At 46.8% G+C, this 57,671-nt stretch carries 48 protein-coding genes (2 of these 48 cut by a window edge); 27 read left to right on the forward strand and 21 right to left on the reverse strand.

What is annotated here, in order from left to right:
- Positions 1–1,052: the 3' portion of a metal-dependent hydrolase family protein gene (locus FC61_RS06230; RefSeq protein WP_042516692.1), read on the forward strand. 133 nt of this gene lie to the left of the window's left edge; only the last 1,052 of its 1,185 coding nucleotides appear in the window; its start codon lies off the left edge, out of view; it ends in the stop codon at positions 1,050–1,052.
- A 147-nt stretch (positions 1,053–1,199) separates the two neighbouring features.
- On the opposite strand, the gene FC61_RS06235 is transcribed toward FC61_RS06230, so the two are convergent.
- Positions 1,200–1,976, reverse strand: a complete 777-nt coding sequence (locus tag FC61_RS06235) for a hypothetical protein (RefSeq protein WP_021741991.1) — start codon at positions 1,974–1,976, stop codon at positions 1,200–1,202.
- A 608-nt stretch (positions 1,977–2,584) separates the two neighbouring features.
- Between FC61_RS06235 and FC61_RS06240 the strand changes: the two genes are divergently transcribed.
- Positions 2,585–4,192, forward strand: coding sequence for a peptide ABC transporter substrate-binding protein (locus FC61_RS06240; protein WP_021741992.1), 1,608 nt, complete (start codon positions 2,585–2,587; stop codon positions 4,190–4,192).
- A 30-nt stretch (positions 4,193–4,222) separates the two neighbouring features.
- The gene (locus FC61_RS06245; RefSeq protein WP_042516693.1) at positions 4,223–5,410 is read left to right on the forward strand and encodes a metal-dependent hydrolase family protein; all 1,188 of its coding nucleotides are present in this window, start codon (positions 4,223–4,225) and stop codon (positions 5,408–5,410) included.
- Positions 5,411–5,555: 145 nt separating this feature from the next.
- Here the strand turns inward: FC61_RS06245 and rpsR are convergent, their stop codons facing one another.
- The 9 genes from rpsR to dnaA all read right to left on the reverse strand — a co-directional run bounded on the left by rpsR (position 5,556) and on the right by dnaA (position 16,465).
- Complete coding sequence (gene rpsR, locus FC61_RS06250) at positions 5,556–5,792, reverse strand: 30S ribosomal protein S18 (protein ID WP_021741386.1); 237 nt, start codon at positions 5,790–5,792, stop codon at positions 5,556–5,558.
- Positions 5,793–5,820: 28 nt separating this feature from the next.
- A complete protein-coding gene (ssb, locus tag FC61_RS06255) occupies positions 5,821–6,387 on the reverse strand; it encodes a single-stranded DNA-binding protein (protein WP_011666823.1) in 567 nt (188 codons plus the stop codon).
- Positions 6,388–6,420: 33 nt separating this feature from the next.
- Positions 6,421–6,717 carry a 30S ribosomal protein S6 gene (rpsF, locus tag FC61_RS06260; RefSeq protein WP_011666822.1) on the reverse strand — a complete coding sequence of 99 codons (297 nt, stop codon included), beginning with the start codon at positions 6,715–6,717 and terminating at the stop codon, positions 6,421–6,423.
- A 676-nt stretch (positions 6,718–7,393) separates the two neighbouring features.
- On the reverse strand, positions 7,394–9,928 hold the full coding sequence (gene gyrA / locus FC61_RS06265; protein ID WP_035464343.1) for a DNA gyrase subunit A: 2,535 nt from the start codon (positions 9,926–9,928) through the stop codon (positions 7,394–7,396).
- Positions 9,929–9,949: 21 nt separating this feature from the next.
- Positions 9,950–11,893, reverse strand: coding sequence for a DNA topoisomerase (ATP-hydrolyzing) subunit B (gene gyrB / locus FC61_RS06270; RefSeq protein WP_021741384.1), 1,944 nt, complete (start codon positions 11,891–11,893; stop codon positions 9,950–9,952).
- A 3-nt stretch (positions 11,894–11,896) separates the two neighbouring features.
- Positions 11,897–13,051, reverse strand: coding sequence for a DNA replication/repair protein RecF (gene recF, locus FC61_RS06275; RefSeq protein ID WP_021741383.1), 1,155 nt, complete (start codon positions 13,049–13,051; stop codon positions 11,897–11,899).
- Positions 13,051–13,278, reverse strand: a complete 228-nt coding sequence (gene yaaA / locus FC61_RS06280) for a S4 domain-containing protein YaaA (protein ID WP_011666818.1) — start codon at positions 13,276–13,278, stop codon at positions 13,051–13,053. The genes recF and yaaA overlap by 1 nt, the downstream gene beginning before the upstream one ends.
- Positions 13,279–13,697: 419 nt before the next feature.
- Positions 13,698–14,837: a DNA polymerase III subunit beta gene (gene dnaN, locus FC61_RS06285; RefSeq protein WP_021741381.1), complete on the reverse strand. Its 1,140-nt coding sequence runs from the start codon at positions 14,835–14,837 to the stop codon at positions 13,698–13,700.
- 269 nt (positions 14,838–15,106) lie between these two features.
- Positions 15,107–16,465 (reverse strand): chromosomal replication initiator protein DnaA, encoded by a 1,359-nt coding sequence (gene dnaA, locus FC61_RS06290; RefSeq protein ID WP_035464340.1) that lies wholly within the window; start codon positions 16,463–16,465, stop codon positions 15,107–15,109.
- Positions 16,466–17,003: 538 nt separating this feature from the next.
- Between dnaA and rpmH the strand changes: the two genes are divergently transcribed.
- The 8 genes from rpmH (at position 17,004) to FC61_RS06325 (ending at position 24,074) form a co-directional block, all read left to right on the forward strand.
- The gene (gene rpmH, locus FC61_RS12310; RefSeq protein WP_011668979.1) at positions 17,004–17,138 is read left to right on the forward strand and encodes a 50S ribosomal protein L34; all 135 of its coding nucleotides are present in this window, start codon (positions 17,004–17,006) and stop codon (positions 17,136–17,138) included.
- Between the two features lie 102 nt (positions 17,139–17,240).
- Positions 17,241–17,597 (forward strand): ribonuclease P protein component, encoded by a 357-nt coding sequence (rnpA, locus tag FC61_RS06295; protein ID WP_011668978.1) that lies wholly within the window; start codon positions 17,241–17,243, stop codon positions 17,595–17,597.
- A 2-nt stretch (positions 17,598–17,599) separates the two neighbouring features.
- Positions 17,600–18,433, forward strand: coding sequence for a membrane protein insertase YidC (yidC, locus tag FC61_RS06300; RefSeq protein ID WP_011668977.1), 834 nt, complete (start codon positions 17,600–17,602; stop codon positions 18,431–18,433).
- A gap of 189 nt (positions 18,434–18,622) precedes the next feature.
- Positions 18,623–19,387 (forward strand): RNA-binding cell elongation regulator Jag/EloR, encoded by a 765-nt coding sequence (jag, locus tag FC61_RS06305; RefSeq protein WP_042516694.1) that lies wholly within the window; start codon positions 18,623–18,625, stop codon positions 19,385–19,387.
- Between the two features lie 211 nt (positions 19,388–19,598).
- Positions 19,599–20,993, forward strand: coding sequence for a tRNA uridine-5-carboxymethylaminomethyl(34) synthesis GTPase MnmE (gene mnmE / locus FC61_RS06310; RefSeq protein ID WP_021741375.1), 1,395 nt, complete (start codon positions 19,599–19,601; stop codon positions 20,991–20,993).
- A 76-nt stretch (positions 20,994–21,069) separates the two neighbouring features.
- Positions 21,070–22,980 carry a tRNA uridine-5-carboxymethylaminomethyl(34) synthesis enzyme MnmG gene (gene mnmG / locus FC61_RS06315; protein ID WP_021741374.1) on the forward strand — a complete coding sequence of 637 codons (1,911 nt, stop codon included), beginning with the start codon at positions 21,070–21,072 and terminating at the stop codon, positions 22,978–22,980.
- Between the two features lie 399 nt (positions 22,981–23,379).
- On the forward strand, positions 23,380–23,769 hold the full coding sequence (locus FC61_RS06320) for a hypothetical protein (RefSeq protein WP_021741372.1): 390 nt from the start codon (positions 23,380–23,382) through the stop codon (positions 23,767–23,769).
- A 68-nt stretch (positions 23,770–23,837) separates the two neighbouring features.
- Positions 23,838–24,074 (forward strand): type II toxin-antitoxin system Phd/YefM family antitoxin, encoded by a 237-nt coding sequence (locus FC61_RS06325; RefSeq protein ID WP_021741371.1) that lies wholly within the window; start codon positions 23,838–23,840, stop codon positions 24,072–24,074.
- Here the strand turns inward: FC61_RS06325 and FC61_RS06330 are convergent.
- The 4 genes from FC61_RS06330 to FC61_RS06345 form a co-directional block, all read right to left on the reverse strand.
- Positions 24,071–24,754, reverse strand: a complete 684-nt coding sequence (locus FC61_RS06330; protein ID WP_021741370.1) for a YjjG family noncanonical pyrimidine nucleotidase — start codon at positions 24,752–24,754, stop codon at positions 24,071–24,073. The two genes, FC61_RS06325 and FC61_RS06330, sit on opposite strands and share 4 nt — an antisense overlap.
- An 89-nt stretch (positions 24,755–24,843) precedes the next feature.
- Complete coding sequence (locus tag FC61_RS06335; RefSeq protein ID WP_021741369.1) at positions 24,844–25,107, reverse strand: hypothetical protein; 264 nt, start codon at positions 25,105–25,107, stop codon at positions 24,844–24,846.
- An 86-nt stretch (positions 25,108–25,193) separates the two neighbouring features.
- Positions 25,194–26,543, reverse strand: coding sequence for a branched-chain amino acid transport system II carrier protein (brnQ, locus tag FC61_RS06340; RefSeq protein ID WP_021741368.1), 1,350 nt, complete (start codon positions 26,541–26,543; stop codon positions 25,194–25,196).
- 82 nt (positions 26,544–26,625) lie between these two features.
- Positions 26,626–27,273: an NAD(P)-dependent oxidoreductase gene (locus FC61_RS06345; protein ID WP_035464336.1), complete on the reverse strand. Its 648-nt coding sequence runs from the start codon at positions 27,271–27,273 to the stop codon at positions 26,626–26,628.
- A 120-nt stretch (positions 27,274–27,393) separates the two neighbouring features.
- On the opposite strand from FC61_RS06345, the gene FC61_RS06350 reads away from it, so the two are divergent.
- Entirely contained in the window at positions 27,394–27,927 is a 534-nt protein-coding gene (locus tag FC61_RS06350) for a GNAT family N-acetyltransferase (protein ID WP_011668967.1), read from the forward strand.
- Between the two features lie 123 nt (positions 27,928–28,050).
- Here the strand turns inward: FC61_RS06350 and FC61_RS06355 are convergent, their stop codons facing one another.
- Positions 28,051–28,575, reverse strand: a complete 525-nt coding sequence (locus tag FC61_RS06355) for an acyl-CoA thioesterase (RefSeq protein ID WP_011668966.1) — start codon at positions 28,573–28,575, stop codon at positions 28,051–28,053.
- Positions 28,576–28,752: 177 nt separating this feature from the next.
- Here FC61_RS06355 and FC61_RS06360 point away from each other — a divergent pair, with 177 nt between their 5' ends.
- A complete protein-coding gene (locus FC61_RS06360; protein WP_024526049.1) occupies positions 28,753–29,961 on the forward strand; it encodes an NRPS condensation (elongation) domain-containing protein in 1,209 nt (402 codons plus the stop codon).
- Positions 29,962–30,041: 80 nt separating this feature from the next.
- Here FC61_RS06360 and FC61_RS06365 read toward each other — a convergent pair whose 3' ends face one another.
- The gene (locus FC61_RS06365; RefSeq protein WP_233995612.1) at positions 30,042–31,298 is read right to left on the reverse strand and encodes a multidrug effflux MFS transporter; all 1,257 of its coding nucleotides are present in this window, start codon (positions 31,296–31,298) and stop codon (positions 30,042–30,044) included.
- A 243-nt stretch (positions 31,299–31,541) separates the two neighbouring features.
- On the opposite strand from FC61_RS06365, the gene lepB reads away from it, so the two are divergent.
- From lepB to FC61_RS06385, 4 genes are all read left to right on the forward strand, one after another.
- Complete coding sequence (lepB, locus tag FC61_RS06370) at positions 31,542–32,129, forward strand: signal peptidase I (RefSeq protein ID WP_011668963.1); 588 nt, start codon at positions 31,542–31,544, stop codon at positions 32,127–32,129.
- A gap of 156 nt (positions 32,130–32,285) precedes the next feature.
- The gene (locus FC61_RS06375; RefSeq protein WP_021741362.1) at positions 32,286–32,750 is read left to right on the forward strand and encodes a MarR family winged helix-turn-helix transcriptional regulator; all 465 of its coding nucleotides are present in this window, start codon (positions 32,286–32,288) and stop codon (positions 32,748–32,750) included.
- Between the two features lie 202 nt (positions 32,751–32,952).
- Positions 32,953–34,284 carry a C1 family peptidase gene (locus FC61_RS06380; protein WP_021741361.1) on the forward strand — a complete coding sequence of 444 codons (1,332 nt, stop codon included), beginning with the start codon at positions 32,953–32,955 and terminating at the stop codon, positions 34,282–34,284.
- Positions 34,285–34,496: 212 nt separating this feature from the next.
- The gene (locus FC61_RS06385) at positions 34,497–35,141 is read left to right on the forward strand and encodes an HAD family hydrolase (RefSeq protein ID WP_021741360.1); all 645 of its coding nucleotides are present in this window, start codon (positions 34,497–34,499) and stop codon (positions 35,139–35,141) included.
- 548 nt (positions 35,142–35,689) lie between these two features.
- On the opposite strand, the gene FC61_RS06390 is transcribed toward FC61_RS06385, so the two are convergent.
- Complete coding sequence (locus tag FC61_RS06390) at positions 35,690–35,995, reverse strand: hypothetical protein (RefSeq protein ID WP_052256126.1); 306 nt, start codon at positions 35,993–35,995, stop codon at positions 35,690–35,692.
- A gap of 195 nt (positions 35,996–36,190) precedes the next feature.
- On the opposite strand from FC61_RS06390, the gene FC61_RS06395 reads away from it, so the two are divergent.
- Positions 36,191–37,375, forward strand: a complete 1,185-nt coding sequence (locus FC61_RS06395) for a MucBP domain-containing protein (RefSeq protein ID WP_035464334.1) — start codon at positions 36,191–36,193, stop codon at positions 37,373–37,375.
- Between the two features lie 235 nt (positions 37,376–37,610).
- Positions 37,611–39,608, forward strand: coding sequence for a MucBP domain-containing protein (locus FC61_RS06400; protein WP_021741355.1), 1,998 nt, complete (start codon positions 37,611–37,613; stop codon positions 39,606–39,608).
- A 1,755-nt stretch (positions 39,609–41,363) separates the two neighbouring features.
- Here FC61_RS06400 and FC61_RS06415 read toward each other — a convergent pair.
- A complete protein-coding gene (locus FC61_RS06415; RefSeq protein WP_011668956.1) occupies positions 41,364–41,903 on the reverse strand; it encodes a hypothetical protein in 540 nt (179 codons plus the stop codon).
- Between the two features lie 241 nt (positions 41,904–42,144).
- Between FC61_RS06415 and FC61_RS06420 the strand changes: the two genes are divergently transcribed.
- Positions 42,145–42,972, forward strand: a complete 828-nt coding sequence (locus FC61_RS06420; protein WP_021742958.1) for a DNA/RNA non-specific endonuclease — start codon at positions 42,145–42,147, stop codon at positions 42,970–42,972.
- Positions 42,973–43,037: 65 nt separating this feature from the next.
- Here the strand turns inward: FC61_RS06420 and FC61_RS12475 are convergent, their stop codons facing one another.
- Complete coding sequence (locus FC61_RS12475; protein WP_011668954.1) at positions 43,038–43,193, reverse strand: hypothetical protein; 156 nt, start codon at positions 43,191–43,193, stop codon at positions 43,038–43,040.
- A gap of 115 nt (positions 43,194–43,308) precedes the next feature.
- Between FC61_RS12475 and cls the strand changes: the two genes are divergently transcribed.
- From cls to FC61_RS06450, 6 genes are all read left to right on the forward strand, one after another.
- Complete coding sequence (cls, locus tag FC61_RS06425; protein WP_011668953.1) at positions 43,309–44,766, forward strand: cardiolipin synthase; 1,458 nt, start codon at positions 43,309–43,311, stop codon at positions 44,764–44,766.
- Positions 44,767–44,911: 145 nt separating this feature from the next.
- A complete protein-coding gene (locus FC61_RS06430) occupies positions 44,912–45,817 on the forward strand; it encodes an AraC family transcriptional regulator (protein ID WP_035465154.1) in 906 nt (301 codons plus the stop codon).
- 241 nt (positions 45,818–46,058) lie between these two features.
- On the forward strand, positions 46,059–47,534 hold the full coding sequence (locus tag FC61_RS06435) for an MFS transporter (RefSeq protein ID WP_021742955.1): 1,476 nt from the start codon (positions 46,059–46,061) through the stop codon (positions 47,532–47,534).
- Between the two features lie 19 nt (positions 47,535–47,553).
- A complete protein-coding gene (locus FC61_RS06440) occupies positions 47,554–49,176 on the forward strand; it encodes a glycoside hydrolase family 43 protein (RefSeq protein WP_021742954.1) in 1,623 nt (540 codons plus the stop codon).
- Between the two features lie 736 nt (positions 49,177–49,912).
- Positions 49,913–51,733: a DUF2207 domain-containing protein gene (locus tag FC61_RS06445; RefSeq protein WP_042516696.1), complete on the forward strand. Its 1,821-nt coding sequence runs from the start codon at positions 49,913–49,915 to the stop codon at positions 51,731–51,733.
- 156 nt (positions 51,734–51,889) lie between these two features.
- A complete protein-coding gene (locus FC61_RS06450; RefSeq protein WP_035464500.1) occupies positions 51,890–52,540 on the forward strand; it encodes a hypothetical protein in 651 nt (216 codons plus the stop codon).
- 644 nt (positions 52,541–53,184) lie between these two features.
- On the opposite strand, the gene FC61_RS06455 is transcribed toward FC61_RS06450, so the two are convergent.
- Positions 53,185–53,811, reverse strand: a complete 627-nt coding sequence (locus FC61_RS06455) for a hypothetical protein (RefSeq protein ID WP_021741684.1) — start codon at positions 53,809–53,811, stop codon at positions 53,185–53,187.
- A gap of 572 nt (positions 53,812–54,383) precedes the next feature.
- Complete coding sequence (locus FC61_RS06460) at positions 54,384–54,905, reverse strand: QueT transporter family protein (RefSeq protein ID WP_011668945.1); 522 nt, start codon at positions 54,903–54,905, stop codon at positions 54,384–54,386.
- 260 nt (positions 54,906–55,165) lie between these two features.
- On the opposite strand from FC61_RS06460, the gene FC61_RS06465 reads away from it, so the two are divergent.
- Positions 55,166–57,671, forward strand: the 5' portion of a protein-coding gene (locus FC61_RS06465; protein WP_021741686.1) for a YfhO family protein. It continues 611 nt past the right edge of the window; 2,506 of the gene's 3,117 nt are visible here — the first part of the coding sequence; its start codon is at positions 55,166–55,168; its stop codon lies off the right edge, out of view.

The raw sequence follows: 57,671 nt of genomic DNA on the forward strand, positions 1-57,671 counted from the left end.
CCGATACTGTCGATCTCCACGGACAATATGTCATGCCCGGATTTATTAACGTCCATACGCACATCACCAGTGATCCTGATGCCTTTAGCGGGCACTTCGGTGGCTCGGAAACGGAGTCCGCGGTCTTCGCCTACGAAAATCTCCGGACCCTTCTCAAGTCCGGGGTCACCTACATTCGTGAATGCGGAACGACTTACGATATTGATATCAAACTCAAACGCCTACAGCGTCAGGGTAAACTTCCCCAAACGCCGCACATGATGGCATCCGGCCGGGCCTTTTCGATGACGGGGGGCCACGGGGACGGCCCCCACGCTGCCTATCTGGTCGACTCGCAAGACGAGATGCGTAAGGCCGTGCGCACCGCTTTTAAAGGTGGGGCTGAATGCATCAAGGTCATGGCGACCGGTGGTGTCATGACGCCCAACGATTTCATGGAAGACCCCCAGCTCTCCACGGCTGAGATCGCCGTTGCGGTTGAAGAAGCCCACCATAAACGCCGCATCGTGGCGGCCCACGCTGAAGGTAATCCGGGCATTCAAAACGCCCTTAATGCTGGCGTTGACTCGATTGAACACGGCTTCTACGTCAACAGCGATGAGGCCCACCAGATGGTTGAACAGGGTACCTACCTCACCCCCACGCTCGTGGCCGAAGCGGCAGTCGCCAATCAGGGACAGGGCCAACTTCCTGACTGGGAAGTTAAAAAGGCGGCTGATGCCATGGCCGACACCTATCTTAACCTCAGCCAGGCCTTTAAAATTGGGGTCAAATTCACTTGTGGTACCGACGCGGGTACGCCCTTTAATGGCTTTGAGCGCACCCCCGAAGAATTTGGATTTCTTGCGAAAATTGGCTTGACCCCCGCGCAAGCCTATCAGTGTTCTAGCATTAATGCGGCTACTCTCATGGGTATCGCTGATGATTACGGCACGCTAACGGTCGGCAAATTCGCGGATTTCCAAGTGCTCCGCGCCGACCCACTAGCTGACACGGCCGCAGTAATCCAAGCGGATAAGGCCGTCTATGTCGGTGGTGTGCGCCAGTTTTAGGTGAGTCTGATCAGTATGCTAGTATGATCTAAAATGCTCCGCAATTTCGACTTAAAGAGTAGTTACTATCGCGTTAAAAATATGGACCTAAATCTCAGAACTTTAACGAGATTTGGGTCCATATCTGTATTGCCATAATTAGCGATCTTAATTTGAAGGGAGCAAAAGAATCATCGACTCTCCGTACCGTTTGTCGTGCTTAGGGAAAGCATACGCACCGATTCGATATCCCTTAAAACTCGTGAATTTTTTATGCTTTGTGACAAGTTCTTCCTTTAAGGAATTTCGCTGAAAAGACAAAAAATTCTGATTTTTCTGTATCCGTTTATCAGAAGAGAGTCTGAATACAGAAGGTTCATTTTCAGCTCCTACCAATTCTTCAATCACACTCGTATAGTCATCAGGATTAGCACCTGCATTCGCAAAAATAAAGTCAGCAGCAAGTTGTAATGGTTCATCTGGAATTGTTCCCGGAAACAAATTCAGCAACTGCTTGTTCAGATTATCATCAACATTGTACGTGCTCATCGCCGCCCCAAAAGGATCTGTCAGAGTTCCATTCGGATTGGCTGGGTTAACCCCCTTTTTCAAATATCCCGTCCATACATACCCCTTGGCTTTCCCAGTCCCATTAGTCACCTTTAAATATGTCCCACTATTTCTAACAGACTTCATCGAATACTTTGCTGTCGCATACCAAGTCGTTTTAGGATAATTTTTTAGGTTATGCAGGCGTTTTGTATGAGACTTATTCCATAAATAACCGCTCTTGGCGCTTTTAGCATAATAAGACGTTGGTTGTCTAAACCCCATTAACTTCTTCACTTGATACGTTGCTGCTTGAGCGTGTTGCGGCATTTGAACAACTGCCAGGCCACCCATAACCGCCCCTAACACTAATGATCCCGTAACCACTTTTTTCATAGTATTTCTCCTCCTGTAAAGCTTAATTCCCTACCCTGATCTGAAGTTTACCGTATATTATTCGATTGTGCAAAACTGATATCTGGGCATCACCGATTACCAGCTTATCTATCTAGTGAGTAATGGGTAATCTCTCTGATCAGCCAGTTAGCAATCTGGCGCGTTCAACTAATCTTCAATTTGCCATTGACAATTTTTCAATCGGTGATAAACTCATAATCATTAACAATTGATTAGAAAATTAAAAAGTGATGATGAAGTCCAGTAGTGACCAACCACCTCTTCAGCGACCCCGGTTTAGTGTGAGCGGGGACAGGTGCTGGTGACGAACATCCCTTCGGAGCCGTTAGCTGAATTTAAGTAAGTTTACACCGGAAGCATCCGTTATCAATGCAGTGAATCGCGGGCAGGATTGTCCTTTAGCGAGCCTAGCGCTGAATTCCGATCTCTTAGGTCGTCCGCCGTTCATAGATAAGGCTACTTTTTGAGTAGCAAAAAATAAGGTGGTACCGTGCGAACAGCACCCTTACGGAGAAGTTATTTCCGTGGGGGTGCTTTTTATTTTCCGCGTAATCCTCTAATCAATTGGCACTAGGAGGGTGTTTCACATGAAACATTTTGTTTGGACCTTACCAGTTGGCCTGCTACTACTCGCTTCATTGAGCGGTTGCGGTCATGCTGCGGGTCATACGACCAATAAGAATCGGCCTTTAAACGTCACCTTGGCCAGCGAACCAGCCACGGCTGATCCGAATAAATCTACTGATACCAATAGTGGTAGCCTGATTTTTCAAACCATGGAGGGCCTCTACACCTATAATCGCAACGGTAAAATTACCGCGGGGGTTGCCACCAAAATGGTTAAGCCGACGAATAATGGCAAAACCTATACGTTTACGCTGAAGAAGCAGGCGAAATGGGCGAATGGTCAACGGGTGACCGCCCAAGACTTCGTCACGTCGCTACAACGAATGGCGAATCCTAAGACTAAGGCCCAATATGCCAGTGTGTTATCGGCCTTTAAGAACTTTACGGCTGTTCAAACCGGTAAGGCCGCCCCGAGCAAGTTAGGCGTTAAGGCCTTGAGTTCAACGAAGCTCCAGTTTCAATTAACCAAGGCGGTACCTTACTTTAATGATCTTATCGCCAGTGAGTATTACCCGCTAAACACAGCTGCGGTGAAGAAATATGGTGCTCAATATGGCACTAGTGCCGCTAAAACTGTCAGCAACGGCGCCTATAAACTAGTTGGCTGGACCGGGAGTAATGCCAGTTGGTCTTACGTTAAAAACCGCCACTATTGGAACGCTGACAGCGTTAAGATCAACCGCGTTAAGGTAGCTGTCACTAAAGACGAAAGTACCGCCGCTAACCTCTTTAACGCCGATAAGGTCCAAGAGACCACCGTTACGGGTAATTATGTACGGGCTAACCGTAACAGCAAGAACCTCCACACCCATTTAACTGGCCGGCTCCAATACCTCTACGTCAACAGCAAAAAAACGGCGACCAACTCCACCAATTTACGTCAGGCCATTTCTGACGCCATCAACCGCTCACAGTTAACTAAATCCGTCTTACAGGATGGCTCAAAGGCTGCCCTGAGTGCGGTACCAACTGGCGATCAAAAAAATCCACAAACAGGGCAGGACATGGCGGCCCAAGTCGGTAATCTACTACCCCAAGATAAGCAACAGGCCAAAACCTACTGGCAGAAATACTTGAAAGAAACGGGCCAGACTAAGGCAACCTTGAATCTGCTGACCGATGATACCGATGACGATAAGAAAGTCGGCACATATCTCCAATCTGAATTGGAGAAAACCTTACCCGGCCTGACCATTACCACCACCGCAATCCCTCATGCCCAACACGTGGCCCGCGATTTTGCTGTTAATTTTGAATTAAATCTCACCGGTTGGTCAACCAGTTGGCTGGATGCGGCAGACTTTCTCAGCCTCGCTGCCAAGGGGAATTCGGTTAATTTCACCAATTGGTCTGATACGACCTTTAACCAGTTACTCACGAAAGCCAATAGTCAAACCGGACTGGCTCGCTATAACGGTTTAATGGCCGCCGACAAGCGACTGATGGCGGTTAAGGGATATATCCCCCTGTACCAACCGTCTGAGGCCAAGTTAATCAGTAGCCAAGTTGGTGGCTTGACCTACACCCTGCTACACGAAGCCAAGTATCAATATGCTTACTGGAAATAACTGTCACGTCTCACTTAGGAGGACTTATTTATGACCCAAACTACATTTTTTAATTTTACCTTATTCGATGGTGCCACTGACCACAACCAGCCCGCTGCTTGGTTTACCGTTGACGACAATACTGGCCGGTTAACGGCCCGGGGACACGGAACACCGGAGGCTACCGACCACCAAGTTGATTTGCACGAACACTATGTCATGCCAGGCTTCTTCAACGTTCATACCCACGTCACACTTGATCCGCAATCCTTTAGCGGCGATTCCGGACAGTCAGAAGCCGAAGCTGGCGTCTTTGCCTTTGAAAATCTCCAAACGCTACTAAAATCCGGGGTCACCTACGTTCGCGAACTCGGCACCAACTACGATGTTGATGTGAAGCTCAAGCGATTACAACAACGCGGCCTTCTCCCCCACACCCCCCATCTGTTAGCTTCAGGCCGCGCTTTTTCCATGACTGGCGGTCACGGCGATTCACCGCACGGGGGGCATGCCGTTGACTCACCCGATGAAATGCGCAAGGCGGTCAGAACGGCCTTCAAACACGGCGTTGAAACGATCAAGGTTATGGCGACTGGGGGCGTCATGACGCCCAATGATTTCATGGAAGACCCCCAACTATCCGTAGCGGAAATGCGCGTAGCCGTCGAAGAAGCCCACCATAAGCGGCGACTGGTAGCGGCTCACGCGGAAGGAAACCCGGGCATTCAAAATGCACTTGATGCCGGCGTAGATTCCATTGAACATGGCTTCTATGTAACTGAAGCCGAAGCCAAACAGATGGTGGCCCAAGGCACTTACCTCACACCCACCCTGATTGCCGAATGGACTATTCCAGAATTTGGTAAGGGACAACTGCCAGACTGGGAAGTCAAAAAAGCTGCCGATGCACTCGACGATACGTACGTTAATTTACGGCACGCCTACCAACTAGGCGTTAAATTCACCTGTGGCACCGATGCGGGTACGCCGTTCAACGGTTTTGACTTAACTCCAGCTGAGTTTGGTTTACTGACCAAGCTGGGCATGACTCCCGCACAAGCCTATCAGTGCTCTAGCTTGAATTCTGCCGCGTTGTTAGGTGTCGCTGACGACTACGGCACCCTGGAAGTGGGCAAATTCGCGGACTTTCAGGTCTTGGCCGCTGATCCACTAGCAGACACAGCCAACGTCCAACAGGCGGACAAGCACGTCTACTTAAGTGGAAAACGTGAATTCTAATTGCAACGACTAATCCCCGTACCGTCATCAACTGACGATACGGGGATTTTAATTGTTTCACGTGAAACAGTTATTACCGTTTCAATCTCAGTAAACGTGGAACATAAAAAAAACGACCAACCCAAAAGGTCAGTCGTCATTTAGACTACTCTTCGCTAACGAATGGCATTAAGCCCATGATCCGTGAACGCTTGATAGCAATAGTTAACTTACGTTGGTTCTTGGCACTCGTACCAGTTACCCGGCGATGTAAGATCTTACCTCGTTCAGAGATGAACCGACGTAATAAGTCAGTGTCTTTGTAATCAATGTATTCGATGTGGTTGGCTGCAATAAAGTCAACCTTACGACGGCGACGGCCGCCACGACGTTGTCCTGCCATGAGAAATTCCCTCCTCGTATTTTAGATATTAGAACGGTAAATCATCATCGGAAATGTCAATGGAATCGCCAGAATTGGCAAACGGATCAGCTGCATTGTTGTTCGCATTACTGTTCTGATTGTTACTTCCAGAATTCGGGGCCATACCTTGAGAAGGCGCAGCCGGAGCTGGATTCCCACTCGTGTATGGATTGGCATTTTGATTCTGATTTTGAGGAGCATTATTATTCATGGAGCCGCCATTGTAGTTTCCACCACCGTTGTTCTCGTTACGAGAACGGGGTTCCAAGAACGAAAAGTTCTCGACAACCACTTCGGTGACGTAAACCCGTTGGCCCTGTTGATTTTCGTAATTCCGGGTCTGGATGCGTCCTTCAATACCGACAAGGGAACCCTTGTGGAAGAAGTTGGCAAAGTTTTCCGCGGACTTGCGCCAAATGACGCAACTTACGAAATCAGCTTCTCGTTCACCTTGTTGGTTGGTGAACCGCCGATCAACGGCCAGCGTGAAGGTGGCTACAGCAGCACCGCCTTGGGTGTAGCGTAAGTCAACATCCCGTGTTAGTCGGCCAGTAAGTACTACTCGGTTGATCATTGCTGAATAACTCCTCTCAGTTTAAGTTTAAAATTAGTCTTCGCGCTTAACGATCATGTGACGTAAAATGCTGTCATTGATCTTAGCTAAACGGTCGAATTCGTTCAAACCTTTGTCATCAGTTGCGTTTAACGTGATAACGTGGTAGATACCTTCGTTAAAGCCACCAATTTCATAAGCGAACCGACGCTTTGACCAGTCTTTCGAGTTGATCAATTCTGCACCGTTGTCCGTCAAAATCTTGTCGAAGCGTTCAACCAAAGCGGTCTTAGCAGCATCATCAAGATCTGGACGAATGATGTAGGTGATTTCGTATTTAGTAGTTTCCATGAATGTTACACCTCCTTATGGACTTCAGGCCCCCACTGCAATGTGGGAGCAAGGAGAGACACTAGCGTAAGCCAGATACTCACAAGCTAGTAGTATAGCATAGATTTAAAAGTTAAGCAAATCGGGGCCGACCGACGGCGGGGCTGACGTTACATAGGTAGTTCCGGATTACGTCCCCCGTGAGCATTTTTGATTTAAAAAAAGTAAAAGCCGCTCACTGCTGTGCGAATTAGCCTTGTCTGGCCGCCTTCCAGACACGTGACTTCCAGGCTCATACTGATTAATGACAGTTACAACCACGGATAATTATCACCTCGGCAACAGTCAATGTGGCTTCAAACTAGCACCATTCAACGTTTCTGCAGTAATGGTCATAGTTGGACCAACCAACGTGACCACACCACACTCCAGTAGCCCGACGGGAAGCGGCAAAAGGGCTCAGTACCGTCGTTATCCTTGGCGCGCGTTTTTAGCGCGCTTAGGATAAGACCGACCTTTAAGACAAGTGATCTGCTTGGCTTAAAGTCGTGTCCGGTACGTTCCAGCCCATTTGCTACGACCAGCGGGCGGACAAGCACGTCTAAAAGTGCCTGACTTAGTCACACTAAACCAAAAGAATGAAAACCAAAAAAAGGACTCTGCCAGCTTTTGGCAAAGTCCCACGTTTCACTATTAATTAAGCTTCAGTTGGATCGTCTGATTCAGGGACGACTGGCCCATCAGTTGTGGCCGGTGTTTCGCCATCAACTACTGGTGCTTCGTCAGCCGTTTCGTCTTCCTTAGCGACCTTCGCCATGGTGGCCACAGCAGTATCATCAGCTAAACGAATCAGGTGAACCCCTAAGGTTGCCCGACCCGTTTCAGACACGTCAGATGCGCTAAAGCGAATCATGACCCCTTTATTGGTGACTAACATAATATCTTCGTCACCATCTAAAGTCGTCAAACCAGCTAATGGCCCGTTCTTAGTCGAGACATTCACCGTCTTGATCCCTTTACCGCCACGGCCCTTAATTGGGTATTCAGCAGCGGCCGTTTGTTTCCCATAGCCCTTTTCGGAGATGACAAACACTTTACTGTCAGGCTTCAAGACACTCGCGCCAATCACGTAATCGTGTTCGCGCAAACGAATCCCGCGAACCCCGGTAGCCGAACGGCCCATCGAGCGGACGTCGGTAGCCGCAAAGCTCACTGCGTAACCTAAATGCGTTCCGATAATCATATTGGCATCGGCATTAATAATGTCGACATCAATCAATTCATCGTCTTCTTTCAGGTTAATGGCTTTGAGACCATTACTCCGGATATTAGCAAATTCGTCCACTGGTGTCCGTTTAACCGTCCCTTGCACCGTCGTAAAGAACAGATCCCGGTTATCATTTTCGCCAGGGTTAGCGACGTTAATGACGGCCTGAACGTGTTCATTATTGTTGATGCCCAGTAGGTTAATCACCGGAATTCCCTTGGCCGTCCGACCGTATTCAGGGATTTCATACCCCTTCATCCGGTAGACCTTCCCGGTGTTCGTGAAGAACAGAAGCATGTCATGCGTGGACGTCGCCACCAGGTGTTCGATGAAATCATCATCGTGAACGCCCATGCCTTGAACCCCTTTACCACCACGGTTTTGGGCCTTGAATTCAGACGTTGGTAACCGCTTGATGTAGCCATTGTGCGTCAATGACACCACAACGTCTTCTTCAGCGATTAAGTCTTCATCTTCCAAGCTGAGAACTTCGCCGACCATCAATTCAGTTCGCCGATCGTCCCCAAACTTGTTTTGAATTTCCAATAATTCTTCGTAAATGATGGCTTGTTGCCGTTCTTTAGACGCCAAGATTTCCTTGTAGTCCTTGATGTTAGCCATCACGTCCGCGTATTCTTTTTCAACCTTTTCCCGTTCCAAACCGGTCAGACGAACCAATCGCATATCCAAAATGGCTTGTGATTGTTTGTCAGACAGGCTGAAACGCGTAATCAGTTCTTGCTTAGCAACGTCAGCCGTTTGCGATTGACGAATAATCGTAATGATTTCATCAATGTGGTCCAGCGCGATCCGCAACCCTTCCAGGATGTGAGCCCGGGCTTCGGCCTTACGCAAATCAAACTCAGTCCGCCGGCGGATAACTTCCAACTGGAATTCCAAATAGTATTGCAAGATGGCTTTGAGCCCCAGAACCTTGGGCGCACCGTTGACGATGGCCAACATATTGATCCCAAAAGAGGTCTGCATCAACGTCATCTTATACAAATTGTTCAAGATGACTTCGGCACTGGCATCCCGCCGAACATCAATCACAATCCGCATCCCAGTCCGGTCGGTTTCATCGTTGACATCAGTAATGCCTTCAATTCGCTTATCTCGCGCCAATTCGGCGATTCGTTCAATCAATTTGGCTTTGTTGACCATGTACGGAATTTCCGTTGCCACGATCCGTTGTTTGCCATTCTTTTCTTCTTCAATGTCCACCTTGGCCCGCAAGGTAATGGTGCCCTTACCGGTCTCGTAAGCCCGCCGAATAGCCGCTTTACCCATAACAATCCCACCAGTGGGAAAGTCTGGTCCTGGCAAAGCTTCCATCAAATCAGCCAAGCTGGCATCTGGATTCTTCATCAAAATGTGCAAGGCACTGATGACTTCCGTTAAGTTATGCGGCGGAATGTTCGTTGCCATCCCGACCGCAATCCCTGAAGCCCCGTTAACCAACAGGTTGGGGAACCGTGACGGTAAGACCACGGGTTCACGTTCACTACCATCATAGTTATCTTGAAAATCAATCGTGTCCTTGTTGATATCGCGTAACATTTCCATCGCGATCTTGCTCAGCCGCGCTTCGGTATACCGCATAGCGGCGGCACCATCTCCATCGACGGACCCAAAGTTCCCATGGCCGTCGACCAACATGTAGCGATACGAGAAGTCTTGCGCCATCCGCACCATGGATTCATAGACGGCTGAATCACCATGGGGGTGATACTTCCCGAGGACGTCCCCAACCATCCGGGCAGATTTCCGGAATGGCTTATCAGGGGTGATCCCCAATTCTTGCATATCATATAAAATCCGGCGGTGGACTGGCTTTAATCCATCCCGCACATCCGGTAAGGCCCGTTGCACAATGACACTCATCGCGTAATCCAAGAAAGATGTCCGCATAGTTTGTGACAGGTCAACGTCAGTGACTCGGCCTAAATAATCTTGATCAGCCAACTAGTTACCCTCCGTTCTTAACTAAACATCCAGTTCGGCAAACGTGGCGTTATTTTCGATAAACTCACGCCGTGGGGCCACCTTATCGCCCATCAACATCGTAAAGACTTGATCGGCATTGATAGCATCTTGCGCATCAACCCGCAAGAGTCGCCGGTTTTCTGGGTTCATGGTCGTTTCCCACAATTGTTCCGCGTCCATTTCCCCTAACCCTTTATACCGTTGGATTTGTGGTTTTGGTGATGGTGGCAATTGCCCCAACAGATCCTTTAATTCTTCATCAGAATCCAAGTACCGTTGCATCTTACCCTGGCGAACCCGATAAAGTGGTGGGCAGGCAATATAGACAAAGCCAGCATCCAATAATGGCCGCATGTAGCGGTAAACCAGCGTCAACAACAGCGTCCGAATGTGCGCGCCATCGACATCGGCATCGGTCATCAAAATAAGCTTGTGGTAATTAGCCTTAGACACATCAAAGTCATTACCAAAACCCGTTCCCATAGCCGTAAAGAGTGACCGAATTTCTTCGTTTGCTAAGATCCGATCCATCGACGCCTTTTCCACGTTTAAAATCTTCCCCCGAATTGGCAGAATGGCCTGCGTCAGCCGCGAACGACCTTGCTTGGCTGACCCACCAGCAGAATCCCCTTCGACGATAAAGAGTTCAGAGATTTCGGGATCTTTAGACGTGTTATCAGCTAACTTACCAGGTAAATTGCTGATTTCCAGGCCGCTCTTCTTCCGCGTCACTTCACGGGCCCGTTTAGCAGCAACCCGTGCTTTAGACGCCAGCGTCCCTTTGTCCACAATCTTCCGGGCGACATCTGGATGTTCCATCATGAACCGCATAAAGTGGTCAGCAAAGGTGTGATCGACAGCCGTGCGGGCATCAGAGTTCCCTAATTTGGTCTTCGTTTGACCTTCAAATTGCGGATCCGGATGCTTCACGGAAACTACAGCTGTCAACCCTTCACGGACATCATCCCCGGTCAAGTTGGCTTCGTTATCTTTCATCAACTTGTTTTGCCGGGCATAATCGTTCACAACCCGCGTCAACGCCCGTTTGAACCCTTCTTCATGGGTCCCACCTTCATAGGTGTGGATGTTGTTGGTGAAAGTTAAGAGGTTATTGTGGTAGTCGTCCGTGTATTGCAACGCGACTTCCACCGTAATACCGTTTTCTTGCCCTTCCACGTAAATTGGCGGTTCAAATAACGTTTCTTTGTTTTCGTTCAAATAGTCTACGTAATGCCGGATACCGCCTTCGTAAAGGAAATCTTCTTCCGTTGGCTTTTCCGGACGTTCATCACGAATAGTAATCCGCAAGCCTTTGTTTAAGAAAGCCAGTTCCCGAATCCGCGTCGTCAATGTCTTAATATCAAAGACGGTCGTTTCTCGGAAAATATCTGGATCTGGCAAGAAGTGCACGATCGTTCCGTGCTGATCTTGTGGTAGACCCTCTTCAATCACGTGCATTGGCGTCTTCACATGACCATGGTCAAAGGCGATGGCATACTTTTTCCCGCCACGAATGACCTGAACTTCCAAGTCGGTAGACAGCGCATTAACGACCGATGCCCCCACCCCGTGGAGACCACCGGAAACTTTATATCCGCCACCGCCGAATTTACCACCGGCATGCAAGATGGTGTAGACGGTTTCCAGCGCGGGTTTCCCCGTCTTCTTTTGGATATCAACTGGAATCCCCCGACCATTATCAGTAACGGTAATACTGTTATCTTGATTGACCGTCACGTGAATTTCATCGGCAAAGCCCGCTAAGGCCTCATCAATCCCGTTATCGACAATTTCCCAAACTAAATGGTGTAACCCTTGGGAACTCGTCGAGCCAATGTACATCCCGGGCCGTTTCCGGACCGCTTCCAAACCTTCCAAGACTTGAATTTGACTGGCGTCATACTCACGAGCTTGTTGCGCTTTGGTTTCTTTTTCGTCTGCCACTGCCTAATCCTCCTTTGATGCTGCGGGGTCATCGCTGTCCACCGCGTCGGCCACCACAGTTCCCTCGGCCACATGAAAAATGGTTGGGTCCTTAATCAGTTGGCGGGTAATCCCACTCAAACTGGTGGTGGTAATAAACGTCTGTACCTTGTCTTGAATGGCGGTCAATAAATGTGTCTGGCGCGCATCATCCAATTCTGAAAGCACATCATCAAGTAATAAGACCGGGTATTCGCCGGTCTCTTCTTTCATCAAATCAATTTCAGCCAATTTCACGCTCAACGCGGTCGTTCGTTGTTGACCTTGCGACCCGAACGTCTGCACATTTTTACCATTGACCTGAAAATGCAAATCGTCACGGTGGGGACCCACCAGTGTCGTGCCCTGGTAAAGTTCCTTGTCTTGCTGCTTGGCATACAGTGCCGACAAGGCCGCCGTGATGGTGGGCACATCGGTTAGCTGATCATCCGCAACTTGAGTGGCGTAATGAAACGTCAATTCTTCTCGTTGCTGCGAAATCTCCCCGTGAATCGCCTGCGCCCAATGTTCCAACTTTTGCAGCATTGCCAACCGTTGGGCAATAATTTCGGCACCGAATGCCGCTAACTGATCTGACAACACCGACAAAAACAAGAGATCCTTATTCTGCTTGTGTTGGAGATCTTTTAAGTAGCGGTTACGTTGCTTAAGTAGCGTCCGGTACTGGCTCAGGTTGTATAGGTAACGCGGATTCATTTGGCCGAACTCCATATCCATAAAACGCCGCCGAACTGTCGGCGCGCCTTTCACAATGGCTAAATCTTCGGGCGCAAATAAAATCACGTTGAGCTGACCGACATATTGTGACAAACGGGCCTGCTCCAAATGATTGACGCGCGCGCGTTTACCTTGCCGAGAAAAAGTCAGCTCCAAGGGTACGGTCCCGGCAGCCTTAACAACCCGACCACTAACCTTAGCCGTCTTCGCTTGCCAATTAACCAAATCATGGTCATTGGCTGTCCGATGGCTACGGGTCAACGCGAGTACATAGATGGCCTCTAATAGATTGGTTTTTCCCTGAGCATTTTCGCCTAACAAGACATTAATGCCCTGTCCAAACGTTAACTTAGCCGTCGGATAGTTCCGAAATTGCTGCAGCTGCAACTCTTGCAAATACATTATTCACCCTGCTTTGAGCGTATAAAAAATAATCCTGCCTCTGGTACTGCCACTGTATCACCAGGATACAGCTTGCGGCCCCGCCGATTATCCGGCTCGTCATTGATATTTACGGTGTTTTCTTGCAAATACCATTTGGCTTGACCGCCAGTACTGATAACGGATTCTTCCTTGAGTAACTGGCCTAAAGTGATGTAGGGCGTCTCAATGAGAACTTCTTTTTTCACAATTTCACCCCTTAATTTTCTTCTCTTATATTATACCGCTTTTTCATGAAAAGGTACAGATTGACTACCTTATTTTTAGCGTCTCAGCCGATTTAAGGGCCTTTTGATATTTTTGGTAAAAAGCCGGTAAATCTGCTGAGAATTAAAAATAGCGCCATTATGGCGGAAATCACTCATTTTTGGCGTTTTTTTCTGGCGCTAACCACCCCAATCGCTGATGGCTTGGTTTTTGCGCACGCAACTAATTGATGGGTCGCCGAAATTTCCTGATTTCCTCAGTCGGAATCTAGCGGCTGCTAACCAAGACTACACCACAAAAAACGCCGCAGCACCAGCGACCATTTAGGCGCTGATTACCGCGGCGTTTTTTGCCTCACAAAGTTTGTGAATTCTGCTTGTGAAATTGCTTGTGAAATTTTCTAGAACGTCCGCACTGGTGTAATTAACTGAATGAAATTACTGGTATCTTCCGTTGGCACCAATGTAAATGGCCGCAAAGCTGAGGTAAAGGCAACGCGAATCGTGGCTTGACCAAAGGAATGTAGGGCGTCCTTCATATAATCAGGGTTGAAGGAAATTTCTAACGGCTCCCCGTCAATTTCTTTGGGCGCTAACTCTTCTTCAACATTCCCGACATCCGGTGAGTTACTGAAGATTGTGACTTGGTGATCAGTTGGCGTTAACGTGAGCTTGACCACGTTGTTCCGCGATTCATGGGATAACAGAGAGGCCCGTTCCACTGCTGCTAATAACTCAGGGGCTTCGAATTCAACCGTCGTAGATGATTCTTTAGGAATCAGCCGCGAGGTGTCTGGATAGTTCCCCTCTAGGAGTCGTGAGTAAAACGAGGTGTCACCCAACAAGAAGAGCACTTGATTTTCGGAGAACTGCATCTTCACATCCGCATCGTCATCCCCAATCATCCGGGATAGTTCGGTCAGACTCTTCCCGGGGATAATGACATCAAATGACGCCTCACTAGGTGTTGGCAATTCAATTTGTCGTTGGCTTAATCGGTGACTATCTGTGGCGACGGCTAAAAATTGGTTGTCATTTAAGACAAAGTGAATCCCCGTCAAGATTGGTCGACTTTCCTGATTAGAAACCGCAATGACGGTTTGACTAATGAGTTCCTTGAAAACGGCGCCAGATAAAACAACTGAATCAGCCGCATCAATTTCCGGTAAATGAGGATAATTATTGGCGTCTTGTCCGTTGATGTTAAAGGCAGCAGCGCCAGACGTAATTTCGGTTTGGAACCCGTCTTTGACTTCAACCGTCATTTCCTTTTCGGGAAGTCGCTTAACGATTTCGCTAAAGAAACGGGCTGTTAGGACGATCGAGCCCGGTTCATCAATGGTTAAGCCGACATCCGGATTGTCCGCGCGAATTAACGTTTCAATTGAAATGTCCGCATTGGAACCCGTTAATAAGAGCCCCGCGTCACTGGCCACAATTTTTAAACCAGTCAAAATGGGAATAGTAGTTTTAGATGAGATTGCCCGGGAGACGTTGTTGAGTTCCTTAATGAAGGCTGCCCGGTTGATGGTAAATTTCATAACAGACTCTCCTTTTCTAGGTGCGTTGATTAACTTAATTAAAAGAAAAAACAGTAGCCGTAGTAGAGCGGTGAATTATGTGGATAACTTTGAGAAACTAGCAAACAACCGCGGTTTTCCACCTGTGGATAACTTGTGGAAAACTTTGATGGTTGCCGTTATTTATCCACACCCGTTGACTGACCTACTCGTATCATACCGCAATTAGTCACCAAAAGATCGTCACGGGGCTGGTCATTTTTAACCGTGTGATCCGTGGCGATCGCTGATTAACGGCGTAAGTCATCTTTGAGGCTGTCGATATCTTTTTGAAGTTGTGGATCCGTTTTAAGGGATTCCGTAATTTTATCGTAAGCGTGAATCACCGTGGTATGATCCTTGCCACCAAATTCGTTGCCAATCCGTGGCAGTGAGGCTTCCGTTAATTCACGGGAGAGGTACATCGCGATTTGGCGCGGCATAACGATGGCTTTCTTGCGTTTCTTTCCTTTAAGATCCTTGAGCGACACGTCAAAATACTTAGCGACGCGGTCTTGAATCACCGGAATGGTCACGGCGTCACTAGCATTGGCGAGGTTCAGACTCTTGAGCGCCTCAGCAGCTAAATCCGTGGCAATTGGTTGGTGCATGAGTTGCGAATAAGCCTGAACGCGGGCTAAAGCCCCCTCTAATTCACGGACGTTAGAGTCGATTTGGCCCGCGATATAGCTTAATGTATCGTCGGGGATGCCGATTTGATCGGCGTCGGCTTTGTTCCGTAAAATAGCAATTCGTGTTTCGAGGTCTGGCGGTGTGATATCAACGGATAATCCCCAAGCAAACCGAGAGACTAACCGGTCTTGCAGCTTGGGAATCTCGTTGGGTAAGCGATCTGAGGTGAGCACGATTTGTTTACCATCATCATAGAGCGCATTAAAAGTATGGAAGAACTCCTCTTGGGTTCCTTCCTTATTAGCGAAGAACTGAATATCATCGACCAGCAGCAGATCAACGTTACGATACTCCTGTCTAAACTGCTCCTGCGTCCGAGTTTGAATCGCATTAATAAAGTCATTCGTGAAGGCTTCGCTAGTCACGTATTTAACTTTGGTGTCGGGGCGATCTTCTAACATTTTGTTGCCAATCGCGTGCATCAAGTGGGTCTTGCCCAGACCAACGCCACCATAGAAGAAGAGCGGATTGTACATCACGCCGGGTTCTTCAGAGACCACCAAGGCCGCAGCATGGGCCATTTGGTTGCCTTTTCCGATGACAAAGGTGTCAAATGTGTAGCGGGAATTCAACGCCGTCTCTTTCATAAACGTGGGTGTCGGTTCAACCGGTTCGCCAGCCGCAACGGGTGCGGTTTTGGCTTTTAAGGTGGCCTGTTGCTGACGTTCATTTTCGAGAATCAACACGGGTTGAATATCTTCGTGAGCGGCTTGGTATGCGTATTCTACCAATTGCTGGTCCAGGTGTTGATGGGTCCAGTAATCACGATGCAGGGGTGATGGGAGTTCCAACGTTAATTTGTTGCCATCTAAGGCAATCGGCTTGGCGGTTTCAATCCAAGTCGCGTAGGCTGTCTTCGAGTTGTTTTCCTCAAACAACGCTTTAATATCAGTCCACAAAGTTAACATGTCTGGCACTGATGTTTCCCCCTATTTTAGTTTACGTCCTAATTTCGTTTGGGCGCACGAGGCCCCTTAAACGAAAACGTAAATCTAGTGTAGCATGAAGAAAAAAAGTTTTCCACAGGTTATTCTGAGCTGTGCATAATTGTTTCACAACAAGTGGATTGAGTTATCCACAGGGAATGGAGAATCTGTGGATAGTTTCTTTCCAATTGAGTTATCCACAAGAGTGTGTTGACTAAAAATGTTATTATATCAAGTGTTTCACAAGTTATCCACAGAATTAACAAGAACGTAATTTTTAAAATAAACAGCTTGTGGAACAGTGGATAACTCGGTTAGCAAGTTCGGAATAACCCGTTTCCAATTTTAGAGTTATCCACAAGCAAAGTGCATGAAACAAATTTAACCGGGGACAAGTTTTTTCTGGAAAACCAAAGTTCTTGTTTCAATCTAGCGATTTTTATGCTAATATGTTCAGGAAATGCATTTAGTATGTCTGAACTTGATTCAGATAGAACTTACAAAAATATATTGAGGAGGTGGCAATGTAATGAAGCGCACTTACCAACCAAAGAAACGTCACCGTTCACGTGTACACGGCTTCCGCAAGCGGATGAGCACTAGCAATGGCCGTCAGGTATTAGCACGTCGACGTCAAAAAGGACGTAAAGTATTGTCTGCATAGGCCGCTGATGGTTCAGTGGTCTTTTTATTTTATCTGCGGGGGGACTGGAACCCCAATCCCGCGCGGACTGTTCACAAATCGTGAGAATTTTGGAGATGCACCATGCGAAAATCTTACCGCATTAAGAAAGAAGCGGAATTTCAGCAGGTCTTTGAAACCAGGAATTCAGTCGCTAACCGGCAATTCGTGGTGTACTCAATGGAAAAGCCACAACAACCGCATTTCCGAGTGGGCATTTCCGTCGGTAAGAAGATTGGTAACGCCGTTCACCGTAACTGGGTGAAGCGTCGGATTCGCCAGAGCTTGCTTGAGTTAAAGCCTCATCTGAAACAAGATGTGGATTTTCTCGTCATTGCTCGGCCCCGCGCTGATGGTATTTCCATGACCGATGCGAAACGTAGCTTGGTTCATGTCTTGAAGCTGGCAAAACTGCTGGATTCCGATTATAGCGAGGAATAAACGTGAAAAAGTACAAACGTACCCTACTTATGCTGGGCATTGTGAGTTTAGTGTTCATCCTCTCCGCTTGTAGCAACAAACCAATCACCAATCAAAGTACCGGGATTTGGGACGGCTTGATCGTCTTGAACTTCTCGCGGGCGATTATCTGGTTGGCACACTTGTTCGGCGGTAGTTATGGTGTTGGTATCATTGCCTTCACCATTATTATCCGGGTGATCCTGATGCCACTGATGATCTTCCAAACGCGCAGTATGCGCAAAACTCAGGAAGTTCAGCCCCAATTAAAGGCTTTACAAAAGAAGTACTCGTCTAAAGACCGTGAAACGATGCAAAAGCTGCAGGCAGAACAGCAAAAGCTGTACTCCGAAGCCGGCATTAACCCGATGATGGGCTGTTTACCAGCCTTGGTGCAATTACCAATCATCTGGGCGCTGTATCAAGCCATCTGGCGGACAGCTGTCTTGCGGTCAGGGACCTTCTTGTGGTTACAATTAGGTCACAAGGACCCGTACTTCATTCTGCCAATCTTAGCTGCTTTGGCCACGTTCTTGAGTTCGTGGTTGACGACTAAATCGGCACCAGAGACCAACTCCATGAACACGATGATGATTGTCGGTATGCCCGTTGTGGTGTTCTTCACCGCGATGAACGTGGCGTCGTCATTGTCACTTTACTGGACTGTTTCCTACGTTTTCCAAGTTGGTCAAACCCTTCTTATCCAAAATCCGTGGAAGATTCAAGCGGAACGGGATGCGAAGGAAAAGGAAAAGGCACAGCATGACCGTACCGTTAAGAAAGCAATTCGGCGGGCCAAGCAAAGTAAACGTAAGTAACCTAAACATAAATGCATTTTAACGCGCTGGCGCAGGCTAGCGCGTTTTTCTTTGGCTAATTTTAGGCAGAACCGTGGTGTCTGCGCGGCGGAAACCAGTGGCTTGATCGGGGATTCATGGTATACTAAACACGCATTGTCCGTAGTGGACACCGGAACGATACGTGAAATGATACTGGAGGAATTGATGATGACAATCTTTACGGGGAAGACAATTGAAGCAGCGACCGCAGCTGGGCTAGCTACGCTAAATGCGCCACGCGAACAGGTGACGGTAACGGTGGTTGCAACGCCGCGTAAGGGTTGGTTGGGAATTGGCCACCGTGACGCGCAGGTTGACGTGGTCTTAAAAGCGATGACGCCAGCGGCTAGTTCAACCCCAGTATCAGCGACAAACCTGGCGTCGAGTGCAGCACCGGTCAAAGCGGCTGCGGAAGCAGCTGCGCCTAGTGAACCAGCCGCAGCTGAGCTCAGCGTTAGTCCAGCCGAGCGCCGACAACAACGTCAGGCGGCCATAGAGGGTGTCCAGGACTATTTAGCCACCATCGTGGATCAGTTAGGGATTGATGCCACTCTCGACCTTGAGAGTAGCGCTCATCGCCAAATTCGGTTGGCCTTCACCACCGATAAGGAAGGCTTGTTGATTGGCAAGCACGGGCGCACCATTAATGCGCTACAGAGCTTAGCCCAGTTATATTTGAACCATCACGGCGCCGCCCACGTTGAGATTGAACTTGACGTGGCGGGGTATCGGGAACGGCGGGCCGCGACGTTAAGCCGGCTAGCAGATAATACGGCGCGCGAAGTCGTCGCCTCAGGTAAGCCGATTTATTTGGACCCGATGCCGTCATTTGAGCGGAAGCAAATTCATGCTGTACTCGCAAAAAATCAATACGTCACGACTTATTCAGCGGGCAAGGAACCACACCGCGCAGTGGTCATTCAACCGGTTTAGGTTTCGTTTGACAAATGGGGCGAATGCCCTTATAGTTGAGACAATCATTCTTATCATGTTTCCGATAAAGTAGTGAAAGTACTTTATCCGCGCCCTTGTTAGGTGGCGTGGAGTAGGTGCTTTTTTTTATGGCATTAAATGGTACGCCCGGTATGTTTGACTGGGTCAATGACCTGATAAGAACCGACAGAAGAAAAAAGGAGGATGGCTCATGGCAGTCACCACAACAGAATTTGATACGATTGCAGCAATTTCAACGCCGCCTGGTGAGGGGGGTATTTCCATCATTCGTTTGAGCGGTGAAGAGGTCTTTCAAGTTGCCGCTAAGCTCTTTAAGGGGGCAGATTTAACCCAAGTTGGCAGCCATACGATTCATTATGGGCACATTTTGGACCCGGAAACGGGTGATGAAGTCGATGAGGTGATGGTGACCGTCATGCGGGCACCCAAGACCTACACCAAAGAAGATATTATTGAGATTAACTGTCACGGTGGGATCGTGGCAACGAATCGCATCTTACAACTGTGTTTGAGTTACGGCGCGCGGTTAGCTGAACCCGGTGAATACACTAAGCGGGCCTTTCTCAATGGCCGAATTGATCTAACCCAAGCGGAATCGGTTATGGATTTAATTCGGGCTAAAACCGACAAGTCAATGAAGGTGGCTTTAGACCAATTAGATGGTGATTTGTCTAAATTGATTCGAAACTTACGGCAAGATATCCTCGATGCGTTGGCCCAAGTGGAAGTTAATATCGACTATCCCGAGTATGATGACGTTGAAACCATGACCACTAAAATGCTGCTGGAGAAGGCCCACGAGGTCAAGCAACAGATTAAAACGTTGTTAGCTACAGCCAAGCAAGGCAAAGTGTTGCGTGAGGGACTGGCAACGGCAATTGTTGGACGGCCCAACGTGGGGAAGAGTAGTTTATTGAATCATCTCTTGCACGAAGATAAGGCGATTGTAACGGATGTGGCTGGGACCACGCGAGACGTGATTGAAGAATACGTCAACGTCAAGGGCGTTCCTTTGAAGCTCATCGACACCGCCGGTATTCGCGATACGGCAGATAAGGTTGAAAAAATTGGGGTTGAGCGCTCGCGTAAGGCCATTAACACGGCTGATTTGGTGATGTTAGTGCTTAATGCTAGCGAACCCCTGACAGCGGAAGATGAAGCCTTATTGACAGCCACTAAGGATACGCAGCGAATCTTAATTCTGAATAAGACGGACTTACCGCTACAGTTGGATCTCGCAGCGGTGCGGCAAGTAGCCGGCGATAGTCCCATTATTGAGACGTCCATTTTACAAAGTACCGGGATGGACCAATTGGAAGAAACCATCGCTCACTTGTTCTTTGATGAGGGCATTGAGTCCAGTCAAAACACGGTGATGGTCACCAATGCCCGGCATATTGGGCTCTTGCATCAAGCGAGCGCAGCGTTAGACGATGTGCAAAATGGGATTGCGGCCGGGATGCCGGTCGATTTGGTTCAAATTGATATGACGCGGGCTTGGGACTTACTGGGTGAGATTACCGGGGATAGTTACCAAGACGAGTTACTCGATCAGTTATTTAGCCAGTTTTGTTTGGGTAAATAGGCGTAGCAGGTGTTAAACCGAAAAATTTAAAAGCGTTTAGCCGTACGATGCGGTTAGGCATGGAGGGAAATGAACCATGACGGAAGTAAAGGAATACGCTGGGCAAGACTACGACGTCATTGTCGTGGGTGCCGGTCACGCGGGTAGTGAAGCGGCTTTGGCGGCTGCGCGGATGGGAAATCGGACATTACTTATGACGATTAACCTTGATATGGTCGCATTTATGCCATGTAACCCGTCAGTTGGGGGACCAGCTAAGGGGATTGTGGTACGCGAAATCGATGCTTTAGGTGGCGAAATGGGCCGCAACATTGATAAGACCTACGTGCAGATGCGGATGTTAAACACCGGTAAGGGTCCAGCGGTGCGGGCATTGCGGGCCCAAGCAGATAAGCACGCTTACCATGCTGAAATGAAACACACCATTGAACGCGAACCCAACTTAACGTTGCGTCAGGGAATCGTGGACGACCTAATTGTCGAAGACGGGGAATGCCAAGGCGTGATTACCAATACGGGAGCGCGTTACCGCGCCAAAGCCGTGGTCATTGCGGCCGGTACGGCGGCTCGAGGGAAGATTATTATCGGTGAACTGATGTACTCTTCTGGTCCGAATAATTCACAACCAGCAACCAAGTTAACGGCCAACTTACCCAAGTACGGCTTTGATTTGGAGCGGTTCAAGACTGGGACTCCACCACGAGTAGACGGCAATACGATTCACTACGATGAGACTGAGGAACAACCGGGGGATGTAGAACCGAACCACTTTAGCTTTACGACACCGGACAGCGCCTATTTGGACTTGAAAAACCAGTTGTCTTGCTGGCTAACGTATACCAACGAAAAGACGCATGAGATTATCAAAGCCAACCTTGATCGGGCACCGATGTTTACCGGGGTCATCGAAGGCGTAGGGCCACGGTATTGCCCATCGATTGAAGATAAGATTGTGCGGTTTGCGGACAAGCCGCGGCACCAACTGTTCTTGGAGCCAGAAGGCCGTAAGACTGATGAATGGTACGTTCAGGGTCTGTCGACATCCATGCCAGAAGAAGTTCAGCAGAAGATTTTACATTCCATCAAGGGCCTAGAAGACGCGCAAATGATGCGGCCGGGATATGCCATTGAATACGATGTCGTTTCGCCTTACCAATTACGACCAACGCTTGAAACCAAGCCATTGAAGAACCTCTTCACGGCTGGTCAAACGAACGGGACGTCGGGTTACGAAGAAGCCGCTGGTCAAGGTCTGTTAGCGGGTATCAATGCCGGCTTGCGGGCTTTGGGTAAGCCTGGATTCACCTTAAAACGATCCGACGCGTATATCGGGGTCATGGTCGATGATTTGGTTACGAAGGGCACCAAGGAACCCTATCGGTTGTTAACGAGTCGTGCTGAGTATCGCTTAATTTTGCGGCACGATAACGCTGATCTCCGGCTAACGGCCAAAGGGCATGAGTTGGGGTTAATTAGTGATGAACGCTATGCGGATTTCTTGGCGAAGAAGGCCACTTTACAGGCGGAACTGGACCGATTGAATCAGATTCGCATCAAGCCTAACGACGCGATCAATGCGTTTGTCGAAAGTCACGGCGATAAGCCCTTGCAAGATGGTGTCTTAGCGGCGGCTTTCCTGCGCCGGCCATACGTGGACTACCAGACGTTATTACAGTTTATTGATGCGCCAGAGCAGCCGTTAGACCGCCATATCATCGAGGAAATTGAGATTTCCTTGAAGTATGCGGGTTACATTAAGAAGGCCGAAGAAAACGTTGCTAAGTTAAAGCGGATGGAAGCCAAGGCCATCCCCGCCCAAATTGACTACGACGCCATCGATGGCTTAGCGACTGAGGCCCACCAGAAGTTGAAGAAAATCCAACCAGAAACGTTGGCTCAGGCTAGTCGGATCAGTGGGGTTAACCCAGCTGATATTGCGATCTTGAGTGTGTATATTGAACAAGGCAAGATTGCCAAGGTTCAGTAAGGCAAAAAGCTTGCAGGCTAGAGAAGCAGTTAGTCAGTGACTGGCTATCTCCAGCCAGATAGTTAGAGACATAAAAGGGTCCGGAACTTTTGTTCCGGACCCTTTTATTAATCATTAAATTTAATGATTAATAATTGAATCAAGGCTGATTACACACAATCTTTACAGGTTCTTTGCGAAAATACAATAAAGGGACGGTAGAGTGAGTTTAGATACGAATCGAGGGGGATGAGGTAGTCGTGAACGGGGCATGACTGCTGATAACTTCCGCTTGAATAACTTGATGACCACGGCTTTTTGCGCTTAGCAACCAAATCCGGTAAACTAATAAACGGGGAATCATTAATTTAGGGGTCAACCGACCACCTGGTGGTCGGTTGAATTAAGGGGCGTATTAAGATGCAAACTAGTCTGCTGATTTTAGGGTTGGCGTTAACCATGGGGAGTCATTGGCAACATCAACGAATGTGGCATCAGTTACATCAAGGTCGGGAAGCTACCGGCCAACGAGTCCGTAATCGGCTCATTTATCAAGGCCTGATTTACTTAGGGGTGGTCTATGTGGCCATTGGGGTGTGGCAGCCAACTTGGCTAAATGCACGTGTCGTGGGGCTACTCTTAATCGTTGATGGCGTAGCCTTGGCGATTAGTTGTTACCAACGCCATCGACAGACTCAGCCGATGAGCCACCATCTGTTGTGGCGCAAGCAAGGATGGTATCTGGCGGGTAGCCAGCTCTTATTAGGGGCCGTTTTATTAGGAACATTACTCACTTATACCACTCATTAACCAATCAAAAACCCGTTAAGGCTGTTTAGCAGCGTTAGCGGGCTTTTTAATTCTAGAGGAGGTTTCACATGAAACATTATTCGCCGATTGCGGCACAGCAGGATTTTCAACAAGTATTAACGGCCGTCCATCAGCTCCAGGAGACCATTATGATTACACCAACGGACAGTGAGGATGAACACGCGGCGGTTATTATGCCTAAACGTGAGTGGGAAGCGCTGCGCGAGTTGGCGTTTTTACAGCGACCATCGCTGCCCAAACCCGCAATTACAGCATTTGACGTTGATAAAATGGAGTGGGGTTAAGCCAGCAACAATTGCGTTATTTGGGCGTAAGAAGCGACTTCATAGGTGGGATGTAAGGTGGTTGAATTGTTAGTGTGAGTGGGATTGAACCAGACACTTTCTAGCCCGGCATTCTGGGCGCCCAATATGTCAGACTGTAGGCGATCGCCGATCATCAAGGTGTTTGCGACCGTCATGTCTGGATAATACTGACGAATGGGGGTAAAGAAACGTGCATCGGGTTTGTCAAAGCCGATATCTTCAGAGATGAAAATACGATCAAAGTAGGCCGTCAACTGGGCGCCGGCTAGCCGGTTGAGTTGAATAGATTTGGTACCGTTGGTGCCCGCCACAACGGTCAAGCCATGGCGGTTGAGGTCAGCGAGAAAGTCAGTGGCGCCAGCTAGGGTGTAGAAATTCTGATCCAGCATTTGGCTATATTGTTGTTCCAAACGCTGACCGTCAACGTGATATCCCAATGCAGCGAAGGTCCGAGTGAACCGGGTAGCCAACAGGGGTTCACGAGCAGCACCGTGTTCAATCTGTGTCCACACGTCATGATTAATTTGGAGATAGGTCTGAAAGCCGGCGGTTAAATCGGAGACGCCATTTTCTTGCAATATTCGTTGAATTCCAACGGTTTCACCACGTTTGAAATCAAGGAGGGTGTCGTCGAGGTCGAGAATTGCGTATTTTTTCATAAGAGCTCCTTTTCAGCGATTTTAACTGAGTGTAGCATAAAACTCATCAAAAAAAGACCCGGTCGCATTAACGACCGCGTCTTTTTTGGCTAATGACCACCAACGACGATGACCTTACCGATTGAGAGAACCACAAAAGCGACCTGAAGAATCAGATCAATTCGGTTGAGCGGTTGGGTATCAGCAGTGTCTTCAAAGACGTTGAAGTGAATCATCGCTGTAATTAACGAACTAAAGCATAAAAAAGCTGTCAGAATAGGATTACGAGCTAATAACATTGCCATAAGTAGCCCAATAGTCAGTAAAGTCACGCCGATTTTGATAGGTGTGACGGGATAGCGAACAGGTATCACCGAAACCACCTCATTTCATTTAGTACCTTTATTTTAACGGGGTGGCAATCCTTTGTGGGGTACGGTGACTTGGTTAGAAATGCCGGTTACCGAACGTTCCGGCTAGCTAAGCGGCTGACGAGCCAACCACAAGCAGTCCCGATTAATGCTGGTACGACCCAACCGAAACCTTGAGCCGCTAGTGGCAAGTAGTTGTTGATACTTAAGATTGCCTGACACCAAGTAGCGCGTTGTAGATTGTCGGGTAAGGCAGCTAACGCAGAAAAGATCGCCGGAATCAGAGTAAATAACATGGCTAGGCCAAACACCCAGTGACTATCACCAAGAATCGGCGTTAAGACGGCTAACACAATCAGCACGATTGCTAGCGGATAAATGAACATTAATACCGGTGTTGAGTAAGCAATTAGCTTGGTTAGCCCGACATTGGCAAAAAGGCAGGGCAGCAGGCTGGCACCGGCGATGAGTCCCGCATACGACAAGCGGGGAAACATCTCATGTAGCGAATCACCAAAGGCTGAGATTAGCCCGATGGCGGTCTTTAAGCAAGCAATAATGACGATTAATGCCAGTAGAAGATTGCCGAGTGTGCCAAAATAGTAGCTGGCGACTTGGGCTAGGGTGATTCCCCCATTGGCGGCCGCGGTGAAGTGGCCTAAACTCATGGTGCCCATCAGTGCTAATAGCGCGTAAATGATCCCCATGAGGCTCACACTGATCGTCCCAGCTTTAATAATATCTTTGACGATCTGACCCGGTTCAGTGACGCCTAGTGCTCGCATACTATCAATGACGACGATCCCAAAAGCCAATGACGCCAAGGCGTCTAATGTGTTATAGCCCTCTTTGAATCCCGTTAGGATGGGATGCAGCGCGTAGGTGCCCTGGGCCGCGGTGTTGAGGCTTCCCATGGGTTTGATAAAGCTGGCGAGTAAGAGAATACCCAGTAGAATTAAGAACAGTGGGGTCAGCCATTTACCAATATAGGTCATCAGCTTTCCCGGATTACGCGCCAGCCACCACGCTGCCGCGAAGAATAGGATGGAAAAGCCAGCTAATGCCAGTCCCTGATGGGGTTGGGGCACGAATGGCGCAATCCCAATTTGAAAGGACGTGGTTGCTAATCGCGGTAAAACAAAGAATGGCCCCACGGTTAAGTATAGAAGAATCGTGAACAGGTAGGCGAAGGGGCGATTAACCTTGTTAGCGAGGTCAAAGACGCCTTCACTGCGGGTCAATCCGATAGCGGTAACCCCTAGAAGCGGTAAGCCAATCCCTGTTAATAATAGGCCAAAGATGGCCAGACCGACGTGGTGGCCGGCTTGTTGACCCAGAAAGACGGGAAAAATCAAATTGCCGGCACCAAAGAATAAGCCAAACAACATCATGCTGATGAATAACATTTCCCGCCAAGTTAAGTTTCTTTTCAAGAGCATCGCAACTTTCTATTTAAAATTTCACGAGATTAGCATACCAAAAAACGCCGGCCGATGATACGGTCGACGTCAGAAAATCACGTTATTTATCCGCAACGGTGAACCGGGTTTGGTGATGCTTAGGGGTTTCCAATTCATCTAAAATCGCGACGGCCATCGTTCCAGCGGAAGTGCCAGATTGTTGTTGGTTATTAAATAGCAGTGTGTCCGTGCCCAATAAGGCGGGTTGCGCTTCGCCGGGATGAAAATCGGCCGCTGGCGAGACACCAAACCAGTTAACGTTATCGACATCTCGCAGGAAGGTTAATTCTTTCAATTGATTCTGGGGAACATTAATGAAGCTAGCGGCATGAGGATCTTGTTCCAAGTCATGCACAAAGAGGTGGGCGTCATCCCCGGTGGTCAGACTACCAGCACCTAAGATAAAGGCCACCCGCGGCGTAGTTGTTTCACGAAGCTGGCTAATGAGATGAGTGGCGAGATCAACGTGAAGATAGGCGTGATCTGGTGCTGTGGCAAAAGCGTCCACGACGGCATCGACAGCTGACAAATCAGTTGTCGTCAGGCTAAAGGCGTCCCGCACGATAGATGTTAGATTAGGGTTACTGGGTAAAGTGGCTAGCTTTTCGGCAGAACGCGCCACGGCGACCACTTGGTGACCCCGGTTAAGAGCAGTTGTCACGAGGGCTTGACCGGCCATTCCGGTGGCCCCGATAATCATTATTTTCATGAGTTCAAATTCCTCCTTTATCATTGAGATCAGTATAAAGGTCATGGCACGGATCGCCAAGAATTTTGGCCTATTGGCAAGCTGTGGTAGAGTAAGAGAAAAGCCAAAGGGGGCCCAACCATGCGCGATGTGGTACAGGGAAATTTGATTCACTTAACTGAAATGCGTGACGGGGATGCAGAATGGTTACAGGACACACAATGGGAGACGGGCCTACTGCGAAATCTGTCGGCTGATGCGCTACATCCATTTACAGCCGCGGAGTACAGCGAGTTAGCGGCAGATCCCGATAATGATGAACGGTTTTTCTTTATGATTCGGGCCAATACCGATGATGGCTTATTGGGCTGGGTGATGTTGGATGACGTTTACTTAAAGAATCGACGGGCCACACTCAGTATCGCAGTGCCCGTTGCGAGTGATCGCGGCCAAGGATATGGCGTGGATGCCTTGAATACGATCTTGTCGTTTGCTTTTAACGAGTTGGGCCTGCATAAAGTGACACTTGAGGTTAACGCCAATAACACGGCTGCGATCCGAGCGTATGAAGCTGCCGGTTTCCAACGTGAAGGAATCAATCGCGAAGCCGTATTTCAAGATGGGCAGTGGCTAGATTTGTATGCCTATGGGATTTTAGCGGCCGAATGGTGGTAGGATAAGTTGAAATGTTTCATGTGAAACATTTGAAAAAGCGAGCGCCAAAGAAACACTACAATATCAGGTAGTCGAAAATACAAAACGAGTCTGGGCATTTTACCCCAGACTCGCTTTTTGGCGTTATTCGGGCCAAGGAGAAGCAACCGTCACGTTAGCATTGAGTTCGGCTTGTTCTTGTCGTCGCTGCCGCCGTTGGGCAGTTCGCGTGGCATAACCGGAACAGATATAGCGCTGTTCGGCCGTCACGGGCTTCATCGCTGGTAATTTGGTCGTGACGCTGTCATCTTCAATGACATAGGTAATGAAACAGGTGAAGCCAACAAATCGCTTACCTGTCGTCAGATTTTCACCAATGATTTTGGCAAATACTTCCAAGGACCGCGTCCCTGTGCCGCTAACGTAAGCTTCTAGACTCATGGAGTCGTCTAAGCGAAAGGGTTTTAGAAAACTGACATGGTCAAAGGAAGCCGTGACCACGGTCTTGTGAGTTAAGCGCACCGCCGCAACGGACGCACTATCATCGACTAGGGATAGGATTTTACCGCCAAAAACAGATTGATGTTCATTTAAATCCGGTTGAAAAACCCGGTGGCTAGTGACGATTAGGGTGGCATTGCAAGAGACCGGCGTTATTGAATCTGACAAAACAATCACCTCGTAAGTTAGTTAATGTCTCTCATTCTACCAGAGAATTTCACAAGCGACGATTAAAGACCCCTAGATTACAGCTTTATTAATTTTTGCCAATAGTTCGGGTGAAACGCCGAGGGACCCGGTGGCCTTTGCTATACTATGGGTAAATTGAGCAAGGAGGGGTGTCACATGATTTATCATGGCGAGCCGTTAGATTTAATGCCAACGCTAGATTTAGCGCAGACATACCCATTATTAGAATGTACGTTGAGCCTGACGCACCCCATCGATGTAGACCGGTTGCAGGCCGCCGTTCAAACGACACAGACGGTCGTTCCCCAAGTGTTGGGGCGATATAATTTACGTTGGAATCGTTTTGAAGTGGAGTCAGGAACGCTCAATCAGGTGATTGAAGAATATACGGCTAGTCATGATCCGGGCCGAGTTCAATTGGATGTCTTGGCCGGACCCCAACTGAAGATTCAGATCATTCATCATGCCGGCTATGATGCCTTGCGATTAGCAATGAGTCAATTACTGACGGACGGTGAAGGATTTAAACACTACTTGTATTTGCTAGCGGCGGCCTATAGTGGTGAAGACCTGACCACCTTTACCAATGAGCGCAGTGTTCGGCAGATTTTGGCGCATTTACGACAGTCCGGGCACGCAGCGGCGCCGGTACTGCGTAATTCGGCAGAAGCCTTTCCGCGCTTACGGGGGGATGCCCACCATCACCGGGGGGAAGCGACGATTCCGCGAGTTGACAGTCGGCGCTTGCAGCGAAAGGCACAGGCCCAACATGTGACGATGAACGCGGTGTTGTTATCGGCCTATGCGTTGGCATTGTGTGCGTTGACCGGAGAACACCAGCTCGTGATTCCGTATCAAGTTGACTTGCGCTTACATGGGCCGGTCGTGGCGACTAATGTGGTTCAAGTGGCTAATTTGACCGGCGAGATGCTGATTCCCTTGACGGTGCAAGATGGGGAGCAGTTAGCGGATGTTGTTTCACGAACGCAGACGACGATTAGTCATTTGCGAGAAGAGTTAGCATATTTGCCCCCTTTGGTACAGTTGAGCCGCATGAGTCGGGCGCTGCCACCGGAGCTGGTTCGCCGGTTAGCGGGCAAACATCGGGCGCGTGCCGCCATTTCATTTGCTAACTTTGGTCATATTGACCACACGCGCTTGAATTTCGGTAGTTTAGCCGTGACACAGATCTACTTTGCGGGCGCCTATCGGACGATGCCCCACTTTCAAATGACGGTTAGCGTCTATCACGATGCATGGACGCTGGCTTTTCGGATGTTGGGATCAGAACCCGATTACCAATTGGGGATTAAAATTTTAAAAAATGTGGTCGCACAATTGACGCAGTGGAGTCGAGAAGCGTAACCATTAATGACGACACGACACAAATAAAATACGCTACGCTGGAATCTTGCCGATTCTCGCGTAGCGTATTTGTCAGGTTCCTACTGAGCCTTTCGCCCTTGGGCCTTCACTAATCCATAGGCACCAACGTTGCAGACGAAGAGCATGATGGCCATCGCGGCGTATGATTTGCCCGATAAGCCGACCAGCGGGGAGGCTAAGCCGCCACAAGCATTTTGTGACAATCCAATGACCGCGGAGGCGCCGCCGGCATTGCTGGTGGCTTGATCCATGATGATGGTGACGGTCAGTGTCAACAGTGCGCCAATCAAAATCACCAGTAATAAGATTAAGCCACTGACCACCCACACGTTGGCGGGAAATAGGAGCGAGATAATCAAAAGTGCACTGACACCGGCGGCAATTGCGAGCATGCTGATGACTTGCTGGCGATTGCTGAAGCGACCGGCAAGGCGTCCGGGTAAGTTGCTCCCAACGACGATGCCCAGCCCGTTAAAGGCGTACAACAGGCTAAAGGTTTGCGGGGCCATGCCAAAGCCGGTTTGAAAGACGAAGGTTGAAGCGGAAATGTAGCTGAATAGGCCGCCGTATACCAAACCAGTCGCCAGGATTAACGGCCAAAAGCTGGGTTGTACGACCAATTTACCCATCGCCAACAGAGATGTATGAAAGCCGCCAGTTTGGCGTTTTTCTGGAGGTAAAGACTCATGGAGGCCAAACGTCACGGCGAGGGCAATCAGTAAACCGATTAGTGCCAACAAGATGAAGATGGCTTCCCAATCAACGTATTGGATCATAAACCCACCGATGATGGGCGCGATAATGGGGAAAACCCCGTTAACCGTATTCAATAGTGCGTAAAAGCGGGTTAATTTTTTTCCCGAGAAGAGGTCACGGGCGACCGCGCGGGCCAACACCTGCCCGGTAGCACCGGCGAGTCCTTGAATAAATCGCAGGGCAATTAGCAAAGTGACCGAATGAATGAAGGCCATCGCTAACGAGACCAAACCGAAAATCACAAAGCCAATGATTAGCGGTTTGCGCCGACCATATTGGTCGGATAAGGGGCCAGCAATGAGTTGCCCCAACGCAAGTCCAATGAGACAAGCGGTGATGCTTAATTGCATCAAAGAAGCGGTGGTGGCGAATTGGGCCTTCATTTGTGGGAGGGCCGGTAAGTAGAAGTCAATGGCCAGCGGACCAGTGGCACTGACGGTTCCCAGAAGTAGCGTCAGCCAGATGCGCCGGCGCCGAGTTAAAACAGGATTCAAAGCAGTCAGCCCTTTCAATATAGATAAAATAATAATGGCTAAAATACCGTTAGACCGCCATTTCACGCAACGAAATGACGGCCTAGCATAAACGTATTCTTCCATTATTGCCGGATTTAAATGAATTTGCAAGCGGCAGTGGTGTTTCGAAGCAAATTTGGATGACAATAAAATTAAATTCGGCGAAACCGTGGGACTTTTAGCCAGTAAATGGTAAGATTGTAAGCGACCCCTAGCAATTGCGTGATTTTACGTGATGGGGTGTCCGATAGTGATATCTGAATATTTTTGAACATAAGGAGTCTCATCATGAAAGCATTTAAGGAAATTATGAGTTGGATTGTGCCCATTGTGATTGGGCTAGCAATTGCCTTTGCCATCAAGTCGTTCGTCTTCACTCGGGTGCGGGTTGATGGACCATCCATGCAGCCTAACTTGCAAAACAACGAAAAGGTTTTTGCTTGGAAGATGTCGAAGGTTAAACACTTGAGCGTTATTGTGTTTGATGCGCATGGTGAAGACCCATCGGCCAAGACCCATACCAATTACGTCAAGCGGGTCATCGGTTTGCCAGGAGATACGGTTTCTAGCAAGAATGGTTACATCTACGTGAACAATAAGAAGATCGATCAGAGTTTTATTAGCAAGAGCGAACGGACCTCTGGAACGGGTAACTGGACATTAAAGAGTCTGGAAAAAACGCAAGGCTGGGGTTCCGGTAAGACCGGGGTTGTGCCTAAGGGAAAGTACTTTGTCTTGGGCGATCACCGGAGTGTCTCAAATGATAGTCGTTACTGGGGCTTTGTTGATAAAGACAAAGTGGTCGGTGTCGTCAAGGTGCCTTTCTGGACATCCACAAAGACGCGACGGGCGAATATCAACGATATGGCGTACTAATTCAAGTCAAAATGACGTCGCTGCACACAATGTGCGGCGGCGTTTTTGTATTGATTGGAAGCAAGCGAGGCGTGCGGGCGACACTATTAGTTTGCTTGACTTTTCACGAAATTTAGTATATGCTTGCGCACGTAAATTTAGAGAAGGAGGCGGCTTATGGTTACCGGTAGCAATGATCCAGACATTCTAAAATGGTTGTCGATTGCCAATCGCTATACGCGGATTGCGCTTGACCGTCGCCTCCAGCCCTATCGGTTGAATGCCAGCATGTACTATTATATTTTGCGAATCCATGAGCAACCTAAACTGACACAGGATCGACTGATTAGCCTGACGTATTTGAACCCCAGCAACGTGACGCGGGCGGTGAATCAGCTGGTGAATTTAGGTTATGTACGTAAACGCCAGTCTAAGACGGACAAGCGGGTCTCCGAGCTGTCGTTGACGAAAAAAGGGGAAGCCCTTTATCCGGAAATTGTGAAGTTGCGGCAAGAGGTCGCGGATGGACTATTAACGGATATTCCAGCTGAACAACACGAAGCGTTGGTTGGACAAATTCGCCAGGTGGCGCTGCGAGCAGTGGCGAATGAAACACCGGGTGATAAAACTAACAATTCTTAATAATTAAATAGTTATTAATAATAAAGACTGGGTGATCGGATTCATTCAGTCTTTTTAGCTACGTCAAAGTAGCGACTGGGTGTAGAAATAGTTTTTAGTGAAAACGCGTTGCCTTTCCCCGACTAAAGCGCTAGAATGAATCTAACTTTTATTATGAGATTTCTATGAGAAAACACATGGGAATTTGGGAAAGAGGACTTTTATGGCAGAATTGAAAACGCAACATGAACTGACTGCCGCAGAAACGGCAGATTTGCGGGCCGACGTACAGCAACAACCCGCCCATGATGTTATTGCCCGTGCGACGATTAAGAATGGGGTACTAGCAGCTTCCGAAGATCCCCAGGCAGCCGTTCGTTTAAACCGGACCTTCTCGGTGGAATTACCGACGGGAAAGGTGTCTAATCAGAAGCATTCAGGACGATGCTGGTTATTTTCAACGTTAAATACGATTCGGCATCAATTTGCGGCAAAGTATCATGTGAAAGATTTTGAACTCTCACAAAGTTACCTGTTTTTCTGGGATAAGGTTGAACGGGCTAATATCTTTTACGATCGGATTTTACGCACGGCTGACCAACCGGTGGGTTCGCGTGAAGTGGCCGCGATTCTCAACAATCCTGGTGGCGATGGTGGTCAGTGGGCCATGGGCGCGTCACTCGTTCAAAAATACGGGGTGGTTCCAGTGAGTGCGATGCCAGAATCCTTCAATACTAATGATACAACTGGGTTTGCGGCGACTTTTAATTTGAAGCTGCGTAAGGATGCGTTAGTCTTACGAGACCTAGTGGCAGATCAGGCTAGTGAGGAACAAATTGCTGCTACACGGGCGCAAGCCTTGAAGGAAGTCTACCGCATGGCGGCTTATTCCTTTGGTGAGCCACCAACTACGTTTGATTTGGAATATAAGGATGATAACCAGCAGTATCACCGTGATGCTGGATTGACCCCACAGGGCTTCTTTGAAAAATACTTTGATGTCGATCTGGATGACTACGTGGTAATCAGTAATTCACCGGATAAGGCATTTAATCAACGTTATCGGTTGGAAAGTCAAGAAAACATTGTCGGTGGTCAGCAGATTACCTTTCTCAATTTGCCATTAGCTGAGCTAAAGCGAGCAGCGATTGCGCAATTGAAAGATGGCGAGACGGTTTGGTTTGGCAACGATGTGCTGCAGCAGATGAGCCGGGAACGAGGCTTTTTAGATAGTCAGCTCTACAAAACAGCTGATCTATTTGGCATTGATTTGAGTCTGACGAAAGCACAACGCTTGGCATTGGGTGAAGCGGAAGTTTCTCACGCAATGACCTTTACCGGTGTCGATGTAGTGGCTAATGATCCCACTCGCTGGAAGGTGGAAAACAGTTGGGGTGAAAAGAACGGGGACAAAGGCTACTTTGTTATGACTGACGAGTGGTTCAGTGACTTCGTTTACGAAGTCGTGGTGCACAAGCGGTATTTGACGGCCGATCAACAGGCGGTGCTGGCCACGACTCCCACCGAATTACCGGCTTGGGATTCCTTGGCATAAACGTAAAAAATGAACGGACAACTAGCCTCCGTTAGATGTCCAGTGATACAGATGAGCCTGGGACTTTTGTCTTGGGCTTTTAATGTTTCACATGAAACATTGGGGCCAATCAGAGACAAAAGTCATTTTCAGACTCATCGGACTGGAAATGGTGTGCCGTTGCCGTGTAGAATAAAGAGGACGCTAGTAAGATAATCCAATGAGGTGAGGGCATGCGTAACTTTTTATTTGATTTTGATAGTACCTTGGCAGATACGCGAGATGTTGCAGTGACGGCGACACAAAAGGCTTATGCGCTGAAAGGTTTAGCGATCCCCAGTCGTGAAGCCGTGGTGAGTTATATGGGGGTTCCGATCGAAGTTTCCTTTGCCAAGATGGCGCAGGAACCCTTGGACGAAGCAACCTTGGCAGACTTATATGATGTCTTTCGAGCCCAATACCAAGTGGCTGAGCAACTGGGAATTACGTTGTTTGATGGGATGGCAACGACTTTGAAGACATTAAAGCAACGGGGAGAAAATCTATTTGTCGTGTCCAGCAAGCACTCGGTGCCGTTGCAACGAAATCTGACGCAACTGGGCTTGGGAACAACATTCACGGCCATTAGTGGTTCAGATATGGTGGCGCATTACAAACCGGCTCCAGATGGTATTCTAAATTTGCTACAGCGCTTTGATTTGGCGGCCAACGAAAGTGTTATGATTGGTGATGCCAAATATGACATGCAGATGGGAAAGAATGCCCATATTGCGACTGCCGCGGCAATGTGGGGTGCAGCTGATCCGACCTCAGTGAAAGCTGAATCGCCAACGTATTTGCTACAAACCCCGGCGGAACTAGTGAATTTAGCGGATTAATAACGATAAATGTGACAACTGGAGTTAAAAAGCACCTCGTTAGCCAATCTAGTAGATTGGCTAACGAGGTGCTTTTTTGATCGATTAAGGTAACTTAGCGGTGACCGCCAACGGTTATTGTTGGCAGAATGTAAAAGAAAAAGCCGCCCGTGGTTAAGGGGCGGCAATGACCAACTTGGTTAGGGTCGGTCGATCATTTTATCGGTTGAATAAAATGAAAAAAGGTTGGTTAATAGGTTTTTATTGGTATATTTGTATCCTAACCGGTAATTGTGAAGAAATTGTGAAGAATATTTATTTGCTAATGATAGGTAGAATTAGTTTTTTCTAAATGTATGGAGTAATGGGGGATTTAAAGGATAAAATGGGGGTTGGATTATTTATTTCTAATTGTTTTGCTTATTATTTTGTTAGTTTTAAGAAGATTGAGGCTCTGATTTTCATAACTATTATTTTTTATATATAGTTTCCATTAGAACTATATGATGTTACGTTTTGCTAAAAATTTGCTAAGAAAACCCCTCGTTCGAATCAACGAGGGGCGTCATTTAGTGATTAAAATGGGGGTGATGCGGGTGATCGGCTAGTAATTGAGGCCGGCCATCGTGGCGATGATTGGGCGCAAAGCGTTCGAGCTGGCGTTGCTTCGTATGTTCCTTCTCAATTTGGAGCTGTTTTTTTAACTGCCGAAGTTTCCAGTAACCATGAATCATAGCCGTTGCCGGTAGAACTTCTAAGGCCACGGTAGCGGGAATCAACCATGGGTGCTCTTGAACCAAAGTGGCAAATTGTTCGCGCGAGGCTTTAAAAGCCTGTCCAGTCGAGTCGTTAGCCATTAATTTGTGTTTAAACATCATCATCACACTCCTTTGGCCCTATCATAACCCAAAGTGGTAGCGGTGTCAGCCCATCTGTTTCACGTGAAACAGATTAGGACTAAACTTGTTAGCTTCCCTAGCAAATAGGACGCAGATAATTGTTGCTTTTCAATATTGTTAAGCATATCTTTAAATATATGAATGGTTTTACCTATTTTAGGAGGAGATAATGTGCAAAAACAGCTTGATAACCGATGGTCCATCGGACACCGCTTACTATTAGCGATAGTGGTGATGGTCAGCTTCGCTGGCGGATCGGTGCTGATTGGTCACGCGGAGACGGCGCAATCGGACGAATCGGTCAGCAGTACCTCTAATGCGGTGACTAGCTCCCAAGTGAGCCAATCAGCGACGAGTACAGTGATAAATGGAGACTCGGCAGTTGGTGTTGATACGGTCAGCTCGATAGCCAACACGGCTGATACATCAGAGTCTAGCACGGCCACGGCACCAGCGGTTGACACTACGAGTACCAAGACCAGCACAGCTCGCTCGGTGGCTACACAACAGCCGAAAACAAAGACGGCCAAGACAGCCACAGTGAAGGTCATTTACATGATGGATACGGGCGGTGTTTTGGATCGTGACACATTAACTGGTCGAGTAGGCCAGCGTTATACGGCCACAGCGGCAGAGTTTCAAGATAGCCGGGATTTTCAATTGAAAGGACCCAAAACAGTCACCGGGGTTTTTGGTAAAGGCGCTACCACAATTCGTTTCGTGTATCAGGTCCCCCGCGTTACAAGTCAGACACAGCAGGGGCTAGATGTTGTCACCGTTCGATATGCTGACGGGAGTTTAAAATATATTGAAATTTTCGATGGCCCGTTTGATATGACGTTAGCTAAAGATTCTGTAGGTCAATCAGAGGTTGTGGTGCAGATCCGCCATCCCATGTACGCTGGAAAAGGAATGATTTTGGCGGCAAACACCGTAAGGACGATGGAAAATCGGTTTGGCTACTTTAAGACACAACCGGCTGATTTTATTTTTGAAAAGGCCGGTCGAGTAGTTAAGGTGGTACGCGTTGATCGGCAAAGTGGGAAAGTGACTGTTCAAACGGTGCAATTACGTGGAGCTTCGGCTAATGCAGTTGCGAGTCGGCTGGGAATTAATCGGACGACAACGTTTACGCGATTTTGGCAGCAACTAGTGGCCGATACTGGACAAGTGGCAAAGGTTGACGGCAGTCGCACGACAGAAGGGTTTACCGCCATTGGAAATGCGCCAACAGCGAATTCGCGGGCTACCCGACTACCGCAGACGGGCGAACAGCGCATGTCTTTACCAGTGTACGGGTATGTGATTTTGATTTTGAGTGTTTTGGGGTTGGTTGAACGTCGGTGGCAAAAATAAATAAAGTAAGAGAGACCTGCTGAATTAGTATTACATAGATTCAGTGGGTCTTATTTAGATTGAAATTGATCAATCTTTTAAGAGATCGATTGGGTGGCTTGTTTTACATATTGTGAGAATAGATATTTGTAATTTGTTTATATAATAACACCGATAATATAATCTATAGCCATTAGTTGCTGGTAGTAATAATAATTGCCGTGTAGTATCATATGGTGATATAGGGGGAATTGCTATGAAATTTAGAAACTTTTTATTTGTAGTGGCTATTATATTAGGTACTATATGTTCAGTTGCCACAGCTAATGCGGATGAGAAAAAAGTGACTAGTTCATTACCAGTACACAGTAGTTTTTTATCACAAGATGATTCGGTTAAGGTTAGTGTCAGTCCTAAAACAGAGGTCTATGTAGATGACGGCCACGTTTATACAGTCGTTGAAGTCACTCTGGACAAAAATCCTTTAATAGTGAGAAGTCATGATGGGTCAGTACACATTCACTTCGAACCCACTGCTGATTACTTTAAATTTGATCAGAATCCGAAGGCATATTATGGTTTTGATGGGTATATAAAAAGGTCAGATGGCACGTATGCTAAACAGACCGTTGGAGGAAATGGTCGGAACAATAATCAGGGTGATGGGTTCGATTACACGTGGAGTTTTTGGAACTCAGCGGTGAATCAGTATGACCGCCTGGTGTTTAAGGTAGGTATTATCCTAAAAAATGGGTATGAAGATTATATAGATAAATCTGGAAAACTTGAGATACCATTTAAGGTAAATGGAGAAGTTATCCAAAATGATGTGGGAACGCATAATTATATTTCACTAGGAGCTGGATATATTCAATTCCATGTTAGCAAACCGGTGGTGGTAAAATATGTGGACGAAGATGGAAATGACATCTATAAGAGCCAAACAATAACTGGTAAGTATGGTGATACGTATGATGCTTCTACCAAACAATATATGCCAGACATTGACGGGTACACTTTAGATAAGGACAAACTTCCAAGCAATCAAGTTGGAATTATTTCAGATCAAGATCAAGTGGTAACTTATGTTTATAAGCGGGATGTTATTTCTGGTGGAAACGTAACTTTTAAGTATCAAGATGAAAATGGCAAGAAAATTGATGAAGATATTGTTGAGAGCGGTAATGTCGGTGATAAGTACCAATCACATATTCATGATATTTCGGGATATATTGTTGATAATGACAAAATACCGGCAAATGATACTGGACGGTTTACAAAGCAAGAGCAAACGGTCATTTATGTATATAAAAAGGCTTCGCAGCCGACTCCGCCAACACCCCCAACAACTTCTGGAACAGTTATTATTCATTTCGTAGACAAAAACGGAAATAAGTTAGTGAGAGATAAAGTAATATCGGGCAAGGTTGGGGAAGACTATCACGCCAATAGTGTAGGAATTGATGGGTACCGCGTAGTTAAAGATTCTGGAAATACAACCGGTAAATTTAAATCTGAGATCCAGGAAGTTACCTACACATATGAAAAGCAAATAGTGGTCAAAAAAGGAGCTGTTATTTATTCTGTAAAGAAGATTGGGTTATATTCTACTCCAAATTTTTCCGAGAGTTCTCGCATACGTTGGTACCATAAAAAGGCACGCATAAATCGCCCGATGTTTGTTGTGACGGGATATGCAATATCAAGAAATGGTCATTTGAGATATAAGGTAAGAGATGTTAACCATCATAGTAAAACGGCTGGTAAAAGAGGATTTGTAACCGCCAATAATGAATATGTACTTCCAGTTTATTATGCAGGACCACACCGGCAAATTACGATTATTAATCCGAAAGGTGCTAATGCTTATGATAGAGTGTCTTTAACTGGTAAAATGACGCATTATAAGCAAGGACAAGTATTAAATGTAGTCAAAATTGTTCACTACAATTTAACAACGAGATTTATCTTGAAAAATGGCAAGTATATAACTGCTAATAAAAAGCTGGTTATTGATGGAACATATAGGGGACCTCAGACTATTTGGGCAAAGACCGCGGTTAATCGATATGACGATGTTAACTTAACCAGAAAAAATCATCATTTTAATAAAAAATCACATCATGTTTTTAAGGTTTTAGGATGGGATTATTCTCATGGAGATGATTTTAGTCAAGGAAATACACGACGTTATCGAGTCTCTGGAGGATATGTTACAGCTAATAATAAGTTTGTTAGTTCAGTCAAGAAATAACTAACAGCGGATTTATGATTATTAAAGGCATAAAACATTAATCATGAAAAACAGCCCTCCGAATTATTTGTACAAATAATTCGGAGGGCTGTTTGAGCAGAAAGGAGGGTGGTTCCTTTATGTAGTACAACTAGAGAGCTCAAGTACGCTGATGGAAATAGGTTTTCTATATTTGAGTGCTATTAAATTAGTTGTGTATGATGCTTTTTAGTAGGTAAGAGATAACCATACTGGTGCTCATATAGACTAGAACATAGATAATGAATAGGATTGAGAGCCCATCTCCACGAACAATGAAATAGTCAATGTAAACAATTAAGATTAAGGCGCCGCAAAGCCAAAGTGTTTTAAATATCAGTTTTCCTATACTCATATAAAAGAAAATAAGGACATAAAGAAAGACGGGCAAAATTAGTAATAGTGCGTAAAGAAAGAGTCCCAGAGCCGCAAGACCATCTGTAAGAAATGTATAGGAAATAACCGCTAGGCATACTAAGTCGTAAAGTACAAAAGGAAGGCCACAACACCCAAGGATTACAAAAATATTTTTTTGATGCATGTAGCATTACCTTCTTCGGTTTTTCTTTAAATACTCATGATTCTAATTTAAATTTATTATATCTATTGTAAATTAATATCATTCACTGACGTATATTTGATCGACGCTATACTTTATAATTATACCCGTTATTCCAACGTGTTGTTTGTTTATTAGAATTAACGCAGACGGTGCAGAAATACCATGTAGACTACCAAGATAAGCAGTGCCAGTACTGAAGGTATAGTCCAAACTGGTTATTTTAATACGATTGCTATGGTTTAGATAATAGAAAGTACGGTCTGAACCGTGACTTATTTTCCTGATGAATTTTACATTTTTGGTCTTTAAACTCTTATTGATTGTATTTTTAGCATAGTGTATAGGGTAATAGCTCTCAAAATAAAAGTTAGCGCATGCCACTAAAAAGGTTGTCAATAATATAGAAAAGAAAGGTATTAGCTTCTTTAAGAAATTCTTTTTACCTGAAACTGCAATCTTAGTGTTAACAGTAGGATTTGGTTTATGGAATATCCAGATAAATAATAAAACCAATATTGTAGCAAAGAAATGATTAAGGCGGGGACGGTTCGGTACATTGGTTTTGGACTAATGGTTTGAATTACTGACGATCCACATGTCTTTTAAGCAGATAAGAAATAACCATACTGGAGCTCATATAGACTAGAACATAGATAATGAATGGAGTTGAATCCTCTCCCCTGATAATAAAAAAATAATCAATATAAACGGCTAACACTAAAACACCAAAAAGCCAAAGTGTTTTAAATATTAGTTTTCCTAGGCACATATAAAAGAAAGTAAGAATATAAAGGAAGACTGGTAAACTCATTAATAGTGCATAAAGAAAGAGTCCCAGGGATACGAGACCGTCTGTAAGGAACGTATAAGAAGCGACAGCTAAACATACCAAGGCATAAAGCATAAGTGGGATTCCACAACACCCAAGGATTACAAAAATATTTTTTTGATGCATGTAGGATTATCTCCTTTGATTTTCGGTAACTATCTTATGCTTACGTAATATACTACTCCGAATTGTTTAAGAACGAGGATACAATTGACTTTGGTTAAGGTCTTTAAGGTAATCTGAAACTTTGGCATATGAAAAACCACTCCACACCAAAATTTGTTGGTATAGAGTGGTTATCTGAAATCATATTATCGTTAGATTGTAGTTTGCCCCAACCTGGGATCTAATCCGTCACCTTAACCATCGTTGCTTGCGTAACGTCATTATCAACGTCGCGGGCAATGTGGTAACCAGCAACCTTGAGCTTAGAAGCCTTGTTGGTTGCGGTCAGGGTCTTTTTGACCGTGAATTTCTGCGTCATTGGAATATCTGACAACTTCCCTTTGAACTTGATCACGGTGTTGTCACCCTTTGTGGTGAAGGTCGTGTTTAAGACCCCGCTCTTATTCAAGGCACCAGCCTTTTTGGCCGCACTGAGGGACTTGTAGTACTTATCTACATTGTAGACGGTTGCTTTACCATTGGAATCGAAGCTGTAGGCTTCCAGACCAGAGTTACTTTTGGCGTTAACGGAACCGGCCACGTACCAAAGTTGTTTAGAACTGGTTAAAGTCGTTTTCACATCAGACTTTTTCGTGGTTTTATTAGCGAAACTTGCTTGCTGGTTGCTCCCCGACTTAGCTTTTTGACTGCAGCCAGCTAGGCCGATTGCCATAACCGCGACTAAACTAAGCACGGTGGCAAAAATTCGGGATTTCTTCATATCTCAATCACCTCATCGAAAATAATAACAGTTATGTGGAAACCACACAAACCGCCTACTTCTATTCCCCCATAGTATAGCATGACGACTGGGTAAGGGAGGTCACCGCCCAATTAAAAAAGTGTTAAGTTGCGGTAACAAACTCAGAAAAAAGGGGAATGACCAACGAATTACTAGAGACAAACGTATGTTCCTTTGATAAAATGAATAAGCAGATTAATTATGGGAGAGGAGCTTTTTCATGAGTAAACGAAATCGTGGTCGCCGCAGTGGCGGCCGCGTATCCATCTATACGGCGATTGTCGTCATTGTGATTGGGGTGATTGGTGGTCTTAGTCAGCAGGGCAATCCCACGGCGCGAAAGATTACGACGATCGCAACCAGCTTAGTTGGCAGCAACAGTTCGCGTCATGACCAGTCAACTAGTCAGTCAGCCAGCGCCCCCAAACAGTCGGTGGCCACTAAGGCGTTAGCCGACCAGAAGTACACGGGAACGCAGATTGTGGCGGTTAATCACAATAAACCAACTTTTACCACGGCCCAATTGTCGACTAAAAAGGGGGCTTGGGCAACTTACGGCGAATTGGATAGTTTGAACCGGGTCACGACGGCCAATGCATTATTGAGTAAGAGCACTATGCCGACCGCCAAGCGAGAACCACTCTACGTTAATCCGACTGGTTGGAAGAATAAAGAATACACAGTTAATGGTAAAAGTGGCTATCTTTACAACCGGAGTCACCTGATTGGCTATCAATTGACTGGGCAGAATAACAATCTGAAAAACCTCATGACGGGTACGCGTTCTCTAAATGATCCCGGCATGACGGCTTATGAGAACCCAGTAGCCAGTTACCTGAAGAACCATCCCAATGACTACGTGCGTTATCAAGTACAACCAGTCTTTCGGGGCGATGAATTGGTCGCACGTGGGGTTCATATGCAGGCGCAGTCGGTGAAAAATAGCGGCGTGTCTTATAATGTTTACATTTTTAACATTCAGGCTGGCGTGAAGATTAACTATAGTACTGGGGCCAGCCAATACGGTGATCCAGCTAGCAGTTTTTAAAACCATGATATGAAAACACCTCTGTTACCGTTCAGGTAGCGGGGGGTGTTTACTGTTATGTGGGATTAGCGCCGGTTCATATACCGGTAAATACTATACAGAATAATACCGGCTAGTAAAATGATGCCGATAGCGGGATTATCACGGAAAATCCAATGGAAGACTCGCAAAAATCCGGTGCCGTGTAAGCCACCGATCAGCGGTGAAATAACATGTATCATGAGGAACCTCCTGAAAATTTTTTGGAATTTTCCTAAGAAAATTAGGAAAAAGTAAAGACATTTGTAAGATTTAGCGTATCATGAAACCACAGAGAATTTGAGGAGGACGTTACACGTGAACGTAAATTACATGCTAATCTTCGAAATTATCGTGGTGGTCAACGCGGCGTTGGCCTTCTTGACGGTCTTTCGGGAGAAGCGCGATATTGCTGCGACGTGGGCTTGGATGCTCGTACTGGTTTTGTTACCTGTGGTTGGCTTTATTGCCTACGCCTTTATTGGGCGAAAGCTACCAAAAGGGCGAATGTTCCGACTGCAACGGCAGGTCGCGGTGCAGCTCGATGAACGGCTGTCCCAACAGCGTGCTGAGATTGGCAATCAGATTATGCCAGCGGATCAAGTCAGTCACTCGGTGGTCAATATGGTCAATATGTTTATGGAGACCGACCATGCTTTCTTGGCCCGTAAAAACCGGGTGCGGGTGATTACCGATGGTCACGATTTATTCCATTTAATGATGGAAGATATCGAGAATGCCCATTCCAGTATTCACATTGAATTTTACACCTTTTACAACGATCAGATTGGTAATGACATCTTGGATTTGTTGGTCAAGAAGGCCAAGGCGGGCGTTGAGGTCCGTGTTATCTATGATCCGTGGGGCTCGATGGGAACCTGGAAGTCATTTTTCAAGCCACTAATTGCGGTTGGTGGTCACGTGGAAGCCTTTCTGGGCACGCGATCAGCAGTGATTGATTTCCGGCTGAACTTCCGCGATCACCGTAAGATTGTCACGATTGATGGTCAAGTAGGGTATGTCGGTGGCTTTAATATCGGTGACCAGTACCTGGGGCGTAAGGCCAAATTCGGCTATTGGCGCGATACGCATTTGCGGATCGTGGGTTCCGGTGTCTTTGCTTTGCAGGCCCGCTTCATGTTGGACTGGAACGCCACAGATCGTGATCACCCCTTTAAGGACGATCAGATTGAACACAAATACTTCCCACTCACTAAGGTGAAGGGGGAAACCAGTTTACAAATTGTGTCGAGCGGTCCCGACTCCGATTTGCAGCAGATTAAGATGGGGTATATGCGGCTTATCCAAACGGCGGAAAAACGCCTGTGGATTCAAACACCGTACCTAATCCCCGATGATAGTGTGCTAGATTCGCTGCGGATTGCGGCAATGGCTGGTATTGACGTCCGCATTATGATACCGGATAAACCAGACCACGCCTTTGTCTATCGGGCAACGCAATACTATGCCCGGCAACTGGCCGATGATGGCGTGAAGATTTACTTCTACCACAATGGCTTTATCCACGCCAAGACGATGGTAGTTGATGGTCGGATTGCTTCTGTAGGCTCGGCGAACATGGATTATCGGAGCTTCAAACTGAACTTCGAAATTAACGCGTTCATCTATGATCCTCAGTTAGCTACACAACTCGAAGAAATTTTTGAGGAAGACATGCGGCACAGTGAATTAATAACACCAGAGAAATTCAAACAACAGTCAGCGTACTTGAAGTTTAAACAAACGGCGTCAAGATTGCTGTCCCCTATTCTATAGTATTTCTAGCAGACGACCTAGTAAGGTGGTCTGCTTTTTTTGTGTACAGCGTGCATGAGGGTTGGTTGCTTTCAACAACTAATTCGGTATAATGACAGTAGAGTATTAAACCGCTTTCATGCTTTAGGTGTAAGGAGGCCCCATGATGAAGCCCTTTGTTCCGATTCCCGTTGTCGATTCCAGTCTGTATTTATTCGGGGGACACCAGCGAACCGTGCCTGGTGGTTGGCAGTTTTTTGAGCAAAAACATCAAGCTTTTGAACTCATGTGTGTGACGGCCGGACACCAAACAACTGAGATTAAAAATGTGGCGGCATATACGTATGGTCCTGGGGATGTCATGATTATTTCACCGGGAACACTGCACACGAATAAGAATTCTAGTGAGACCGAGGCCATGACGTACATCTGCTTTCACTTTAACATTGAAAGCTTGGAGTTAAAGTCAGAGATGCTGAGTAGTATGGTCAACGCTGTGGTTCCAGCCGATCAGCCAATCGCGCAGGCAGCGGTAAAAGTTGCCACGAGGGTCGTCGCGTATAGTGCGAATCGTCATCTGACGCGGGAGCAGGCTAATCTCAAAATTGAAATCGCGGTATTGGAATTTTTCTTTGCGTTAACCGAGAACTTGAAGGCCCATACTCCAGAAACTGGGCGGAAGTATACAGAAAGTGAGGCTAAGACCGGCCGAATGATTGCGACGCTAATCAAGCAGGCAATTGAGAAAAAACACGTACCGGTGTTTTCCTTCGCTGATATTTGTCGGCAGGTCGGTGTCAGTAGCGGCTATGGTCATCGCACGTTTAAGAAGGTCTATGGGGTTACACCACTCCATTATATTGAGAATCAAAAATACAATAAGGCCAAGCGCCTGTTGGGCTCACCGGAATACTCTATCGAAGACATTGCGGATTTGATGGGTGCCAGTAGCACCTCGAATTTCAGTAAACAATTTAAGAAGTGGTCTGGCATCACACCTAGTAAATATCAACGGCAATTGAAGCAAAAACGGCGCGTGCGGACGGTTAAGGAAAGTGGCTATTTTGAATAAAACTGGTTAGAAAATAACCAATCACCCCGGTAAAGGTTGATTTACCGGGGTTTTTATTTACCTCGAAGGTCAGGATTTAACTAAAAACAGTCATGAACGAAGATGGTCAGCCATTGTGAAAGCGAATACAATTTGAAGTATAGTTAGCTAACCGAATTTTGTTGGTGATGATTCGGCCGGATTATCACCGCCACTGTACTGATACTTAATAAGCTTTAACTTCTGAAAGGGGTTCTCGCAAATGGCCTCAAATACACAGGCTACTGCCCAACCAGCCGCAAATGATGAATTTGCTAAGCTGTCTTGGCGCGAGCGAATTAGTTATGGTGCCGGAGATTTGGCTCAAAACCTGATCTTTGGGACGGTTGGTTCCATGCTCTTATTTTATTTAACCACGGTTTATGGCATTTCTGCCGCAGTCGGTGCTACCATCTTCTTGGTAGTCCGGTGGGTCAACGTTTTCTGGGACCCGTGGGTTGGGGCCTTTGTTGATAAGCACGGGTTCAAACGCGGTAAGTATCGGCCCTACCTGATTTACGGTGGGATTCCACTGACCATTATGGCAGCCCTATTATTCTTACCGATTGAAGCGGTGCGGGGCAGCGTGATGTATGCCTTCATTGCCTACCTGGCAACGGCGTTGATCTACTCATTTGTTAATATCCCTTATGGGGCTTTAAATGCGTCACTGACACGGGACAACGATGAAATTTCAACCTTGACGACGGTTCGGATGACTGAAGCTAACATTGGGAACTTATTGGTTTATACATTCCTGCCACTGTTTGTGCAATTAGCTTCGCCCAATCCTCAATCCAAGGATATTGGTTTCTTCGGTATTCACATGAATTTGGGGGACTACACTTCACCAAAATCAGGTGGCGCCTACTTCATGGTGATGGCCATCTACATGATTATTGGTTTTATCATGTTGATGTGCACTTACTTTGGGATTAAGGAACGGGTTTTACCGACCGAAAAGGAATCCTCTGCGGTTAAGTATGCAGACTTGTGGGTTGAATTTAAACAAAACAAACCCCTACAAATTCTAGGATTGTTCTTCCTGATCGGTTTTACCTTCATGTTCTTTGGTAATACCGTTTGGCCTTTCTACATGCAATATAACATCGGACACTCCGAATGGGTGGCATCAATCAACTTAATCGGGTCCATTCCGGGTATCTTCTTGGTCTTCTTATGGCCAATCGTACGGAAGAAGATTGGGAAACGTCAATTCTTCTACGCCTTCCTGACGTTATTCATTATCGGGACGTTAATTCTTTGGGTTTGGTCGTTCCCAGCCTTTAAGAATAGTGTTGCCTTAGGTTACATTGGTCGGTTCCTGATGCAATGGGGGATTACGGCAGCGACCGGCTACATGTGGTCACTGGTTCCGGAAGTTGTGTCTTACGGTGAATACCACTCTAAGAAGCGGGTTGCCGGTATTATTAATGCCATCATGGGTCTTTTCTTCAAGATTGGTTTAGCTCTTGGGGGAATTATTCCGGGGTACATCAACGCCTTCTTCAAGTTTGATGGTACCAAGACGACCCAAAGTGCGGGCGCCTTAGCCGGTATCCAGTGGTCGATGATTTGGCTACCAATTATTTTGGCCTTTGTCGCGATGTGGGTCATGAGTCGTTACACCTTGACGGACAGTGATGTTAAACAGATGAATGAAGAATTAACAGCAGAACGGAAAGCCAATCAAGTTTAAACGAAAGGAAGATTCTCTCATGAAGATTCAAAATCCAGTTTTACCCGGCTTTAACGCCGACCCAAGTATGATTCGGGTGGGCGATACGTACTATATTGCCAATTCAACCTTTGAATGGTTCCCTGGTGTGCGGTTACATGAATCTAAGGACCTGGTTCACTGGAATTTATTGCCATCACCACTGTCCACGACGACTTTACTTGATATGAAGGGTAACCCCGCATCTGGTGGAATCTGGGCCCCTGATTTGAGCTATGCTGATGGTAAATTTTGGCTGATCTACACCGACGTCAAGATTACCGAAGGACCGTTCAAAGACATGACCAACTACCTGACCACCGCCACGGATATTCGTGGTCCGTGGACTGATCCCATTGCGGTGAACGGCGTTGGTTTTGATGCCTCACTCTTCCATGATGAAAATGGGCGTAAATATTTAGTTCAACAAACCTGGGATCACCGTGAATACCACCACCCATTCAATGGGATTACCTTGACGGAATTTGATACGGCTACCATGCAGTTGAAGCCAGAAACGGCGCGCAACATCTACAATGGAACCGATGTGAAATTAGTTGAAGGCCCACATTTGTACCAGATCAATGGGTATTACTACCTGTTTGCTGCTGAGGGTGGGACCGTATTTACTCACCAAGAAGTCGTCGCTCGTTCTAAGACACTGGATGAATTGTCCTTTGAAAGTGAACCAGATGGCCCATTCATTACCAATATGGACACTCCTGACTTTTACTTGCAAAAGCAGGGCCACGGGGCGTTAGCCAGTACACCAAGTGGTGAGTGGTACTACGCGTCTTTGGTCTCGCGGCCATGGAACCACGCCAATGAATCCAGCCACGATCCTCGTGGTTGGAGCACGCTGGGGCGGGAAACGTCGATCCAAAAGGTTGAATGGGATGACGCTGGTTGGCCTCGTGTCGTTGGTGGTCACGGCGGGCAAGTTGAAGTCGATGCCCCTAAGGATGCTATCGAAACGACGGCGCCTAAGGATCATTCACAACACGATGACTTTGACCAACCAACGTTAGACCTGAACTGGAATACGTTGCGGCAACCCTTTACTGCCCAAATGGGGTCCGTGGGTAACGGCGAGTTGAAGCTGATTGGACAACAAACAATGTCCAGTAACTTTGATGTTTCCCTGATCGCACGGCGCTGGCAAGCCTTCAACTTTGATGCAGAGACTAAGGTCAAGTTTGACCCATTCACGTATCAGCAGATGGCAGGGTTAGCCAACATCTACAATGACAAGCACTATTCTTGGATTTTCATCACGTGGGATGAAAAGAAGGGCCACGTCATTGAAGTTGCCCAAAATGACAACAATAATTACACGTCGTATTTGAAAGATGATGCGATTAAGATTCCTGATGGGACGGACTACGTTTGGTTCAGAACGAAGGTTCGTAAGCAATCCTATACGTACGAATACTCATTTGATGGTCAAGACTGGGAAACGGTACCGGTTGAGCTGGATGCTGCAATCTTATCAGATGACTACGTCTTGCAAAACTACGGCGGCTTCTTCACGGGGGCGTTCGTGGGCTTGATGGCCGCTGACTATGCTGGTTACAAGCGCGTTGCCACCTTTGATTACTTTGATTATCAGGAGTTGCCAGATTAAAGCGCAACGAGTAAGTTAATCTATGGGGTTTGGTGCCATAATTTAGCTCCACTAAAGGCAGGAAGAAAATTCTCGGACTTTGAGGATTTTCTTCCTGCCTTTTTGCGCTGTGCTTTCAAGTGGAAACCAAGTACGTGCGAGCATGACACGGTAAGTAATTTTTCCGTGAGCACATTTGCTGACGCAACTAATGTTGGGGTGTATGATGAGTGAACTGATCAGGTTAGTGGGTACCTATCCGGATTGAGGCCGTTTTCGGTTGGATAGGGTTAGCCTGATTAACAGAATAAGCTTATATCTGGAGGACTTGCAGGCATTGCTGTGAGCCCTTTTTTTTGTGGTCAGATTGGACGGTGAATAAACAATCTGCTGTGTTAGCTTCCCAATACTAATAGAAAACTAATGGGCAACCGGGAAGGTTAAATGCAATAAATAGGGGGAGTATGGCATCTAACAAGGGGTATCAAGCGTACTGATGACTAAAAAAGCCGCCCTCGCGACGTTGAAACGCGAAGACGGCTATTATCATTTGCGGATTGGTTAGAGCGCAAATACCACAGAGCTTCCTCTGTGAGTATTATGTTAATGGAGTCCTTGTTAAATTGCAACTGAAGGGGTCAGTAATCGCGTTAGTAGTGACTTGGTTAGGGGACACAATGGTTTCTTATCGGTAATCGTTGGTCGTCTTTCGTGGGTATGCTACACTAAACCTAATAGGATTGGAGGAGGGGTGCTTATGCGGTACCGACAGGGAGTTTGGTGGCTATTGGGTTTAATCCTGGCGTTGGTTGGTGGATTGCAAGTGACCACGACAAGTGCGGCAGCGAGCTACACGATTAAACCGTTTCGAATGAACGTGGACGTGACACGCCGGGGGAATGCCAATGTGACGGAGACCATGACCTATCACTTTGATGATGATTATCACGGCGTCTATAACGTGCAAGATTTACGCGGCATTGAGGGGGGACGACTGACCGGTGTTAGCACGCGCTTGAATGATGGAGGAATGCGGCCGGCAAGAGCTGTTGATAGCGGCGACAGTCGGTATCAGGTCAGCCAAAGTAACCAACGGCTAAAGGTTAAAGTTTATCGGGCGGTGTCCGCGGGTGATCGCTTACAGGTTACTTACCGCTTTCATTTGACCGGGGTCGTGACGAATTATGCGGATACGGCGGAATTGAATTGGAAATTAATTGGTGCAGGTTGGGATGAGCCGTTACATAATGTCCGCCTGACCATTCAACTGCCGACTCAGCCGGTTAAGCAGTTGCAGGCGTGGACGCATGGCCCATTGACTGGACACACGGCAGTTCAGTCGAAAACGGGACGTGTGGTGATGACAATACCGGAAAATTCGGCCAATACGTTTGTGGAAAGTCATCTGCTGTTTCCAACGCAGGTAACGGCGGCTAATCCCAATACTCGCACACAAAAACGGCGAGCAGCCGCGCAAAAGCAAGAAGCGAAATTAGCGGCAGACGCCAATGCTAAGCGCCAGCAACAACGCTGGCTAGTCGTAGGGGGGTACGTGGCATTGACGGTGGGCCTAGTGGCCTTGTTAGCGGGAAGCTACCATTGGATGCGACATCACCCGGCTAATCGGTACCCACATCCGATTCCAGTCGACCACTTTTTTGATGTCCCAGGCGTGGCACCGGCCGTGGCTGTGGCATTACTGAATTTTCGTTCGCCAGACACGGATGCATTAAGTGGTGAGTTGATGATGGCAGCCAGTCGGCATGAGATTAAGTTAGAACCGGTTCGAGAAAAGAAACATGATACCGTGCGTTTGACTAAAACGGGTACGGTGACCAACATTTTTCTCCAACGGGCATTTGAACGATTAGGCTCCCTGGATAGCTTTACGTTGCGTGATTTAAAACAATTTGCGAAAAAAGATAAAGGGAGTCGAGTCAGCCACTGGTTTAAGGAGTGGCAAGATCAGGTTGATGAAGCAGCAGAGGTCTACCAAGATGGTGACAATATCGCCATCCGCCAACGCTTGCTAGGAATTGCATGGGGACTCACGCTTGTAATTGCCGCTTGGATCGGTGTGTCGGCGTTGGTCGACCCGTTGGTCTTTAAAATAAGCGCCGGTCTAGGACTAGTTGTTTTGTTTGGTAGTTGGACCTATATCTCGCGTCAGCGGCGGCAAATTGATCGCAATACGGCGGAAGGGTTGGTCTTGAGAAATGAGATTGGCGGCTTCCGGCGGATGCTGAAGGACATTGGTCATTTCAATACAGCTAAGATTGGTGACCTCATATTATGGGAGCAAATATTGCCGTATGCCGCAGCATTTGGCCTCGCCAAACAGGTGGCTGACAAACTGGCGATCGACTTTGGGAAGGATGTCGTGGCCGGGGCTTTGGTCGCTTATCCCCTTTACTATCCGGGCGCGTTCAATTTGTCGTTGGGCGACATGGTCCAAACAAGTATTGCGGGAGCAATTGATACGTCGGCTAACTTTAGTTCACCATCGGGCGGTTCCGGCGGATTCTCCGGCGGTAGTTCGGGTGGCTTTGGTGGCGGTTCCGGTGGCGGAGCCTTTTAAATAGTTTGGAGAGAAGACCGGGTGGCCAGGGGATGTGGCTGCCGGGTCTTTTGGTGTAGAGCCGATAATATGAATGCGTCGTCAATTAGATAGTGACCAGTACCTATTATGGGCAACTTTTAAGTGCTAGGTTTGCTAATAGTGGGAGAAATTCACATGAAAAAGATGATGCAATTAGCGACAGTTCTAGGAGTCAGCGTGGGGATTTTCGGATTAGCCAATGTCGCGGCATCGGCTAATAGTCAATACTCAGCCAAACGGTCTAATTCAGTTCGGCTGGTGTGGCGGACTAATATGAGGCGCCATGCGTGTACAGCAACGCAAGGCGCGCACCATTCCAAACATTTAGGGATTCGTTATAGTAATAACGATGTGACGCAAATCATTACTTGGTATACGGATGCGCATGAGAAGTTGTATAAGAAATATAAAGGACATAATGCCATTTATTATCATGTGAAGAGTGTGGATGGAGCGTTAAAAGGTTGGATTTGGCGAGGGTATTTGAAGTCGGTAGCGACGAGTAACAATGGTAAATCAAGTTCATCTTCAATGAATCAAACGGATCTTGAGAGATGGGTTTTGCCTAAGTATGAGAAACTTAGTAAGTTGAAGTTTATTAATTTCTTTAGCAAGGATCCAACTAGTGAAAAGGCTATTGAACAAGTGCTCGTTAAGGTCGGTTACGACCAAAATACGAGAAGTTCTTATCAGGGTTGGTCAGTTGGAGGCGCCGCTCTGGGATCAGATAGCTTTGAAGAGGGAACTGAACCGGGTAAGGGCTTGATTTTCCTGATTCAGAAGTAGGTTCACGTAATTTTGAAGCTCAGAAAAATTTATGCAAACAAAAAAGGATTGAGAATTCTTCGTGAATTCTCAATCCTTTTTTAATTCTAATCTATGACATATTGTCCGGATAAAAATTCTCATGTTTATTTAACACGTTTTTAATGTAACGCAATTCTAAAATATCAACTAAGAAATTTAAATTATCGTCAGTCTCTCTCGTTGACCTATTCTTTTGAGTTTGTTTGGTAAGCAAATCTAAAAGAGCATATTTTATGTTTAAACAAATTAAAGGCGGTAGTAGTCTGGCGAATATAGGATGAAATTGTAGGTATCGAGTTGTATCCTATCTAAAATATTGAGACAAGTTTATCTATGTGGTATCGATAGTCTCTAAAATTGAGAAAACTTAGTCTCTAAGCTTAGGGTTATTACGTTGGTACTATTGGGTTAATTCGGAAAGTAATTGAAATAAATATGTAATTGGGAAAATCATGTGAGTGATAATATAACCAAGCATGAATACTGAAACCTAGTTGGAGGATGTACATAAGTGAATTTAATGGTCAGAAAGGTTTATCTCGTCGAGACTTGTAGTGTGACAGCTTCATTTGTAGGATTAAAAAAGCCACCAGATGTACTGATGGCTTTTGCTAAATATGAATTTACTTAAAATTGATAGCTATCTGGCCTCTTCTAAACTCTCCAATGCCACCCTGAGAGGGTGTGTTATTAAAGAATGTTCCAATGAAAAAATTGGCCTTCCCAATCTTTTTTACTGATGATTTAGAGTGGAAGAGTAGCTCAAAATTTTCTGAATGATTGGCGCCTAAGTAGTGGAAGGTATTTGTATTTGCAGCCTTCCCAACTATTGTGCTCAGCATTTTGGGACTTTTACTTGTTGAAAATGAGAAATAAAATGGTGTTGCTGTATCTGCTAATCCGGCTAAGCTGTTATTAGTTAATCCGATATTATTAACTGCACCAAATCTGAAGGAGCCTTGTTTACTATTATTGTATGCCATTCCGGTTACTTTCATCCACGTTTTATAATTTGAGCGACTCTTGGGCACTTGATAAATGTAAATATTTCTGATTTTCAGCTTATACTTTGTATCCATAGTAAGCGTCTTGTTTAAGATATACTTTTTCTTACTTGAGTAAATTTTATGTATTGTTCTTGTGCCGTTGTTTTTGTAGGTGTTAAAGTAACTGGCACTAGCAACACTAGTATTAATTAAACCAACGAAACTAGCCACAAATAATAAGGCAAGCTTACCTTTAGTTTTCATGTTAGAATCTCCTCGATTAACACACGTTATTTAACTATTATATTAGCTTCACTATACCACTTGAAAAATAAATTAGCTAAGTCAAATGTAGCCAAAAAGAAAGACTAGTTTCAAAAATCAGCCTTTCTTTTGACGCCGTGTGCATGTAGTTTGCTACCGTGTAATTGTTTGGGTTGCTGGAGCTTGCTGAATGATGTATCGCAATTCCGACACATAGAGAGTCCTTATATTGACTAACTTCTGTTTCTACATATTTATCCGTAGACCTGAGGACTCGGAATTACTTTTGAAAGTGAGGTCCTGAGAATGCTTAAAATTGAAGTCATTGATATATTTTGAAGTGTTTGCTGGTAGGTATCACTATAGTGATTTGGAACTTTTTACAAAAATTCATTCATAGTAGTAAGCAATCGAAGTCGACGGTCAGTAAGCTAATGAATCAATGCTCTGGGGACGTAATTTACATACTAATAGATCAAAAAAGTCGTAATCAGCCAAGCACCAGTACGACATACCAAACGATACAAAAAGTCTAGCGTTAGCAAAAGTTGCCACACTAGACCACTAATCCATTATTTTGTAAAATCAATCTTCAAACTCAACAGATAAATCACAACGCCCCCAAAGATCATGCTGACCAGTTCTCCCCAACCGATGGATAACCAGTTGGCCCAGAATGTTGGCCAAAAGGCAGTCTTGGAAACAATAGCAATCTCCCAGGCAATCATACACATGAAGAAGACCGCGACCACCGTATTAATGGCCATTTGGGCGATGCGATTGTGGACGAATTTACTGAGCCAATACATGACCAGTAATGCCAGCAGCGTTTGAATGGTCCCAGTGGCAATATCCAAAAAGCCAAATGGTGAGGCAATAATATTGGCAATGAAAACCCCCAGTGTGACCGCGGCAATGTAGCGCTTGTTGAAGACCACCAAGTGATTAAACATTTCCGACAGACGGATCTGAAAGGGACCAAAGCTCAGGGCTGACAAGACCGTCGTTAGCACGACGTAGAGTGCAGCTATGAGAGCCGCGAGCACCATACTGCGGGTGTCGCTGACTCCCGAAACACGTTTCTTAGAATTCACGAGAAATTCCTTCCTTTGCTAATTATTCAGTTTTTAAACCTTAGTAAGCGTACCGCAAAACCGGGATTTTAGCAAAATGTTCCACGGGAAACATTACAATCGGGTATTGTCTACCGTGAAGCATTGACACCGGGGGTATTGCTTGTGTAAATTAGGAATAACTTCTGCATGTCGGTGGTGGCTAGCCTTATCGCTAACTAACGGCCACCGTTGAATCGTTATACCATACTAGATAGTCATTATTGGGGGAGGCACTTATCATGAGAATCGCACACCACCGCTGGCCGCTTTGGGTTATGTATTCCCTAGCGTTTGCGGTGATCGCGGCCATTAGCTTCGGAATATTTGGGGTGGCTAATCGGACCTTAATCTGGAACATGGATGGCATCACGCAACATTACCCATTGATTCGCGAGTTTCATCAGCTGTTAATGAAGTCCGGCCTAGCGGGGGTTACAGGGTGGTCTTGGACCTTTGGCTTAGGAGCCGACAAATTAACCACGCTAGCCTACTATGTGTTAGGTGATCCGTTTGCGTATGCCCTGGCGTTACTTCCGACGCGCCTATTAGAGGTTGGTTATGGGTGGGCTATCGTTCTACGGCTTTACGCGGCTGGTCTAGCTTTTCTAGTCCTGGCAAAACGCTACGCCTTTAAACCCGGTAGTCAATTGGTCGGCGCAGTCACGTATGCCTTTACCGGGTATTCTTTGATGGTGGGGGTTCATCATCCCTTCTTCCTTTTGCCTATGATCTGGTTACCCCTACTTTTTGTTGGCGTCGACCGAATCCTACAGGGAAAAGGGTGGGGATTCTTGGCCGCTGTGACCGGGATCACTATTTTGAGTAACTTCTACTTTGCTTACATACTAGGGCTGGGTAGCCTAATTTATGCCATCATTCGCTACTTTAGTTGCCGTGAGCGCGGTCAGTTAGCGGTTAGCTGGCTAGTCGCCACGGCCCGTTTTTTGGCCGCTGCTGTTACGGGACTACTGATTTCAGGGGTGTTGTTACTGCCATCACTTTTGATGATGCTGAAATCCACTCGGACGGTGTCCATTTTTGCGAATGGCCTCTGGTTATATCCGCTTAATTATTATCTAACACTCAGCAATACCATTTTAACGACGGGCAACACCCTTAATTACTGGGCAGTGTTGGGGATCACCGGATTTGGTTTCTTAGGGTGTGTCTATACGCTGGTGCACTGGCGGCAACATCGGTGGCTGGCCATCACGCTTCTTGCGGTGATTGTCGGGCTCCTCTTTCCTGCCGTGGCCGCGTTCTTTAACGTCTTATCGACGCCATCTAACCGCTGGATTCTGCTAGCAGCCGTTCCCTTTGGTCTGGCGTTAATGACACTCATGGATCACCTGACGGCGTTATCGTTGCCTGACCGCTGGTGGCTGTTGGGGAGTAGCCTTGGCCTATTAGTCGTCATTTACCTGAGCAACGGCTTTACCTTCAGCAATCCGGCGCGTGATTTACTGACGTATGGGTTATTGTTGACCACGACGCTACTGGTTGTGGTGGCCTTACCGCGCCGCTGGACGTTCGGTGGGGTCGGTATTTTAATCGGGCTAAATCTGATCAATAACGCTTGGGGCTATTACGATCCCAACCTGAGCAATCAAGCGACGCAACAGCTACGCGCTAGTGATGCCACACGCTACATTCAAGATTATTTTGATGGCGCGCAGTCGGCGGTCCAATCGGATCACGCGTTTTCGCGGGTAAGTGCAACGCGCAACTATAATTTGTTCCGGACGGTGGGGAATAACATGACGATGTCTCACGGTCTGCATGGGATTATGTCCTATTTTTCCGTTCAAAATGGCTATGTTGGCCAATTTAGCCGCGACTTGGGTAATGCTGAGTATGCGATGAATGCGCCGATGGGCCAAGCCGATGGCCGAACGACCCTGACGCAATTATTGGGGGTCAAGTATTTATTCGCGCGGACCGATCAGGTGACTAATCACGCGGCGCTGCCGTATGGGTATCAGGCGGCTAAAAAGATCTATCCAGAACAGCCCGTGTACGGGTTATCAAATGGTGTTGGCACACAGGTGTTAACCACGAACTTGGCGTTTCCACTGGTTTATACGCAACCCCAAGTACTAACGATCAAGGCATGGCACCGGTTAAGCTTGGTTGACCGGGAGCGGAGTCTAACGCAAGCTGCTGTGACGTCCCAGCCAGTCGCTGGCGTGAAAGCGGCGCACTATCAATCGCCCAAACGCACGCTGGCTTATACGGTAACGCCAGATACGATTCCGGTAATTGATAGCACAAACAAGGTCATTCAGTACCGGTTAAAGCAAGCCGCAGCTGGGCAAAAGACGGGCCTCAATGACAAGCAGCTAGCGACCTATGGCACCACAATTCAGACGCCTCAGTTAACGGTTGATAAAAATGGCCTGTTAAGTAAGCAGGAGGTTCAGCAGTACGGCCCCATGGTACAGTTATCCCGGAATCAAGCAGCACTGCAACGGGTGTTAACCCATAATCAACAGATTATTCAACGGACCACTCAAACCAATCAGACAGGCCTGCATCAGTTAACTAGCGATGCGCAAGGACAACCGATTAAATATACGGTAACGCTTAAGCACCCGCAGCAAGCTCAGGGGACAGAGTTGTATTTAGAATTGGACGGCATTAGTTCACAGCAACTGACAACCAAAGATCAACTCCAAACAGCGGATAATACTAGCGTTTTGGGAAATACCCCGCGGTCAAATTTAACCAAGTTGAACGCTTGGCGGA

It is taken from the genome of Levilactobacillus brevis ATCC 14869 = DSM 20054 (assembly GCF_001433855.1).
Classification (GTDB): domain Bacteria; phylum Bacillota; class Bacilli; order Lactobacillales; family Lactobacillaceae; genus Levilactobacillus; species Levilactobacillus brevis.

Coding starts and splice junctions, on each gene's coding strand:
- FC61_RS06235 (WP_021741991.1), bottom strand. CDS start 1,976: ATGAAAAAAGTGGTTACGGGATCATTAGTGTTAGGGGCGGTTATGGGT.
- FC61_RS06240 (WP_021741992.1), top strand. CDS start 2,585: ATGAAACATTTTGTTTGGACCTTACCAGTTGGCCTGCTACTACTCGCT.
- FC61_RS06245 (WP_042516693.1), top strand. CDS start 4,223: ATGACCCAAACTACATTTTTTAATTTTACCTTATTCGATGGTGCCACT.
- rpsR (WP_021741386.1), bottom strand. CDS start 5,792: ATGGCAGGACAACGTCGTGGCGGCCGTCGCCGTCGTAAGGTTGACTTT.
- ssb (WP_011666823.1), bottom strand. CDS start 6,387: ATGATCAACCGAGTAGTACTTACTGGCCGACTAACACGGGATGTTGAC.
- rpsF (WP_011666822.1), bottom strand. CDS start 6,717: ATGGAAACTACTAAATACGAAATCACCTACATCATTCGTCCAGATCTT.
- recF (WP_021741383.1), bottom strand. CDS start 13,051: ATGTATTTGCAAGAGTTGCAGCTGCAGCAATTTCGGAACTATCCGACG.
- dnaN (WP_021741381.1), bottom strand. CDS start 14,837: ATGAAATTTACCATCAACCGGGCAGCCTTCATTAAGGAACTCAACAAC.
- rpmH (WP_011668979.1), top strand. CDS start 17,004: ATGAAGCGCACTTACCAACCAAAGAAACGTCACCGTTCACGTGTACAC.
- rnpA (WP_011668978.1), top strand. CDS start 17,241: ATGCGAAAATCTTACCGCATTAAGAAAGAAGCGGAATTTCAGCAGGTC.
- jag (WP_042516694.1), top strand. CDS start 18,623: ATGACAATCTTTACGGGGAAGACAATTGAAGCAGCGACCGCAGCTGGG.
- mnmE (WP_021741375.1), top strand. CDS start 19,599: ATGGCAGTCACCACAACAGAATTTGATACGATTGCAGCAATTTCAACG.
- mnmG (WP_021741374.1), top strand. CDS start 21,070: ATGACGGAAGTAAAGGAATACGCTGGGCAAGACTACGACGTCATTGTC.
- FC61_RS06320 (WP_021741372.1), top strand. CDS start 23,380: ATGCAAACTAGTCTGCTGATTTTAGGGTTGGCGTTAACCATGGGGAGT.
- FC61_RS06325 (WP_021741371.1), top strand. CDS start 23,838: ATGAAACATTATTCGCCGATTGCGGCACAGCAGGATTTTCAACAAGTA.
- FC61_RS06330 (WP_021741370.1), bottom strand. CDS start 24,754: ATGAAAAAATACGCAATTCTCGACCTCGACGACACCCTCCTTGATTTC.
- brnQ (WP_021741368.1), bottom strand. CDS start 26,543: ATGCTCTTGAAAAGAAACTTAACTTGGCGGGAAATGTTATTCATCAGC.
- FC61_RS06345 (WP_035464336.1), bottom strand. CDS start 27,273: ATGAAAATAATGATTATCGGGGCCACCGGAATGGCCGGTCAAGCCCTC.
- FC61_RS06350 (WP_011668967.1), top strand. CDS start 27,394: ATGCGCGATGTGGTACAGGGAAATTTGATTCACTTAACTGAAATGCGT.
- FC61_RS06360 (WP_024526049.1), top strand. CDS start 28,753: ATGATTTATCATGGCGAGCCGTTAGATTTAATGCCAACGCTAGATTTA.
- lepB (WP_011668963.1), top strand. CDS start 31,542: ATGAAAGCATTTAAGGAAATTATGAGTTGGATTGTGCCCATTGTGATT.
- FC61_RS06375 (WP_021741362.1), top strand. CDS start 32,286: ATGGTTACCGGTAGCAATGATCCAGACATTCTAAAATGGTTGTCGATT.
- FC61_RS06380 (WP_021741361.1), top strand. CDS start 32,953: ATGGCAGAATTGAAAACGCAACATGAACTGACTGCCGCAGAAACGGCA.
- FC61_RS06385 (WP_021741360.1), top strand. CDS start 34,497: ATGCGTAACTTTTTATTTGATTTTGATAGTACCTTGGCAGATACGCGA.
- FC61_RS06390 (WP_052256126.1), bottom strand. CDS start 35,995: ATGTTTAAACACAAATTAATGGCTAACGACTCGACTGGACAGGCTTTT.
- FC61_RS06400 (WP_021741355.1), top strand. CDS start 37,611: ATGAAATTTAGAAACTTTTTATTTGTAGTGGCTATTATATTAGGTACT.
- FC61_RS06415 (WP_011668956.1), bottom strand. CDS start 41,903: ATGAAGAAATCCCGAATTTTTGCCACCGTGCTTAGTTTAGTCGCGGTT.
- FC61_RS06420 (WP_021742958.1), top strand. CDS start 42,145: ATGAGTAAACGAAATCGTGGTCGCCGCAGTGGCGGCCGCGTATCCATC.
- FC61_RS12475 (WP_011668954.1), bottom strand. CDS start 43,193: ATGATACATGTTATTTCACCGCTGATCGGTGGCTTACACGGCACCGGA.
- FC61_RS06430 (WP_035465154.1), top strand. CDS start 44,912: ATGAAGCCCTTTGTTCCGATTCCCGTTGTCGATTCCAGTCTGTATTTA.
- FC61_RS06435 (WP_021742955.1), top strand. CDS start 46,059: ATGGCCTCAAATACACAGGCTACTGCCCAACCAGCCGCAAATGATGAA.
- FC61_RS06440 (WP_021742954.1), top strand. CDS start 47,554: ATGAAGATTCAAAATCCAGTTTTACCCGGCTTTAACGCCGACCCAAGT.
- FC61_RS06445 (WP_042516696.1), top strand. CDS start 49,913: ATGCGGTACCGACAGGGAGTTTGGTGGCTATTGGGTTTAATCCTGGCG.
- FC61_RS06450 (WP_035464500.1), top strand. CDS start 51,890: ATGAAAAAGATGATGCAATTAGCGACAGTTCTAGGAGTCAGCGTGGGG.
- FC61_RS06455 (WP_021741684.1), bottom strand. CDS start 53,811: ATGAAAACTAAAGGTAAGCTTGCCTTATTATTTGTGGCTAGTTTCGTT.